Here is a 56,658-nt window from a genome sequence, read left to right on the forward strand (position 1 = left end):
ATTCCGTGAGTCCTGAAATGCCTGCACCTCCGCTCCGCCTCGGCGTCAATGTCGACCATGTCGCGACCCTGCGTAACGCGCGCAGCGGCCGCAATCCCGATCCGGTGCGCGCGGCGCTGCTAGCGATCGAGGCCGGCGCCGACGGCATCACCGCTCATTTGCGCGAGGATCGCCGGCACATCCGCGACGAGGACATGGCGCGGCTGAAAGCCGAGATCTCCAAGCCGCTTAATTTCGAGATGGCGGCGACCGAGGACATGATGCGTATTTCGCTCGCCACCAGGCCGCATGCGGTGTGCCTCGTGCCGGAGCGGCGCCAGGAGGTGACGACCGAAGGCGGGCTCGACGTCGTCGGCCAGCACAATGCGCTGGCGCCTTATATCGCGCGGCTGAACGATGCCGGCATCCGGGTGTCGCTGTTCATCGCGGCCGATCCCGCCCAGATCGAGACGGCGGCGCGGCTGCGCGCACCCGTGATCGAGATCCACACCGGCGCCTGGTGCGACGCCGTCGTCGAGGGTCACGCCGACAAGGCCGAGGCCGAATGGCGGCGGATCGTGGCAGGGGCGAAGCTGGCGAAAGAAGCAGGGCTGGAGGTTCACGCCGGACACGGGCTGGACTACGCGACAGCGGAGACGATCGCCGGCTTGCCGGACATCATGGAACTCAACATCGGCTACTACATGATCGGCGAAGCCCTGTTCGTCGGTCTCGCCGAGACGGTTCGCAGCATGCGCGCGGCGATGGACCGCGGCCGGAGCCGGGCATGATCATCGGCATCGGCTCCGATCTGATCGACATCACCCGGGTCGGCAAGGTGATCGACCGCCATGGCGAGCGCTTCCTCGACCGCATCTTCACCGCGGCCGAGCGGGCCAAGGCGGAGCGGCGCGCCAAGAACGAGAAGATGGTGGTGGCAACCTACGCCAAGCGCTTCGCCGCCAAGGAGGCCTGCTCCAAGGCACTCGGCACCGGCATCAGGCGCGGCGTGTGGTGGCGCGACATGGGGGTGGTCAACCTGCCGGGAGGGCGGCCAACCATGCAATTGACGGGCGGGGCGCTGGCCCGGCTCCAGGCCCTGACGCCCGAAGGGTTCGCGGCGCAGATCGACCTGTCGATCACCGATGACTGGCCGCTGGCACAGGCCTTCGTCATCATTTCGGCCGTGCCGCTGGCCAAACCCTGACGGTGCTCCGATAATTTTATAATTCGCATTCAAAATCAAGCGCTTATGCAGTTTTGACGCGATCCTTGATTGCGTGGCCTCCGACAACCGTCTAAAAGTCCGCGGACGCAAATCAGGCTGGGCGAATTCGGCTTTACGCCGGAATTGGCCCTCATTATCAGAATCAGGACAATCTCCTTGGGCCGCGAGCGATGGGCTGTTCGCGGGAGGAGGGCGCGCTGTGACCGCCCGCCGGAATTGAGAGAGCAATGAGCGTGACTTCAGGAACGAAAACTGAGAGCGGCATCGGCGAAACGATCCGGGTCGTGATCCACGCTCTCCTGATCGCTCTGGTGATCCGCACCTTCCTGTTTCAGCCGTTCAACATCCCATCCGGCTCGATGAAGGCGACACTGCTGGTCGGCGACTATCTGTTCGTCTCGAAATATTCCTACGGCTACAGCCATTACTCGATCCCGTTCTCGCCGCCGCTGTTCTCGGGGCGGATCTGGGGCTCGGACCCGAACCGCGGCGACATCGTCGTATTCCGCCTGCCGAAGGACGATTCCACCGACTACATCAAGCGCGTGATCGGCCTGCCCGGCGACCGCATCCAGATGCGGGACGGGCTGCTCTACATCAACGACACGCCGGTCGAGCGGCAGCGCATGAGCGAATTTGTCGGCGAGGACCCCTGCGGCGCCGAAGGCAGCGGCGTCTCCCGGGTGAAGCGCTGGAAGGAAACGCTCCCGAATGGCGTGTCCTACGAGACGCTGGACTGCGCCGACAACGGCTACGTCGACAACACCAACGTCTACACCGTGCCGACCGGCCACTTCTTCATGATGGGCGACAACCGCGACAACTCCACCGACAGTCGCTTCCTCGGCCAGGTCGGCTACGTGCCGCAGGAGAATTTGATCGGGCGCGCCCAGATGATCTTCTTCTCGATCGCCGAAGGCGAGCATGCCTGGATGTTCTGGCGCTGGCCCTGGGCGGTGCGCTGGAATCGCTTCTTCAAAATCGTCCGATGAAAGACGAAGCCAAGGACATCGCGATCCTACCGACGGAGGCGCAAGCGGGCCCCGACGGCGAAGCTGCGACCAAGACTCTTGATACCAAGACCCTTGAGGTCAAGACGCCTGAGATCAAGACGCCCGCAAAGAAGAAGCGGGTGCGGAGCAGCAAGGTCAGGGGCTCGGATGCGAATGCGGGGCTCGAGGCACGCATCGGCTACAGCTTTGCCGATCCGAACCTCTTGATGCAGGGCGTCACGCATGTCTCCGCGCTGAAGTCCGGGCGCAAGCGCGGCGACAGCTATCAGCGACTGGAATTCCTCGGCGACCATGTGCTCGGGCTCGTCGTCTCCGACATGCTCTATCACGCCTTCCCGAACGCCGACGAAGGCGAGCTGTCCAAGCGACTTGCCGAACTGGTGCGCAAGGAGAGCTGCGCCGATGTCGCCAAGTCGCTCGGTCTGCTCGACGACATCAAGCTCGGCTCGGTCGGCTCCAGCGCCGACGCGCGCCTGCGCAAGAGCGTGCTCGGCGACATCTGCGAGGCCGTGATCGGCGCCGTGTTCCTAGACGGCGGCTACGCGGCAGCGGCCGATTTCGTCAAGCGCAACTGGACCGAGCGCATGCACAAGCCGCGACGTCCCTTGCGCGATCCCAAGACCGTTCTCCAGGAATGGGCACAGGGCAAGGGATTGCCGACGCCGGTTTATCGCGAGGTCGAGCGCACCGGCCCGCATCACGATCCGCAATTCCGCGTCGCGGTCGACCTGCCGGGGCTGGCACCGGCGGAAGGCATCGGCGGCAGCAAGCGCGCGGCAGAGAAAGTGGCAGCTTCAGTGATGATCGAACGTGAAGGCGTTGGCGGCGGCAATGACGGTTGAAGCAAGCGGCGAGGCGCCCACTGCCACGCGCTGCGGCTTCGTCGCGCTGATCGGCGCGCCGAATGTCGGCAAATCCACGCTGGTCAATGCGCTGGTCGGGGCCAAGGTCACGATCGTCTCGCGTAAGGTGCAGACCACGCGCGCGCTGATCCGCGGCATCGTGATCGAGAACAACGCGCAGATCATCCTGGTCGATACGCCCGGAATCTTCCTGCCCAAGCGCCGGCTCGACCGCGCCATGGTCTCGACCGCCTGGAGCGGCGCGCATGACGCCGACCTCGTCTGCGTGCTGCTGGATGCCAAGGCCGGCATCGACGAGGAAGCGGAGGCAATCCTCACCAAGGTCGCCAGCGTCAAGCACGAGAAGATTTTGGTCATCAACAAAGTCGACCTGGTCCAGCGCGAGAAGCTGCTGGCGCTGGCGCAGGCTGCCAACGAGCGCATGGCCTTCGCAAAGACGTTCATGATCGCGGCGATCTCCGGCGACGGCGTCGATGACCTCAGGCGTACACTGTCCGAGATCGTACCGCCGGGGCCGTTCCTCTATCCCGAAGACCAGATGTCGGACGCGCCGATGCGGCAGCTCGCGGCCGAGATCACGCGCGAGAAGATCTTTCGCAAACTGCACCAGGAACTGCCCTACCAGTCCACCGTCGAGACCGACAAGTGGGAAGAACGCAAGGACAAGTCGGTGCGCATCGAGCAGACGATTTTCGTCGAGCGCGAAAGCCAGCGCAAGATCGTGCTCGGCGCCGGTGGCGCCACCATCAAGTCGATCGGCGCGGACTCGCGCAAGGAGATCGGCGAGATCCTGGGCGTGCCGGTGCACCTGTTCCTGTTCGTCAAGGTGCGCGAGAACTGGAGCGACGATCCCGATCGCTACCGCGAGATGGGCCTGGAATTTCCCAAAGAATAACCAAGAAAAGATCGGTCGACGATGAGCGTACCCAGCAACGTACGGCGCTTCGAAGCGTTGCTCTATGCATCGTTGATGCTGGATGCCTTGTCGGTGGCGGTGCAGGACCGCACGCCGACTGCCGAGATGACCGAACAGATGATCATGACGTCGTCGCTGCTCGCCGGCGGCATGATCCTGCTGCTGGTGTATTTCGTCCGGCTGGCCGCGCACGGGCGCAAGAACTGGCCGCGCTGGGTGCTGGCGGCAGCGCTCGTGCTGTCGGTGATCTCGCTCGGCCAGATCATCGGCGAGAAAGGCATGGAACTCGACAGCGCCATCGAGATCGTCTCCTGCGTGCTGACCGCGATGGGATTGTATTTCTCGTTCCGCGGCGACGCGCAGGGCTGGTTCAACGCGTGAGGCCGTGTCGGGTGGATTGGCGGCGCGCAATTCACCTTCCAGGCGTGCCCCCGCGATTGGCCGATTAGGCCTTCGGCCAATCCGCCCTACGATTGAAGACCGGAATCCGCTAGACTTCACCGATGGAATGGACCGACGAAGGCATCGTGCTGGGGGTGCGGCGGCATGGCGAGAGCAGCGCCATCGTCGAGTTGCTAACCCGTGCCCACGGCCGCCATCTCGGTCTCGTCCGCGGCGGCGCCGGCTCTCGGATGCGTCCGTTGCTGCAGCCCGGCAACAGCCTCCGCGTGGTATGGCGGGCGCGGCTCGACGAGCATCTCGGCACCTATGCCATCGAGGGCCTCAAGCTGCGGGCGGCGACGCTGCTGGGATCATCCCACGGCGTCTACGGCATCACCCATCTCGCCTCGATCGCGCGGTTGCTGCCGGAGCGCGATCCGCACGAAAACCTCCTGGCGCTGCTCGAACATTCGCTGGACGATTTCGACGACATCGGCAGCGCGGCCGTGCACGTGATCCATTTCGAACTGGCAATGCTCACCGAACTCGGCTTCGGGATGGCGCTGGAAAACTGCGCGGTGACAGGAGAGACCACCGACCTGATCTACGTCTCGCCCAAATCCGGCGGCGCGGTGTCCCGCGGGGCGGGCGAGCCGTGGCGCGACCGCCTGTTGCGGCTGCCGCCGTTCCTGCGCCAAAGCGAGGTGCAGGGCGACCTCACCGATCAGGATCTCCAGGACGGCTTTCGACTGACCGGCCTGTTCCTGCTGCGCCACGTGCTGGAACCACGCGGGCTAGGCCATTCCGATGCGCGGGCAGGCTTCATCAACGCGCTGACGCGACAGCAGGCAAAGGCCGCCATTCCCGCGCCATGAGCTTGGCGCGGCTCTGCGTTGCCTCAGTGGACCAGCCCTTGCTGGAACAAAACTCGGTTCCCCGGACTTGCCATTTTGGGTTCCAACCGGGGATAGCCTCATGCTGATCAAGGGACTTGTGATATCGGCAGCGCTGATTGCGCTGGCGCCGGACGCCCTCGCGGGTGAGCAGCCGGGCGTCTTTCGCCGTGCTTCCTGTACCGTCGTCAGATTCTATGTGGCTAAATATTCCGCTGCAGCCGCAGAGGCATGGGCACGGTCCAAAGGCGCGACGGAGGCCGAGATCGACACCGCGCGGCGGTGCCTGACCAATGCCCCGGCCACCACGCAGGCTAAAGCCGCGCCACCCACCCAGACCTTCACCGCAGGCTGGGCCGGCCAGTAGGCCGCCACAGGGAACCAATCGATCCTTGCCCGATTCGCTTCCACGGTTTAACCGGGCGGCATGGGAAAACGATTGATTCCGCCGGAGGAACCGGCCGAAATTCACGAGGTGCCGCTGCGTGAGGCGTTGGAAGAGCGCTATCTCGCCTACGCGCTCTCCACCATCATGCACCGCGCGCTGCCGGATGCGCGCGACGGCCTGAAGCCGGTACACCGGCGCATCCTGTATGGCATGCGGCTGCTCCGGCTCGACCCGGGCACGGCATTCAAGAAGTCCGCCAAAATCGTCGGCGACGTGATGGGCTCGTTCCATCCGCATGGCGACCAGGCGATCTACGACGCCATGGTGCGCCTGGCGCAGGACTTCTCCTCGCGCTACCCGCTGGTCGACGGCCAGGGCAATTTCGGCAATATCGACGGCGATAATCCCGCCGCCTATCGCTACACCGAAGCGCGCATGACCGACGTCGCGCGGCTTCTGCTCGACGGAATCGATGAGGACGGGGTCGAATTCCGCCCCAATTACGACGGCCAGTCGAAAGAGCCGATCGTGCTGCCCGGCGGCTTCCCGAATCTGCTCGCCAATGGCGCGCAAGGTATCGCAGTCGGCATGGCGACCTCGATCCCGCCGCACAACGCCGCCGAGCTCTGCGACGCCGCGCTGCATCTGATCGAGAAGCCCGACGCGAAGTCGAAGGCCTTGCTGAAATGGGTCAAGGGTCCGGACTTTCCAACCGGCGGCATCTGCGTCGATTCCAAGCAGGCGATCGCTGAAGCCTACACCACCGGTCGCGGTTCGTTTCGCGTCCGCTCCCGATGGGAGCAGGAAGAGGGCGCGCGCGGCACCTGGGTCGTCGTCGTCACCGAGATACCCTTTCTGGTGCAGAAGTCCCGGCTGATCGAGAAGATCGCCGAGCTGCTGGACCAGAAGAAGCTGCCGCTGGTCGGCGATATCAGGGACGAGTCGGCCGAAGACGTTCGCATCGTGATCGAGCCGAAATCGAAGAACGTCGATCCCGCGCTGATGATGGAATCGCTGTTCCGGCTGACCGAGCTCGAAAACAAGATTCCGCTGAACCTCAACGTGCTGATCAAGGGCCGCATTCCCAAAGTCGTGGGGCTCGCGGAGTGCTTGCGCGAATGGCTCGACCATCTGCGCGACGTGCTGATCCGTCGCACCAACCATCGCAAGGCCGAGATCGAGCGCCGGCTGGAGATCCTCGGCGGCTTGCTGATTGCCTATCTGAACATCGACGAGGTGATCAGGATCATCCGCAATGAGGACGAGCCGAAGCCGGCGCTGATCAAGGCGTTCAAGCTCACCGAGGTGCAGGCCGAAGCCATCCTCAACATGCGGCTCCGAAGCCTGCGCAAGCTCGAGGAGATGGAGATCCGTGGCGAGGACAAGGATCTTCGCAAGGAGCTGAAGGGCATCGAGGGACTGCTGGCGTCCGAACCCGAGCAGTGGAAGAAAGTCGGCGAGCAGGTCGGCAAGGTTCGCGACATGTTCGGACCGAAGACCCCGCTCGGCAAGCGCCGCACCACCTTTGCCGACGCGCCAGAGCATGATCTCGCTGCGATCGAGGAGGCACTGGTCGAGCGCGAGCCGGTGACGGTGGTGGTCTCCGACAAGGGCTGGATCCGCACTCTCAAGGGCCATGTCGAGGATCTCTCGGGGCTGGCCTTCAAGCAGGACGACAAGCTCGGATTCGCGTTCTTCGCGGAAACGACCTCGAAGCTGCTGCTGTTCGCCACCAACGGAAAATTCTACTCGCTCGATGTCGCAAAACTTCCGGGCGGCCGCGGTCATGGCGAGCCGATCCGCCAGTTCATCGATCTCGAGCCGGAGGCCGCGCCGGTCACGCTGTTCGTCAACAAGGGCGGACGCAGATTCCTGGTCGCGAGCCACGAGGGCCAAGGGTTCGTCGTCAGCGAGGACGATTGCGTCGGCACCACCAAGAAGGGCAAGCAGGTCCTCAACGTCGACATGCCGAACGAGGCGCGCACAGTCACCGAGGTGATCGGCGACACCGTCGCGGTCATCGGCGAGAACCGCAAGATGCTGGTGTTCCCGCTCGACCAGGTGCCGGAGATGGCGCGTGGCCGCGGTGTGCGTCTGCAGAAGTACAAGGACGGCGGCCTCTCCGACATTGCAGTGTTCGACGCCAAGACGGGCCTGACCTGGAAGGACTCCGCCGGCCGCGAATTCTCCGCGACCATGAAGGAGCTCGCCGAGTGGAAAGGCTCTCGCGCGGACGCCGGCCGTCTGCCGCCGAAGGGATTCCCGAAGTCGAACAAGTTCGGCAGGGGGATCGGGTAGTCGGGCGACAGTCTGGTTCCGCCGGTGCGCGCGGTCTGATACCGTCCGCCATCCCGGTGTTGTGGAACGTTGAGAAGTAGCGCGATGTACGATGTCATTGTTGTCGGCGGCGGCTCGGCCGGCGCTGCTGTTGCGGCGCGGCTCTCGGAAGATCCCGCACGGCGCGTCCTGCTGCTGGAGGCGGGTCTGGACTGGCGCGCCGACGAGGCGCCCTGGGAGGTGATGACGCCAAATCCCATCCCGATCATCCACAAGCGCGAGTACCAGGAGAAGTGGCAATGGCCGGATCTTCTGACGCGCCGTGTGGCCGGCCAGGAGCCGCGCTTCTACTGGCGCGGCAAGGGGCTCGGCGGCTCGTCGATGATGAACGGCCAGATCGCCATCCGCGGCGTCGCTGCTGCGTTCGACGAGTGGGCCGTCAATGGCTGCACCGGCTGGTCGGCCCACGACGTGATGCCGTTGTTCTCGGTGATCGAGGATGATCTGGAATTCGGCGACGCCGCCGGCCACGGCCGCGGTGGACCGCTGCCGGTCTATCGGGCGCCGCCGGAAAAATGGGGGCCGATCGACCGCGGCTTGCGCGATGCGGCGTTGGCGAGCGGCTATCCCTGGTGCGCCGACGTCAACGGCCCTGACGGCGAGGGCGTCGCCTGCTATCCCATCAACAGCCGCGACAGCCGCCGCATCACGACCAATGAGGGTTATCTGGAGCCCGCGCGGGGCCGCGCCAATCTGGAAATTCGCGGGCATGCGCTGGTCGACCGCGTGCTGATCAGCGACGGCCGGGCAACCGGCCTCCGCGTTCACATCGAGGGGCAGGGGACCAGCGAGATCAGCGCGCGCCAGATCGTGCTGTGCGCCGGCGCCATCCACAGTCCAGCGATCCTGCTGCGCTCGGGCATCGGTCCTGCGGAGGAGCTGAAGGCGATGGGGATCGCGGTCGAGCGCAACCTGCCGGTCGGCAAGCACTTCTTCGATCATCCGCTGTTCCGTGCCACGATCCAGCTCCACCAAGACCTGCGGCCGACCGATCCGGACACCCGCCACACCAATTGCTGCGTGACCTATTCGTCGGGCCTCGCCGAGGGCGGCAAGCGCGACATGATCCTGATCGCCTTCAATCACCGCGGCATCGGCGTGCCGGGCGCGATCGGCGCCGGGCTGTTCAACGCGTATTCGCGTGGAACGCTCAAGCTGGCCTCGACCGATCCCACGATTGATCCCGTCGTCGAGGAAAACATGCTGGCCGATCCCCGCGACATGCTGCGCATGAAGGATGCGGTGAAGCGGCTCGCCGTGATCACCTCCCAGCCGGCGCTATCAGGCATCGCCGACTGGATCCGGCTCGCGGACACCGATCTGACGCTGCCGCAAGCCGCGGCCTTGCCGGAGCATGAACTGGATGCGCTGCTGCGCCGTGAGACCGGCGATATCCAGCACGCCGCCGGCAGTTGTCGTATGACCGGCTTTGAGAGCGCCGACGGCGTGGTCAACCCTGACGGCACCGTGAAGGGCATCTCCGGCCTGCGCATCGCCGACGCCTCGATCATGCCATCGGATTGCCGGGCCAACACGCATTTCACGACCGTGGTGATTGGCGAGGCGATCGCGCGGATGATGATGCGTTAGGTTCAATCGTCGTCCGCCATGGCGGTCTGATGAAACCGCGCGCAGACGAAAACCTACCGCTCGACGGCCAGGCCGAACAGCGGTCGGAGATGTGTCCCCAGAATGTTGCCGACGAAAGCCGCCACCAGCCAGCACCAGCCATGCAGGCTGCCCGATGCGATCCCGCTGAAATAAGCGCCGATATTGCAGCCATAGGCGAGCCGGGCGCCATAGCCGAGAAGCAGGCCGCCGATGATGGCGGCGAGGAGCGAGGATGCGGAGATGCGCCATGTCGGATGGAATTTGCCGGCGAGGCCTGCGGCCAGCAACGCTCCCAGGATGATGCCGAAATCCATGACGGAGGTGATGTCGGCGAAGACGCTTTGGTGCAGCGAGGTCGCGCGAGCACCCTGCCAATAGGGCCATGACGCGACGTCGACGCCGAGGCTCATCAGGATCTTCGATCCCCAGAGCGCGAAAGCGGAGGTGATGCCCCAGGGACGTCCCGCAAGATACAGCGTGGCGAAATTTCCGATCGCGAGCAGGATCGCGCCCCACAGCAGCGGCCATGGCCCCTGCATGAAGCGGCGCGCGCCGCGGAGCTTCGTCCGCGCTCCCGGCTCGAGTTCGCCGTGGCGGCCGATCTCGGCCCTGAGGGTGATGAGATAAATTGCAGCCATAACAGCCCAGCAGAGCACGAGCGCCGGCAGCCATCCGAGCCGTTCGATCAACGAGACGGCGCCGATGTACGGCAGCGCGCTCCACCACGGCAGATGCAATGCACCGAGCGTCGATCCGGCGATGAAGGCCGCCAGTGTCACCAGCATGCGGGTGTTGCCGCCGCCGGCGGTATAAAGCGTTCCCGACGCGCAGCCGCCGCCAAGCTGCATTCCAAGGCCGAACAGGAATGCCCCGGTGAGCATGCCCACGCCCACCGCGCCGAGCTCGCCACGCACGGCGACGCCGAACAGCGTGCCTTGCGCCAGGGCCGGGAAGAAGAGGGCGGTTGCCAGCGCAAGCATGACCATTTGGGCGCGAAGGCCGGCGCCTCGTCGTGCGACAATGAAGACGCGCCAAGCCGAGGTGAACCCGAACAGCGCATGGTACAGCGTCAGGCCAAGTGCGCCTCCGAGAAGAAACAACAATCCCTGTTGCCACGAAATCGTGCCTGACAAGGCCGCTGCGCCCGCCAGAAGAATTGCCGCCGCGACAGCGACGACCGTGAGATTGGCGCCGTGCCGGTCATTGTCAGGGGCAAGCAGCCGCGCATCGATAGATAGATCGGTCATGGCTCATCCAAAAGCGGATTTCTTCGGCAGTGAGAGCTAACCGGGGCGAATTCTCCCCGTTCCAATCTTCCCACCTTGGAACTGATGCGATAGCGCTAGCCTGTCATGCCCAGGCTCGACCGGGGCATTCAGTACGCCGCGGCCTCTCCTCTCAAATCTCGACTGTCTTGGGCTACCGGGTCGCCCGGTCAAGCCGGGCGACGACAGCGAGAGTGGGCAAGATTAGTCGTCGCGCCGATGCACGTTTCAAACGGCGGACGAGAGTTCGCGATCTCGCGGCGCGTTCCGCCCGAGTCTTGCGTCGTCGCATCGCCCTCATTGAGACAAGGGCGCAGGGAAGGCCGGGCGCCGGCTGGCACCCGCAGGTCCGTGCGCGATAGAAATGCACACGGGGTGGACCACAGGTTCGCCGGATCGCCCGGCCTTCCCTGCACGATGGTTTTAACGTGTCCTTCGTGCTCTCCCCGGGGAGCGATGCACTATTGCCCCCGTCGCCTTGCGGATAACTGATGCACGTGCCCGGGCGGGCCGCCACATCACCGCAGGACTTGACGCACAGACCCCGGGCGTCAGGACCACACGACTTGTTCGTCCGCGCACGTCCTCGCTGGGACTTCGAGTGCTGGCGTGTGCTCACACCCGAAGCCATGCGAAGACGCTTTCGGCATCGTGTCGCAGGCACGAAGGCCATTGCTCACAGCCAAAGCCGCCCTGCAATGCCTATCGTGCCCGAAGCCGTCGCGTCCATCGCTGCCCAGCCCGCGGTTCGTGACGATCGCGATCCGCCCCTTGTCTCGGGCCAGGGTGTGCCGCTTATACGTCAAATCCGAATTTCGGTAAAGTGGAATATTTTTGCCGGGTGCACTTGACTAGCCAAGGCGGCACACTTTCTCGCAGTGTTTCGCCCTTTGGCGCACCGCGCTCCAGGGAGGCGTCTGGAGCTATCGCCAGAAGCAACATTGTTCCGAAATTGTGATGCGATGTCTTTTGGCCATGCCATTTCGTGAGTATGATGCAACTGAAGAGTCCCACACCTAGCGGGGACACGTTCAGGGAGAGTCGCCATGGCTGTAGCAGGGACAGCTCGGTGGACGTGGATTTGGCCAGGGCTCGCGTGGGGCGTCCTGTTGATCAGTTTCGTTCTCGGCAAAGGCGGGGTCATCGACGCCGCCGCCGGAGCGGCTCTGTTCGGCACGGTCTTCGCCGCCGTGTATCACGCCGAGGTGGTCGCTCACCGCGTCGGCGAGCCGTTCGGCACGCTGATCCTGGCATTGGCCGTGACGGTGATCGAGACGGCGCTCATCGTCTCGGTGATGATCGGCGCGCCTGCCGAGAAGGCCGGGCTGGCCCGCGACACGGTTTTCGCGGCAGTCATGATCGTCTGTAACGGCATCGTAGGTGCTTGTCTGCTGTGGGGCGGCGTGCGCCACCATGAACAGGGCTTCCAGGCGCAAGGCGCCAGTGCCGCTCTCGCCGTGCTGGTGGCTCTCACCAGCCTCACGATGGTGCTTCCGAACCTTGCAGCCCAAGAGCTCGGTCCGCTGTACAACACCTCGCAGCTCATCTTTGCCGCGCTTGCGTCCTTGATTCTGTACCTCGCGTTCGTCTTCGTTCAGACGGTCAGACACCGTGACTATTTCCTGGCCGCGAAAGGTGCCGCGGCCGACGAGCATTCGCCTCCTCCGGACAACGGAACGACCAGCCTGAGCGCCGCTCTCCTCGTCGTCTCCCTTGTGGCCGTCGTGGGGCTTGCGAAAGTCCTGACCCCCAGCGTGGAGCGCGCCATCGATTATCTCCAGGTCCCTAAGGCAGTCGTCGGCACGATCATCGCCGCACTCGTTCTTCTTCCGGAGGCAGTGGCGGCCATCAAGGCGGCGCAAAGCGACCGGCTTCAGACCAGTCTCAACCTCGCCCTCGGCTCGGCGCTCGCGACCATCGGCCTGACCATTCCCGCCGTCGCGGCTGTCTCGATCGTCATGGGATATCGGCTCGAACTCGGGTTGGACATAAAGGATTTGGGGCTGCTCATGCTCACGCTGCTGTTGAGTGTCATCACACTCGGCACCGGGCGGACCACGGTGCTGCAGGGCGTCGTGCATCTGGTCATCTTCGCCGCGTTTCTGTTTTTCGCGGTAGTGCCGTGAGCTCGCGGAACGACGCCGCCAGGCCGAAGGATCAAATTCGATAGGATTCGAGGAGCGCTCGATGATCCGACATCTTACGCGATTTGGCATCTTAACGCTCCTTGTCGTCGGCTTGCAGGGCTGCGGGGAAAAGAAGAAGGAGGCGAGCGAACAACCGGTCCGCGGTCTGCGCGCCTACAAGGTGGCCGCGACGGCGGAAAGCCGCGTTCGGCGCTTCCCGAGCGTTCTGCAGCCGGCCGACGTCAGCAGCCTCTCCTTCGAGATCGGGGGCCAGCTGAAGGCCGTCGTCCTCACCGTCGGCCAGAAGGTGCAACTCGGCGACGTTCTTGCCGAAATCGATCCGAGATCGCTGCAGAGCCAGGTGGACCAGGCCAGCGCGGGCGTGCAGCAGGCGCAGGCGCAGCTCGACAACGCCCAGTCCGATTTCCAGCGCAAGGAAGAACTCCTCAAGCGCGGCGTCGCGACCCAGGCGGCTTTCGAGCAGTCTAACGCCACCTTGCTCAGCTCGAGAGCCCAGTTCGACCAGGCGCGCCGCCAGCTCGAATTGGCCGATCAGAACCTTGACCGCAGCAAGCTGCTGGCTCCCTTCGCCGGGACCATCGCTCGCGTGGAGGTCAAATCCTTCGCGCAGGTCGCTGCGGGGCAGCCGGTCGCTACCCTCTACAGCGACGACAGCTTCGAAATGTCCTTTCTGGTGCCGGCCGCGACCTTCCAGAGCCTGAAGGTCGGGCAGAAGGTGGCCATCAAGGTCGCTGATAAGCCCGATCTTCCGCTCAAGGGCGAGATCAGGGAGCTCGGGTCCAAAGCCGAGCAGGTATCGGCGTTCCCGGTTGTGGTCAGGCTGGACAACAATGCCCCTGGTCTGAACGCCGGTATGTCGGTCGAGGTCGCGATCGAAGAACCGTTGGTCGTGGGCCGCAGCGGGTTTCTCGTTCCGCTCACCGTGCTGGTGCCCGAAGGCGGAAAGGTCCTGCAGAACACCGGTACGGTGTTTCGCTACGACGAGGCAAGTTCGACGGTGAAGAAGAGCACCGTCACCGTTGGCGGAATCCGGGACAATCGTCTCGTCGTGGTGGAGGGCGTCAAGCTTGGGGACGTCCTGGCCTCGGCAGGGGTGTCCTACCTCTCGGACGGACAAAAGGTGAAGCTGCTTCCGTTCGAGGAGGCGGGGCCGTGAATCTTCTCACCCGGTTCGGTCTGGCGCGGTCCCGATTCACGGTCATGGCCATGATCGGTCTGCTGATTGCCGGCATCGGGCTCTATCCGAACTTCCCTAAACGCGAAGACCCGGTCATCGTCATCCGGACAGCGGTTGTGTCGGCCCTTTTTCCGGGCATGGCGCCCGAGCGAATGGAGAATCTGGTCGCCGTTCCCGTCGAGCGAAAAGTACGCGAGCTCGCTGAGGTCAAGGACATCCGAACGCTTGCCGGCGAAGGATCCCTGACCATCTATGTCGACCTGAAGGACGAAATCGCGAACGTCAACGCCACCTGGCAGCGACTGCGCGACAAGATGGCCGACGCCAAGATCGAGCTGCCCGATGGGGTGGTCGGACCGTTCGTCAACAGCGACTTCGGCGATGTCGCAATCGCGACCATCGCCATCACAGGGGAAGGCTTTTCCCCCCGCGAACTGAAGGACGCGGCCGAGGACTTTCGGAAGAAGCTCTACCAGATCGCGGGAATCTCCAAGGTCGAGCTTCACGGCGTGCAGGACGAACGGGTTTGGCTCGAGCTCGATACCCGAAAGATGGCCGCGATCGGCGTTCAGGTCAACGCGTTGATCAAGGATCTCCAGGGACAGAATGTCGTGCTGCCGTCCGGCAACATCAACGCCGACGGCACGCGCCTTCTGCTCGAGACCTCCGGCGATTTTCCAAACGTGCGGGCGATCGAGACCATGCTCACGCGGGTCGGGACCACCGACAGCCTGGTTCGGCTTGCCGATATCGTCACGGTCCGCCGAGACTACGTCTCACCGAAGGTCAAGCCGATCTATTTCAATGGTCGTCCCGCCGTGGTCCTCAGCGTCATTATGCAGCCGGACCAGGACGTCACGCAGCTTGGAGTCAAGCTCCGTGCGGCCGCAGGCGACTATGAGGAGCGCCTTCCGATCGGCTACGCCGTCTCTTTCGCGACATACCAGGCCGATCAGGTCAGCGCCTCCGTCAATTCCGCCCTGTCGAGTGTGGCCCAGACTTTCGTCGTCGTGGCAGTGCTGGTGATCGTTTTTCTGGGCCTGCGGGCGGGCACTATCGCGGCGATGATCGTTCCCTTCGCCGTGATGTTTTCGTTGATCGGCATGCGGGCGCTGGGGATCGCGCTGGAGCAGGTCTCGATCGCGGCGATCATCATCGCGCTCGGTCTCCTGGTCGACAATGGCGTCGTCATCGTCGAGGACATCGTCAGCCGGATCGGCCGCGGAGTGCCTCCCGAGGAGGCCGGTCTTGCCTCCGGAGAGCAGTATGCGCTGCCGCTCCTGATCTCCTCGATCACCACCATCGCAGCGTTCTTGCCGCTCATGCTGCTATCGGGCGCGTCTGGCGAGTATGCGTTTTCGCTGGCGGCCGTGGTGGCGCTCACGCTCGGCGGCTCCTGGATCACGGCGATGTACATTCTTCCCGCCCTGACCGTGTGGCTGATCGGCCGGGGGGCCGGATCTGCTGAGGAGGATGCGGCGCCGTCTCGCCTGCAGCGGCTCTATGCCTCCGCGCTCGGCTCGGCCTTGCGCTTCTCTCCTATCGTCCTGGCCGGTTGCATTGCGCTCGTCGTAATTGCGCTTACTCAATTCCCGCGCATCCCGAAGGAGATGTTTCCGCTCAGCGAACGTAGCCAATTCCTGATCTACATGAATATGCCTGACGGGACCGACATCTCGCAAACGGAAGATCGCGCGCGCGAGATCGAACGGTGGCTCGGGGACAGAACGGCCAATCCGGAGATCTCCAGCGAAATCCTCTACGTGGGTGACGGCGGGCCGAGATTCTATCTCACTCTGACCCCAGTCCCGCCGGATCCGGCGTCCGCGTTCTTCCTTGTCAACACGACGGACTACCAGGCTGCGGTGCGTGCGGCCGATCGTGCCTGGAAATACCTTTATGCCAATCACCCAGAAGCAAGCTTCAAGATCAAGCGGCTGGCGATGGGAGCCGTCGAATCGGGCGTCGTGGAGCTGGAGATATCGGGCCCGGACGGTGACCGGCTGCTCGCTTTCAGCGAACGGGTTCGATCCCTGTTGCAGGCGGCGCCGAACGTCCGTGAGAACGATGACGACTGGGGCAACAAGATCGTCAAGGTGGTCGTCGAGATCGACCAGGACCGTGCGCGCCAGCTTGGAGTCACCTCTGAGGAAGTCACTCGGCTCCTGAACACGTATTTCACCGGCACCGCGGTGTCGATCTACCGGGAAGGCGATAACTCGATCCCGATCGTGCTGCGCGCCGGCGCGTACACCTCGCAGAGCCTGGAAGGCCTCACCAGCGCCACCTTCGCAAAGAGCGGCGGCCTCATCTCGCTGGCGCAGGTCGCGAGGCTGAAGCCGGGGTTCGATTTCGCGCGGATCCGCCGCAAGAACCAGGAACGAACGATCACGGTGACCGCCCGCAGCACCTCCCTGACGGCCGGGCAGCTTTTGGAAACGATTCAGCCCAGGCTCAACGAGATGGACATGACTGGGGGATATCACGTGACCGTCGGCGGCGAGATCCAGAAAAGCGCGGAGACAAACCAGAAGCTCGCCGCGGGCTTTCCGATCGCACTTGCCGTGATGGTGCTGGCGATCATCCTGCAGTTCAACTCCTTCCGGCGCACGCTTCTGACGTTCATGAGCATACCGCTCATCCTGATTGGGATTCCGTTCGGCCTGCTGGCGGCCGGACAACCGCTCTCGTTCTTCGGCACCCTCGGCATCATCAGCCTGTCGGGCATCATCATCAACAACGCCATCGTTCTGATCGATCAGATCGATATCGAGCGAGAGACGCTTCCGCTGCGGGAAGCCATCGTAGCTGCGTCGGGAAAGCGTCTTCGTCCGATCCTCCTGACGTCGGCCACTACGGTCCTTGGGCTCGCACCCATGGCCATCTCCGGCGGCGCGTTGTGGCAACCCATGGCGGTGCTCATGATGTCCGGGCTTGCTGTCGCCTCGCTCCTGACCCTGTTCTTCGTTCCGGCTGGATATTTCGTGCTTTTTGGGATTCCTTCTCCCGGAGGCAAGAAAGCCGTTTTCAAATTCAGTGCCGGTCCTAGCTCACGTTCCGGTTGACGCAGCCGAACTCGGTTTGGCCCATTTTGCGACCTCATGGAGGCAGCCTTTAAGCCGATGCTTGGAGGCTAAATCAGCCCCGCCAGCCGCAGCGCCACACCCGCAGCGCAGCTGCCGGCGAGCACCGTCAACATCCCCAGCTTGAACCGAAAGATCGCGGTTGCGGCTGCGATCGACAGCACGAGCGCGGGGAGATCGACGCTCGTCAGCACCGGCATGTCGAAGTCCAGCGGAAACGCATGCACCGGCACGGTGTCGCGGAACAGCGTGTGCAGCGCGAACCAGATCGAGAGATTGAGGATCACGCCGACGACGGCGGCGGTGATAGCGCTCAGCGCGCCCGCAAGCCCGGTGTTGCCGCGCAGCCGTTCGATGTAGGGAGCACCGACAAAGATCCAGAGGAAGCATGGCGTGAAGGTGACCCAGGTCGCGAGCAATCCGCCGAGCGTGGCCGCAAGCATCGGCGACAGGCCGCTGGCGTCGCGGTAGGCGGCCATGAAGCCCACGAACTGGAGCACCATGATCAGCGGACCCGGCGTGGTCTCGGCCATGCCGAGGCCGTCGAGCATCTCGTGCGGCTTGAGCCAGTGATAGTGCTCGACCGCCTGCTGGGCGACATAGGCCAGCACTGCGTAGGCGCCGCCGAAGGTGACCATCGCCATTTTCGAGAAGAACAGCGCGATGTGACTGAAGACATTGGCCTGCCCGAGCACAAGCACGAGCGCGATCACCGGCACCAGCCAGAGCGCAAGCCACAGCGCGCCGACGCGAATGGTGCGGGCGGTGTTGGGTCGGACATGATCGGGCACGGCGTCGCCCAGCATGCTGTCGATCAAGGCGCTGCTGCCGCCGTGACCATGACCGGCCGGCGCGAACTCCGGAAGGCCGCTTCTCGCGCCGGCATAGCCGATGATGCCTGAGGCGATGATGATGATGGGGAAGGGGACGGCAAAGAAGAAGATCGCGACGAAGGCCATCGCGGCGAGCGCGATCATGATGCGGTTCTTCAGCGCGCGCTTGCCGACGCGCACCACGGCCTCGACGACGATGGCGAGCACGGCGGCTTTCAAGCCGAAGAACAGCGCCTCGACGAAGCTGACATTGCCGTAGGCGGCGTAGACGTAGCTGAGGCCCATGATGGCGATGATGCCGGGCAGGATGAACAGTCCGCCCGCCATCAGCCCGCCGGCAGTGCGATGCATCAGCCAGCCGATATAGGTTGCGAGCTGCTGCGCCTCCGGGCCCGGCAAGAGCATGCAGTAGTTCAGCGCATGGAGGAAGCGGCCTTCCGAGATCCACTTCTTTTCCTCGACCAGGATGCGGTGCATCACCGCGATCTGGCCCGCGGGCCCGCCAAAACTCAGGCAGGCGACACGGAGCCAGACGCGAAAGGCTTCACTGAAGCTGACGCCGTGACCGGCATCAGCTCCGGTTTCGATCGTACGCGTATCCATCAAGCCTTTGCCTTGTTGGTCGGCCAGTTATGGGTCTCAGACGTCGCGTCGCGGCACCAGCGATAGAACGCGTCGTAGAGCAGCATACCGGCCTCGAGCTGTTCGAGGTCGTCATCATACATCCGCGACAGCCCGAGCGAAGCCGCGAGCAGACCGGGAGCCTCCGGCGCAAGGTCGGGCCGCCCGGTGTCGGCGCCGCGCACCAGCGTTGCGAGCCGGAGCAGCGCCGGCGCGGCAATCCCGAACTCCTCGATCATCACGTCGAAGGTGCAGAGCTCGCCACGGTGGCTCCAGAACACGTTCTCGATGTCGAACGGGGCTGCCTTGAAGCGTTCGCCGACGGCGACCACTTCGGACGGTGCCACGAACAGGAACACCGCATTGGGATCGACGAAGCGTCGGATCAGCCAGGGGCAGGCAATGCGGTCGACCTTGGGCCGCGCCCGCGTCACCCAGACGGTGCGTCCCTTGGCGTCGGGCGGCGGCAGCTTGCGGGTATCGAGCAGCGGCAGCTTTGCGTCCTTCCAGCCCTCGAATCCGCCTTCCAGCGTCTCGGCCTGGACCCCAAGCTGCCTAAGCCAGGCCGCCGTGCCCTGCGCCAGCTTTGCGCCGCGCAGGCAGGAGACGATGGCGGTGCGGCCGGCGAATTCGGCACCCCATTCCGGAACATTGTCGTGGCTGAGCTTGATCGAACCTGGGATCAACCGCCGGTCGGCGGCAAAATCCTCGTCGGTGCGCACGTCGATCAGGGCAGGGGCGTTTGCCGTGCCGATCAACCGTGCCAGCTTGTCAGATGATATCGTCGTGTAGGAAGACATGATGCGCCCTCGTGAAAAACAACGGGACGCGATACTTGGGCATGTCGCCTCGTGGGGAGATCGCTCAAATCCCCATGGCGTTCATTACACCGAAACGGCACCTACCTGTCAATCGGCTCATTCCGGCGATTTTGCCCAGAAAACTCGCAGGTCTATATAGGGGTTAACGGCCCGGGCCTTTCGGAGACTTTGCGATGCATTCCCATTCCGTCGAACAATGGACCCATGACCACGCCTTCCTGGGCGAGAAGCACGACGAGAACGAGCGACGCACCTGGCTCGTCGTCATCCTGACGCTGGTCATGATGGTCGGCGAGATCGTCGCCGGCTCGCTGTTCGGCTCGATGGCACTGCTCGCCGACGGCTGGCACATGGGCACGCATGCGGCAGCGCTAGGGATTGCCGCGTTCGCGTATCGCTTTGCACGGCGGCACCTGGGGAGCTCGCATTTCAGCTTCGGCACCGGCAAATTCGGCGATCTTGCCGCCTTCGCCAGCGCGATCATCCTCGGCCTGATCGCGGTCGAGATCGCCTATGAGAGCGTGCTGCGGCTGATCAATCCGGTGCCGATCGTCTATGGCGAGGCGATCCTGGTCGCCGCCCTCGGCCTGTGCGTCAACCTCGCCAGTGCCTGGCTGCTCCGCGACAACCATGGTCATCACCATCATGGCCATGCGCATGATGATCACGATGATCATGACCATGATCACCACCACCACGACAACAATCTCCGTGCTGCCTATGTCCACGTCATGGCGGACGCAGCGACCTCGGTGCTGGCGATCGCCGCGCTCGTCGTCGCCATGTATTCGGGATGGGCCTGGGCCGATCCGGCGGTCGGCCTGATCGGCAGCGCCGTGATCGCGAGCTGGGCGTTCGGCCTGATCAAGACATCGGGCGCGGTGCTGCTTGACGTGCGCGCCGACGAGAAGCTCGAGCGTGTGATCCGGGCGCGCATGGAGATCGGCGACGACCGCGTCACGGATTTGCATCTCTGGCAGGTCGGCCCCGGCCATTGCGCCGTGCTGGTGTCGGTGGTGTCGGACCAGCCGAAGCAGCCGGCGGTCTACAAGAAGCGGCTCGCCGGACTGAAGGGGCTCAGCCACGTCACCGTCGAGGTCGAGACCTGCCCGCACTGAAGCGGTCTGCGGGAATTCTGCGAACGGACCAGGGTTGATCCTCGGTCACAGCCGACAAGACAGCCGACCTGGCTGCAAGGGAGGAACGAATGATGCCAAAGATCAAAAAGATCAAGCTCGCCGTCGTTGTCGCTGCACTCGTTCTGTCCGGTCATGCGGTGCTCGCGCAGTCCGAAAAGACCGGTGTCGAAAAACTCTACGTGCTCAATTGCGGCGAGGGCACCGCCGGCGACATCTCGCGCTGGACGCCCGGTCTCAATGAGGGCAAGACGATGGACTTCGTCGACAGCTGCTATCTCGTGAAGCACGCCAAGGGCTGGTTCCTGTGGGATACCGGCATCGCCGACGCAGTCGCCGCGATGCCGAATGGCCTTGCGCCCGCCGATCCCAAAGCCGTGACCTGGCGCCGGCCGAAGACGCTTGCCGCGCAGCTCGAACAGCTCGGCCTCAAGCCCGGTGACGTCAAGATGATGGCCGTCTCGCACACCCATCCCGACCATACCGGCAATGTCGAGCTGTTCCCGCAGGCCATGCTCTATGTGCAGAAGGCCGAGTATGACTGGCCCGGCGCCAACAACGAGCCGCGCTTCAAGCCGTCGCATCCGGTCGAGCTGCTTGCGGGCGACAAGGACGTGTTCGGCGACGGCAGCGTGACCATCCTGTCGACGCCCGGCCATACGCCGGGACACCAATCGCTGCTGGTGAAGCTGCCGAAGACCGGCGCCGTCGTGCTGTCGGGCGATGCGGTGCACTTCAAAGACAATTGGGACAACCGCCGTGTGCCGAGCATGAACGCCAACAAGGACCAGAGCGCGGCCTCGATGCAGAAGATCGCCGACACGCTCGGCAAGGAGAAGGCGCAACTCTGGATCAACCACGACAAGATCCAGCGCGACAGCCAGAAGATGTCGCCCGAGTTTTACGACTAGCTTCCCGCGACGCCCCTGTTGCCACTACAGTGGCAGCAGGGGCGTGCTAGCGCCCTCAGCAAGCTCCGCAACGGGAGACGATTGTGGGTGAGTGGGCCGGGGTTGCGATCGCGCTGGCGTCGAGCAGCCTTGGCGGCACTGCCGCGGCGATCACCCGCTATCTGGTCGGCGGCGCCGATCCGATCCTGCTCGCGATCCTGCGCTGGGGGATCGGCTTTCTCTGCCTGCTGCCGTGCGCGCTTCTGCTCGGCGTGCGCTGGCCGCAGCGGTCCGACTGGCCGGCCGTGGCGCTGCTCGGCATCTGCTTTTTCGGCGTGTTCTTCATCCTCTACAACATCGCGGTGTCCTACACGACCGCCGCGCGCGCCAGTCTCGCGCTGGCGACGCTGCCGCTCCACACCATGGTGGTCGGCGCCATCCTCGGCGTCGAGCGGCTGACGGCGCGCAAGATCACCGGCGTCGGCATCGCGGTGCTCGGCGTGGCGGCGGCACTGGCCGCGGGCCTGGCGCAAAGCCCGCCCGAGGCCTGGCGCGGCGAGCTGATCATGACCGGTGCCGTGTTCTGCATGGCGTTCTACAACGTGCTGTCGCGCCCGCTGATGCAGCGCTCCAGCCCGCTCGGCTTTCTCACGGTCGGCATGGGAGCAGGCGCCGCCGTGCTGGTGCTTGCGGGTATCGTGAAGGGCAGCTTTGCAGCGCTGGGGCAGTTCACGACGGCGCAGTGGATTGCCGGCATCTATCTCGGCATCGGCGGCGGTGCGCTCGCCTTCATCCTCTGGGTCATGGCGCTGGCGCGCGCGACGCCGACCCGGGTCGCCAATACGATGACGGTCAATCCGATCGCCGCCACCTTGCTCGCCGCGCTGCTGATCGGCGAGCCGATCACGCCAAATCTGCTGATCGGGCTGGTCGCCGTGTTCGCCGGCATCTGGATCGCGACCGGCGAAACGAAGCCGGCCTAGGTGCGCGGTGCCGTGACCGGCGGCGGGCTCGCTTCCGGCGCCTTCTTCGGTTTCAGCGAGCCGGCGTAGAAGGAGATCAGCCAGACCAGGATGACGGCGAGGAGATAGACACCCCAGGCCTGCGGCGGCGTAGTCGCCCAGCGCAGGAGGCCTTTGAATGTGCGGGGTGGGCGCGTGTCTTCGGTCATGCTGCGCTTGTGCGCGAAAGCTCCGGCCCGGTCAATCCGGCCGCGGTTGCGCGCGGATCATGAACAGCGCGGCCAGCGCCGAGAGGCTGAGCGCGGAGGAGACGATCAGCACCTTGGCGCCCATGACGTCGATGAGCAGGCCAAAGGCCAGCGGCGCCACGGCCTGCGCCATCCGTGCCGGCGCGCCGATGATGCCGAGGCGATAGCCGAAATCCTTGGGGCCGAAGATCGACAGCGGCAGCGTGCCGCGCGCGATGGTCAGGATGCCGTTGCCGGAGCCGTGGAATAGCGCAAACGCACTGGCCGCGGCGCCGCCGAAGATCGCCACGACCACCGCGCCGATCGGGTGAGTGAGGCAGGCGAGCCGCGTCGACCACAGCGGATGAAAGCGGCTGAGGAAGCCTGCCTCCAGAACCCGTGCGGCCACTTGCGCGGGGCCGATCAGCGCACCGGCCGCGATCGCCTCGACCGGCGTCGCGCCGGTTGCCTCCAGGATGCGCGGGAAATGCGCGGCCATCGCGCCGGTGACGGTCCAGACCGCGGCAAAGATGAAGGCGAGCAGCACCATGGTGCGGTCGAGCGGCAGATGCGGCTTCGCCGCTGTCGCCGCTGCTTGCTTGGCGCCCTTGATCGTCGGCAGCAGGAAGAAATTGAGCGGCAGGCCGATCAGGATATTGGCAGCGGCCCAGGCGAAGCAGGTGTCGCGCCAGCCAAAATGCGACAGGCCCCAGGCGGTGAGCGGCCAGCCGACGGTCGATGCAAAGCCCGCCATCAGCGTGATGCCGGTGATCGGCCTGCGCGCCTCGGTGCCGTAGATGCGCCCGAGCGCGGCGAAGGCGGCGTCGTAGAGACCCATCGCCATGCCGATGCCGAGCACGAGCCAGGCCATTGCCATCACCGCCACCGATTGCGAGAGGCCGAGCAGAACGAGGCCGGCGGCGATCGTCAGGTTCGACACCGAGAGGACCTGCCGGCCGCCGACCAGATCGATCTGTCGCCCGATGCGCGGCCCGAGCAGCGCCGAAATCACCAGCGAGGCCGAGAACGCGCCAAACACCCAGTTGGAGGAGATACCGAGATCGCGCGCCATGGGATCGGCGAGCAGCGCCGGCAGATAGTAGCTCGAGGCCCAGGCCAGGGTCTGCGTGGTACCGAGCGCCAGGATGATCGGAAGCTGGCGCTGGCTCATATCCCCGTATTTCTGATCGGCGGTGTCATCATTCGCATTTGCCGCCCGAGGCGGGAGCGCGTCAACAGCGTCCGCGACATATGCGACCTGCCGCGGGCGGGAGCCTTGGCCGTGAGCGGAGCTTTGGCGACGCAAGCTCCGCGCGCCGCCTTTCGCTCGTCACGAATGCACGCCATAATGGCGCATGCAATTGACCTCTCGCCTTGCGCTGATGAACTGGTTGGCCGGCCAGGGGCTCACCGGCCTGCCCGAACCCGAACTGCTGCGCGGCTTCTGCGAGCGCTGCCGCGCCGAGGGGCTGGAACTCTCGCGTGGCCTTGTCGTCATCGATACGCTGCACCCGATCTACGAGGGTCGCGCCTTCCGCTGGAGCGATACACCGACCAACGAGAGCGACGTCGTCGAATACGGCTCGACGGCCGAGGGCGACGCGGCCAACAATTGGCGCCGGTCGGTTTTCTATCATTTGCTCGAGCACGGTCACGACGAGATGGTGATCGACCTCGCCGACGCGCCCTCGCTCGATTTTTCGCAAATCGGCGAGCTCGCCGAAACCGGTCATCGCCATTTCCTGGCCTTTGTGCACCGCTTCGGGGAGACCGGAGCGCTGGGGCAGATGGACTGCCTCTACTCCTCCTGGACAACGCGACGCGACAGCGGCTTCGCCGACGCCGAACTCGCCGCGCTGCGCGATCTCGTGCCGGTGCTGGGGCTCGCGATCAAGTCGGCGCAGCAGGTCGACATCGCGCGCACGCTCGGCCGCGTCTATCTCGGCCGCGATGCGTCAGAGCAGGTCTTGAGCGGACGTATCTCGCGCGGCGTCACCGAGCGCATCAACGCCGTGCTGTGGTATTCGGATCTGCGCGGCTCGACCGGAATCAGCGAGAGCATCGGCCCCGACGAGATCATCCCGTTCCTCAACGACTATGCGCAGGCCGTGATCGACGCGATCCACGACGCCGGCGGCGACGTGCTGAAGCTGATCGGCGACGGCGTGCTTGCGATGTTCACCGGTGAAGACATGGCGCATGCCCGGCGCGCGGCGCTGCGCGCCGAGCATCTGTTCCGCAAGAACGTCGCTGCGCTGAACCTGAGGCGGGGCGCGGAGGGCCGTCCCACCACGTCCGCCTATATCGGCCTGCATGTCGGCGAGGTCTTCTACGGCAATATTGGCAGCGAGGACCGGCTCGACTTCACCGTGGTCGGTCCGACCGTGAACGAGGTCAGCCGCATCGCCTCGATGAGCCGTTCGGTCGATCGCGAGCTGCTGGCATCGGCAGAATTCTACAAGGGCCTCGACGCCGCCGGCCGCCGCTATCTCGTCTCCACAGGCCGCTACGCGCTGCGTGGCATCGGCCGTGCGCAGGATCTCTACACGCTTGATCCGGAGGTGGACGCGAGCGAGCCGGTGACAGGCAGCTACGAGCGGTATCTGGCGAACTAGGCTGGCTGCTTCAACATACTCCGTCATTGCGAGGAGCTCTTGCGACCAAGCAATCCAGACTGTCTCCGCGGACGGATTCTGGATTGCTTCGCTTCGCTCGCAATGACGGTGCAGCTAACACCGCGCCACCGCCTCATCGCCCACCATGTCCGGCTGCCGGTCCAGCGCCACCGCGGGCGAGAGCCAAATGACCAGCGCCTGCACGCCGAACACGGCGGCGGCGAGATAGAGGCACGCTTCGGCGCTCCACAGGCCGCCGACGATCGCACCCAGCGCCGAGCCGACCGGACGGGCGCCATAGCTCATGATGTTGATGGCGGAGACGCGGCCGAGCAGGCGAGGCGGCGTCACCGACTGGCGCAGCGTCGTGGTCGAGATCACCCACAGGATCGGCCCGACGCCGAGCAGAAAGAAGCTCAAGGCCGCAAGCCAGGGCGAGGGGACCAGCACCGTCAGCGCCATCACCACCGCCGCGACGAAGCCGGTAACGGGGCCGAGGCCGACGACCGTGCCGAACGCGATGCGCTTCATCACCCGCGTCGCGAACAGCGCGCCGATCACCATGCCGACACCGTACATCGTCAGCACGGTGCCGACGCCGACCGCGTTTAGGCCGAGGTGACGTACGGCATAGGGCACGAACACCGCGATCTGCAGGAACCATCCGGTGTTGAAGATGAACTGGGTGATGAACACCGACCGCAGCAGCGGATGATGAAACACGAAGGCCGCGCCTTCGCGGATGTCCTGAAACGGATGCCGCCGTGGCGCCGGCGTGCGGGCGGGCTCGTAGATGCCGGAGAGCAGCACGACGGCGATCGCGGACAGCGCGGCCGCAAAGCCGAAGGCCGGGCTCGCGCCCCACCACCCGACCAGCGCGCCGCCGAGCGCAGGGCCGCTGGCGAAGGCGATGGTGCGTGCGAGCTCGATCCGCGCATTGGCCGCCGGTAGCAGGTCCGAACTCACCAGCGAGGGCACCAGCGCAGGCGCGGCCACGCTGTAGACGACGGTGCCGCACACGGCGGCAAAGCCGAGCAGCGCCAGCAGCGGCAGATTGAGCGCGCCGAGCGCGAGCAGCAGCACGATCGCTGCAAGGGCCGCGGCCCGCAGCGCCTCGGCGCCCGCCATCAGCGAACGGCGGGAGATGCGGTCGGCCAGCAGGCCGGCGGGGATGGCGAAGAGGACGAAGGGCAGGGTCAGCGCGGTCTGGAGCAGGCCGGTCTGGCCTTCTGCCACGCCGAGCGTCAGCACCGCGACGATGGGGGCCGCGGCCAGCGCGATCTGTTCGGCCGACTGCGCCGCCAAATTGGACCAGGCGAGGCGGTTGAATGTCTCGGGGAGGCGCGGGGGAATTGACATGGCTCGTTTCCTGCAAAGTCGGGTTGGCGCCAGTATCCGCCTCGGGAGGCTCCCAAACCCACCCGCTTCCCGACAGGGGCGACACATAGCGACCGCCGAGGGACCGACGCGGCTAGATGCAGTTGCAAATGAGTTGCAATAAGGCTCGACTTCGGTATTCTCGCCGCATGGATGCTCGCTCTCCCGATCTGACCCGAGATGCTGCCGGCTGGCGCAATGACGCGCCGATGACAAAGAGCCTGGCCGAGGTGAATGCCTCGGTCGCCCTCCCCATCGCGGGGGTGTGGTGGCGGCGCCTGCTCGCCTTCGTCGGCCCGGGCTATCTGGTCTCGGTCGGCTACATGGACCCCGGCAATTGGGCGACGGATCTCGCCGGTGGGTCCAAGTTCGGCTACACGCTGCTCTCCGTCATCCTGCTCTCGAATTTGATGGCGATCCTGCTGCAATCGCTGGCGGCACGGCTCGGCATCGTCACCGACCGCGACCTCGCGCAGGCCTGCCGCGGGACCTATTCGCCGGCCGTGAACTTTCTACTCTGGCTTGCCTGCGAGGCGGCGATCATCGCCTGCGATCTCGCCGAGGTCATCGGCACCGCGATCGCGCTCAAGCTGCTGTTCGGCATTCCCCTGATTGGCGGCGCGCTGATCGCCGCGCTGGATGCCTTTTTGCTGCTCATCCTGATGAATCGGGGCTTCCGTTTCCTCGAAGCCTTCGTCATCGCGCTGCTCGTCGTGATCGCAGTCTGCTTCACCGTCCAGCTTGCCGCGGCAGCCCCGCCGGTCGCCGAGATGCTGAGGGGATTTGTGCCGAAGACCGAGATCTTCACCAACCCCGAAATGCTCTACATCGCGATCGGCATCATCGGCGCCACCGTGATGCCGCATAATCTCTATCTGCACTCCTCGATCGTGCAGACGCGCGCCTATGAGCGCAACGACGAAGGCCGGCGCGAGGCGATCAAATGGGCGACGACGGATTCGACCATCGCCCTGATGCTGGCGCTGTTCATCAATGCCGCGATCCTCGTGGTGGCTGCTGCAACCTTCCACAAGAGCGGCCATTCCGACGTCGCCGAGATCGGCCAGGCCTTCGAGCTGCTGTCTCCGTTGCTCGGCCTCGGCATCGCCTCGACGCTGTTCGCAGTGGCGCTGCTCGCCTCGGGCCTGAATTCAACGGTGACGGCGACGCTCGCCGGCCAGATCGTGATGGAGGGCTTTCTCGACCTGCGCCTGCCGAGCTGGGCGCGGCGGTTGCTGACCCGCGGCATCGCGATCATTCCCGTGATCGTCGTCACCGCGATCTATGGCGAGCGCGGCACGGCTGATCTGCTGGTATTCAGCCAGGTCGTGTTGTCGATGCAATTGCCCTTCGCCGTCATCCCGCTGGTCCGCTTCGTCTCCGACCGCCGCAAGATGGGCAAGTTCGTCATACCGGTATGGGTCGCGGCGATCGCGTGGATCGTCGCCGGCATCATCGTGGTTTTGAACTTGAAGCTGCTCGCGGACACGCTGTTCGGGTGACCACACCACGGCTGTCGTCGTCCGGCTTGACCGGACGACCCAGTATTCCAGAGACAGTAGTGACTGAGCCGAGGCGCCGCGGCGTACTGGATGCCCCGCTTTCGCGGGGCATGACGGAGAGCTAATCCTGCGGCTCGGACGTCGCATCGCCTTGCGCGTCGATGCGCAGCCAACCTGACGGCGCGAGGCGCTGTTGCGGCAGGAAGCGGGCCTTGTAGTCCATCTTCTTGGAGCCCTCGATCCAGTAGCCGAGATAGACGTAAGGCAATCCCTGCCGCCGGGCGCGGGCAATGTGGTCGAGGATCATGAAGGTGCCCATCGAGCGGCTGACTTCGCCCGGCTCGAAGAACGAATAGACCATCGACAGGCCGTCGCTGAGCACGTCGGTCAGCGCCACCGCGATCAACTCCTCGCCGCGGCCGGTGATGCCGCTGTCGGGACCGCGCTTGCGGTACTCGATGATACGGGTCTCGACGTGGCTGTCCTCGACCATCATGGCGTAGTCGAGCACGGTCATGTCGGCCATGCCGCCATGGCGGTGACGGGAATCGAGATAGGCGCGGAACACCGAATATTGCTCGGAGGTCGGCACCGCGCTGCGCTGCTCGCCGATGATGTCGGCGTTGCGCGCGATGACTTTGCGGAAGTTGCGGGAGGGGCGGAACTCGTTGGCGATCACCCGGACCGAGACGCAGGCGCGACACTGGTCGCAGGCGGGACGGTAGGCGATCGACTGGCTGCGACGAAAGCCGCCATGGGTCAGGAGGTCGTTGAGGTCACCGGCGCGCTCACCTACGAGGTGCGTAAACACCTTGCGCTCGTGCCGGCCCGGCAGATAGGGGCAGGGGGAGGGCGCCGTGAGGTAAAATTGTGGGGTGTCGCGCGAGTGCTGGGTCAAGGGACGTCGTGGGCCTCCAAAATGTGCATCAGCATCGCGCTACGAAAGCCCCCGGTCAATCGGTCTACTCGGCAGGTCAGATCGGACAGCATAGCGGGTCCAGGTTGATAGGTTCTTGATCCAGGTTGGTTGATCAGTAGGTCCTTGATCGAAAGGTCGCTGATCAGTAGGTCCTGGCGCCCTGGGGCACCGGCGCACGAACGGAATTGTTGATCACGACCGTTCCCAACAAGAAATCCTGCAGCAAGCGCCTGCGGCCGTTGAAGAGGCCGACCAGGACGACGAAAGGCGACAGGAACGAGACGGTCACCCAGAACAGCACGGCGTGAGTGGCCCCGAGCACGAAATAGCCGGGCGCGCCGTACCAGGTGCGCAACTCAAGATCCATCACGCGCATGCCGATGGTCGCGGACGACGGACCGCCGATGCAGGCGCCGTAATAGACGATGGCCCAGATCACGGAGGCCGGCCAGGCCAGCCAGAACAGCGCCCAGCCGATGCCGAGCGTGACCACGCCGAACACCGCGATGAAGAGGTAGCCGAGGATCACCGGCACCGAGATCACAACCATGTCGATCAGGAAGGCGAAGACCCGCCGCGTCGCAACGCCGCGGAACAGTTCCGGGTGCAGATAGGGATCGTAGGCATGTGGCTGCGCCCCACCGTCATTGCGCCAGGCATTGCCCGAGTCCGAATACGACATGACCATTCTCCCGAGGGAAACTCCCGTGGCAGGACTCCCGTGGAAGGACATGGGAACAGGCCGTCCGCGTGCCAAGGGCGCCGAGATTAACAAGCCGAAATATTCCGGCGATTCGGGGGCGGCGGAGGCGGGAGGAAAGGACGCGGCGCCACACCCTCAGTGTCGTCCTGGCGAAAGCCAGGACCCATTACCCCAGGGACAAGCTTGGCGAAAACTGGAAGTTAGTACGTTCGCCGGTATCGATACCGCGTGCTCTCGCTAGATCACCCGGTATGGGTCCTGGCTTTCGCCAGGACGACGATTAGAGACAGGGGCGCTCGGCCTTCGCCGGGACGACCTTGGGGCCTACCCCTGCGTCCGCAGCTTCTCCGCCGCCTTCGGTGCGAAATAACTCAGCACACCGTCGGCGCCGGCGCGCTTGAAGGCGAGCAGGCTCTCCATCATGGCGCGGTCGCCGTCGAGCCAGCCGTTGTTGGCGGCGGCCGCGATCATCGCGTATTCGCCGGACACCTGATAGGCGAAGGTCGGCATCGCGAACGTGTCCTTCACGCGACGGACGACGTCGAGATAGGGCATGCCGGGCTTGACCATCACCATGTCGGCGCCCTCGGCGATGTCGAGCTCGACCTCGCGGAGCGCCTCGTCGGTGTTGGCGCTGTCCATCTGGTAAGTGCGCTTGTCACCGGTGAGCGTCTTGGCCGAGCCGATGGCGTCGCGGAACGGGCCGTAAAAGGCGGAGGCGTATTTTGCGGCATAGGCCATGATCTGCACGTCGAGCAGGCCGGTGCGATCCAGGCCCTCGCGGATCGCGGCAACGCGGCCGTCCATCATGTCGGAGGGCGCGATGATGTCGCAGCCGGCTTCGGCCTGCACCAAGGCCTGACGCACGAGCACAGCGACCGTCTCGTCGTTCAGGATCTTGCCGTCGGAGATCAGGCCGTCATGGCCGTGGCTGGTGAAGGGATCGAGCGCGACGTCGCAGAGAATGCCGATCTCCGGGAATTCCTTCTTGATCGCGCGCACCGCCTGGCAGACCAGATTGTTCGGGTTGGTGGCTTCCGAGCCCTCCTCGTCGCGCAGGGACGGATCGGTGTAGGGAAACAACGCGAGGCACGGGATGGTGAGCTTCATCGCCCGCTCGGCGTCGCGCACGGCCTGGTCGACACTGAGACGCTCGACACCCGGCATCGAGGCGATCTGCTCGCGCTTGTTGTTGCCGTCGATCAGAAACAGCGGCCAGATCAGATCGTCCGTCGTGAGCACGTTCTCGCGCACCATGCGCCGGGCCCATTCGGCCTTGCGGTTGCGGCGCGGGCGGACGGTCAGATCGAGGGCAGGGAAGGCCCCAGTGCCATCCCGGCGCGAGACCTCGCGCAACTCGATCGGACGTCCGTATTTGATCGCCATTACTTTTCCTCCGGCTGGAATTATTCTTATACCAGCTCGCATGGTTCCCGTCACCGCGGGTTGACCTGTCGCAAAAGATGGCAGCCGATTGATTTTGCGGGGCAAAGCAGCCAGAAGGGGGCATGTCCGAGATCTCCACCCGCGATGCGGCCCGCGACAGCACCAGGGATGCCGTCCGAGACAATGCCAGAGACAGCGCCATGTCGGTGGCGGCGATCTCGTCGGAGCGGGCTGAATCCGACGACAATGTCTGGACGCGCCGGCTCGTGCTGTTCCTGCGGGTGATGGCGCTGCTCTCGATCCTCAAGGGCCTCTATCATTGGGCGCAGGTGACGGGCTTCGTGGGCGGCGAGGACGAGGCCTTCGAGAACCAGTCGATGGCCTGGCAGGCCTCGACCATTTACTTCGCCGTGATCGAACTCGTTGCCGCGGTCGGGCTGTGGCTGGCGACGCCTTGGGGCGCCGTGGTGTGGCTGACGACCGTGGTGTCGATGGCGGTGATCGAGCTGATGTTCCCGGGCATCTACGGCGGCAGCCTGGTCGTGGTCGGCGTCGAAGCCTTCATGCTGGCGGCCTATCTCGCGCTCGCCTGGATGGCCGCACGCGAACGACCGCCATAGCAAACTCTCTTGCCCCGACTCTGCGCTCGGCTTCGCTGTGCTGGTCCGGGACACGAGATTGTCGCGCTTGGTTGACGGTTGGTTGCGTAAAATTCGACGTAAGTTTTCGCTAACCAGCGTGTTCCGCCACAGCTCTTACGCGGCCGTTTCGAAACGGGGCGGGGCTGTTCTGGAATGCGACAATCGGGGCGGACGGAGGGTGAACAGGACCTTGCGAGAGTCAACAGATTGTTGCGAAAAGTGCTTGTGGGACAGGCTTAATCCGCAATTCACTGTCTTAAATTCATGATCTCTTTATTCTCTTATTTAAGCCGATCTTCAAACGAGCCCCTTAAGTTGCACCTATCAGACGGGACACAAGTTTCGTCGAATGAGTGTCGATAAAAACGACAACAGGGGAAGTGTCATGATGAAAGCCGTCGCAACTGCGGCAGATACCGCAGAGCGCGTCTCCGGCCAGCAGGGTTCGGTGCAGACGCTCTATCTGGAAGCTTTGACTCTGGTGGAGCGGCTGCATCGCCGGCTGCTCGACGTCATCAAGGACGAGTTCGATCGCCGCGGCCGTGCGGACATCAACTCGGTGCAGGCGCTGCTGCTCTACAACATCGGCGACAAGGAGCTGACCGCGGGCGAACTGCGCACGCGCGGTTATTACCTCGGCTCCAACGTTTCCTACAATCTGAAGAAGCTCGTCGAGCTCGGCTTCCTCGACCATCAGCGCTCGCGCGTCGATCGCCGCTCGGTGCGCATCCGCCTGACGCCGCAGGGCCAGGAAATCCGCCGCATCGTCGACTCGCTCTACCAGAAGCACGTCAAGACGGTCGAACAGGTCGGCGGCATCTCGGGCGAGGAGTTCTCGACCCTGAACAAATCGCTGCACCGCCTCGAGCGGTTCTGGACCGACCAGATCCTGTATCGTCTCTGAGTTCTTTTCGACGGGACAAGGCCAAGCCGGCCCGCAACAAGACCGGCAAGCCTCCCGAACGTGCCTGAGCTTCCCCAAGCGCGCCGGCCCGGCTGTGTCCGGACCGGTGCGTTTTTCCATTTCGCGGTTGCGAAAAAAATCCCCGACACCAGGGAACGAGTTCCCGGTTCGATGCTTATCTCCTCCGGATCGGAGGCTGACGATGCTGGTCGAGCGTGGCGTGGGGGTGATGAACGTGGAACTCGTGAGCGAGGCCTACGCCATCGCCGCGAACTATCTTCGCCGCTCCGGCGCGATCCGGGACACCCTCGTCACCGACGAGCGCCTGCTCAAGATCGTCATCAAGCTGCTCCAGCACGGCGAATTCAACAAGATCAGGCTGGCCAACAAGGCCATTGTCAGGTTCGAGGCGCAGTCCGAGGCCAAAGCGGTTGCCTGATCTCAACTCCCAAACGCGGCAAGAACCAGAGGGTGCCATGGAAGCTGCCATCGACCGGATCATGCATACCTACGATTTGCTCGCCAACCGCACGTCTGCGGCGAGCGCGGAGGCGCGGGAAAAGGTCACGAACTACATCACCACCTTGATGGAAGCCGGGGAGAAGGACACCCACAGGTTGACGGTTTGCGGCCTGACCTATCTGCGGCAGCTTGACGGCAGCGTGGATCCCGTGAAGGCGGGGTATACCGGGCTGTAGAGGCCGGCCGCTCGCACCCGCGCGGCCTTTCGAGGCCAAAGCGGACCTTTACTGGACATGGACGCCGGATACCACCCCGTCGTCCAAATCCTCCGATCCCACCATATCTTGCATAAATCACAGGTCCGACCCGCAAACCCTTGGCCTGTTGCGGGCGATGTGGTAGATCGCGCTCGCCGCTTCCGATCGCCACACCAGACCCGTCCGTAGCCCGCCAAAAGGCTGCGGCGGTGGAGATATTCGCAAGATGACCTTCGCCAAAACCGCCTCCGCGCCCGATTCGTTTTTCACCGCCTCGCTCGAGCAGGCTGACCCGGAAATCGCAGCCGCCATCAAGGGCGAGCTCGGCCGCCAGCGCCACGAGGTCGAGCTAATCGCCTCCGAGAACATCGTCAGCCGTGCCGTGCTGGAAGCGCAGGGTTCGGTGATGACCAACAAATACGCGGAAGGCTATCCGGGCGCGCGCTACTACGGCGGTTGTGAGTGGGTCGACGTCGCCGAGAACCTCGCGATCGATCGTGCCAAGAAGCTGTTCGGCGCCAACTTCGCCAACGTGCAGCCGAACTCCGGCAGCCAGATGAACCAGGCGGTGTTTCTGGCGCTGCTTCAGCCCGGCGACACCTTCATGGGCCTCGATCTCGCGGCCGGCGGCCATCTCACCCACGGCTCCCCGGTCAACATGAGCGGCAAGTGGTTCAAGGCCGCGCACTACACCGTGCGCCGCGAGGACCAGATCATCGACATGGACGCGGTCGCCAAGCAGGCCGAGGAGGTCAAGCCGAAGCTGATCGTGGCCGGCGGCTCGGCTTATTCGCGCGCCTGGGACTTCAAGCGCTTCCGCGAGATCGCGGACAGCGTCGGCGCGTATCTCCTGGTCGACATGGCGCACTTCGCCGGTCTCGTCGCCGGCGGCGTGCATGCCTCGCCCGTGCCTCACGCGCACATCACCACCACCACGACCCACAAGTCGCTGCGCGGTCCGCGTGGCGGCCTGATGCTGTGGAATGATGAGGCGCTGACCAAGAAATTCAACTCGGCGATCTTCCCGGGCCTGCAGGGCGGCCCCCTGATGCATGTCATCGCGGCCAAGGCGGTCGCCTTCGCCGAGGCGCTGCGGCCGGACTTCAAGGTCTATGCCAAGAACGTCGTCGAGAACGCCAAGGCTCTGGCGGAGGCGATGAAGGGCCACGGGTTCGACATTGTCTCGGGCGGCACCGATAATCATCTGATGCTGGTTGACCTCCGGCCGAAGGGCCTGAAGGGCAACGCCTCGGAGAAGGCGCTGGTTCGCGCCGCCATCACTTGCAACAAGAACGGCATTCCGTTCGATCCCGAGTCACCGTTCGTCACCTCCGGTATTCGTCTGGGCACGCCGGCTGCGACCACGCGCGGCTTTGGTGTCGCTGAATTCCAGCAGGTCGGCGGCATGATCGCCGAAGTCCTCAACGCGATCGCGCAGTCCGACGACGGCAAGGCGCCGCTGGTGGAAGCCGCGATCAAGGAACGGGTCAAGGTGCTCACCGACCGTTTCCCGATCTATCAGTAAGGCTCAAGAAAACCGGTCAAGGTCAACGGATGCGCTGCCCGAACTGCAACAGTCTCGATACGCAGGTGAAGGACTCGCGTCCGACCGAGGACTCTTCCGTGATACGCAGGCGGCGCGTGTGCGTCGCCTGCAATTTCCGCTTCACCACCTTCGAGCGCGTGCAGCTGCGCGAGCTCACGGTGATCAAGCGCAACGGCCGCCGCGTGCCGTTCGACCGCGACAAGCTGATGCGCTCGGTGTCGATCAGCTTGCGCAAGCGGCAGGTCGAGCCGGAACGGGTGGAGAAGATGGTCTCCACCATCGTGCGCGAGCTCGAGACCGGGGGCGAGGCTGAAATCTCCTCGGAGGTGATCGGCGAGACCGTGATGGAGCATCTGCGCACGCTCGACGACGTCGCCTATGTCCGCTTCGCCTCGGTCTACCGCAATTTCCGCGAGGCCAAGGATTTCGCCGACGTGCTCGGCGAGCTCTCCGGCGAGGAGGAAGCGCGGCTCGCCGCGATCCGCAAATGATCTTCCGCATCCTGGAGGATCAATTCGCGCAGAAGGCGCGCGAGTCCAGGGATGCCGACCGGCGCTTCATGGAGCTTGCGCTGGCGCTCGGCCGGCGCGGGCAGGGAAGTACCTGGCCCAATCCCGCCGTCGGCGCCGCCATCGTCAAGGACGGCGTGATCGTCGGCCGCGGTTGGACCCAACCTGGCGGACGGCCGCATGGCGAGCCTGAAGCGCTGCGGCGCGCAGGCGAGGCCGCGCGAGGCGCCACGCTCTACGTCACGCTGGAGCCGTGCTCGCATTTCGGCAAGTCGCCACCGTGCGCGGACGCCGTGATCGCCGCCGGCATCAAACGCGTGGTGGCCGCGATCGAGGATCCCAATCCGGAAGTCGCCGGTCAGGGCCACGCACGCCTGCGCGCCGCCGGCATCATGGTGGATGTGGGTCTGTGCGCGCGCGAAGCCGCCTTCGATCACGCCGGGCATTTCCGTCGCATCAGGGATCGCCGCCCGCATGTGATCCTGAAGCTCGCGGTCTCGCCCGACGGCAAGATCGGCGCGGCCGGCGGCAAGCCGGTCGCGATCACCGGCGAGGCGGCGCGCAACCGGGTGCATCTCCTCCGCGCGCAAAGCGACGCCATCCTAGTCGGCATCGGCACCGTGCTGGCGGACGATCCGCAGCTCGACTGCCGCCTGCCGGGCATGGCGGTGCGCTCGCCGGTGCGGGTGGTGCTCGACCAGAATCTGCGTATTCCCGGCGCAAGCAGGCTCGTGGGCTCCGCGCGCGAGTTTCCGCTATGGGTGGTGGGTTCTGAACTCGCGGAGGCCGCGGCCGCCACGCGGCTCGGTGCGGCCGGTGCGCAGGTGATCCGCGTGCCGCCCGGCAATGCCTCGGGACTCGATCTTGCGGCCGTGCTGCATGCATTGGCCGGCAAGGGCATCACGCGGCTGATGGTCGAGGGCGGCAGCCGCGTCGCGGCGTCCTTCGCCGCCGCGGACCTCGTTGACGAGATCTGGCTGTTCCACGGCGCGGAAGCGGTGGGCGCCGACGGGGTGGATGCGCTCGCTGCATTGCCCCTGTCGAAAATCACGCAGTCGCAGGCCTACAAGGTTCATGCTAGCGAGACCTTCGATCAGGATACTCTCACCATCTACGAGCGCGCGTGATGTTCACCGGCATTGTCACCGATATCGGCGAGATCGTCGGCTTCACGCCGACGGCGCAGGGCCAGTTGCACCGGCTGCGCATCGCCTGCCGCTACGAGCAGACCACCATTGCGGACGGCGCCTCGATCGCCTGCAACGGCGTCTGCCTGACGGTGGTTGCTTCCGGCGTCGAAGGCGGCAAGGACTCTGCTCAAAGGACCTGGTTCGACGTCGATGCCGCGGCCGAGACGTTGGCGCTGACGACCGCAAAGCATTGGAGGGTCGGCACCAGGCTCAATCTCGAGCGTGCGCTCAAGATCGGCGACGAGCTTGGCGGGCATATCGTCGCCGGCCATGCCGATGGCATCGCGACCCTCGTCAGCCGCGAGGACCTGCCCGACATGGCGCGGTTCGAGCTCTCCACGACGCGGGAGCTGGCGCGGTTCATCGCGACCAAGGGCTCGATCACGCTCGACGGCGTCTCGCTGACGGTTAATACGGTGAAGGACGTGACCTTTTCGGTGCTGATCATCCCGCACACCCTGACGGTCACGACGATCGGCGGCTGGAAGGCGGGAGATGAGGTCAATATCGAGGTCGATCTGATGGCCCGCTACGCGGCGCGGCTGACGGAAATGAAGTGACGGCGTCTTTAAACTTGGCTTACCCGCTGGTGGCGACTACATAGCGCCAACCCCTGTGGAACGGATTTGACGATGGCAGACGCGCGGCGCGCACCCCTGAAGGACCAGACCGACGTTTCCGGCGCACGCGCGCTGATCGTCGAGGCGCGGTTCTATGACGATCTCCAGGACGCGATGCTCGAAGGCGCGGTGGCCGAGCTGAAGGCGGCCGGTCTGACCCACGACGTCATCACGGTTCCCGGTGCACTGGAGATTCCTGCGGCGATCGCCATCGCGGTTGACGCCGCGGCGACCAATGGCAAGCCCTATGATGCCGCCATCGCGCTCGGCTGCGTGATCCGTGGCGACACCATCCATTTCGAGATCGTCTCGCAGGAATCCTCGCGCGCGCTGATGGACCTGGCGGTGGCGCGAAAGCTGCCGCTCGGCAACGGCATCCTCACCGTCAACACCGAGGCGCAGGCCTGGGCGCGGGCGCGCGCCAGCGAGCTGAACAAGGGCGGCGATGCCGCGCGGGCCGCGATTGCGATGCTGCGCATAAAGCGCCGGCTGGCGCGGGCTTGATCATGGCCGATAACAACAAGAAGCCGCCGGCCGGCACGGAGAAGAAGGCGAACCGGCGCGGTGCGGCGCGGCTCGCAGCCGTGCAGGCGCTGTACCAGATGGATATCGGCGGTGCCGGCATCAACGACATTTTTGCGGAGTTCGAGAGCCACTGGCTCGGCAACGAGGTCGAGGGCGACACATATCTCCCGGCGGAAGCGGCGTTCTTCCGCGACGTCGTCTCCGGCGTCGTGCGCGACCAGAAGAAACTCGATCCGCTGATCGACGAGGCGCTGTCGAAGGGCTGGCCATTGAAGCGCATCGAAGCGATCCTGCGCGCGGTGCTGCGGGCAGGGGCCTACGAATTGGAACACCGCAAGGACGTGCCGGGCCGCGTCGTCGTGTCCGAATATGTCGACGTCGCCAATGCCTTCGTCGACCGCGAGGAGACCGGCATGGTCAACGCGGTGCTCGACCAGATCGGCCGCCAGTTTCGCGGTGACGAGTTCGGGCGGGGGTGAATTGAGGCGCAGGGCGGTGAATTGATGCAATGTGGCTGCCCCATATTCCGCCGTCATCACCCGCGAAGGCGGGTGATCCAGTACGCCGCGGCCTATCGATGTCACACGATCGTCTCTGGAATACTGGATCGCCCGGTCAAGCCCGGCGATGACAGCGAAGTGTGTGGCTGACGCTGATGACAAACCCGCACAATCCCTCCGCCGAAGACTCCCTCATCGCGCGCTATTTCAAGCCGCTGGCGACTGATCCCGGCGCCTTGGGGCTGGTGGACGATGCCGCCATCCTGCAGGCGCTCGGCAGCGACATCGTCGTCACCACCGACGCGGTGGTCGAGGGCGTGCATTATCTTGCCACCGATCCGCCCGATACCATCGCGCGCAAGGCGCTGCGGGTGAACCTGTCCGATCTCGCCGCCAAGGGGGCCGTGCCGGCCGGCTTCGTGCTGACATTGGCGCTGCGCAGCAAGGAAGACGCTTGGCTCAGGCCGTTCGCGGACGCGCTCGGCGAGGATGCGAAAACCTTCGTCTGTCCGCTGCTCGGCGGCGACACGGTGTCGACGCCGGGGCCGCAAATGATCTCGATTACCGCCTTTGGCCGCGTGCCGCAGGGGCGGATGGTCGGCCGCACCGGCGCCCAACCGGGCGACCGTATCCTGGTGACGGGGACGATCGGCGACGCCGCGCTTGGCCTTGACGTGCTCAAGGGCGGCGCGGTCGCGAATGCGCTGGCCTCCGATCCGCACGCGCGCGAGACGCTGATCTCGCGCTATCGCGTGCCGCAGCCGCGCAATGCTCTCGCGCAGTCCGTGCGTGACCATGCGACGGCTGCGATGGATGTCTCCGACGGCCTTGCTGGAGATCTGACCAAGCTCTGTGCGGCATCAGGCGTCTCGGCCACGATCGACGTGACGAGCGTGCCGCTCTCGGCCGCTGCCGCCGGCCTGATCGCAGGCAAGGTCGTTTCCGTCGAGACGCTGCTGGCCGGAGGGGACGATTACGAGGTGCTGTGCACCGCTCCGCCAGCGCAAGCCAACGCGCTGATTGCCTTGGGGCGTGCGGCAGGCCTTGCCGTCACGGCCATCGGCACGATCGTCGCGGGCCATGAGCGGCCGCGCTTCCTGGACGGGCAGGGCCAGGAGCTGGTCTTGAAGCGGCTCTCCTACAGCCACTTCTAGGAATTGCTCCAAACCGGCGTCCCGGCTGCCAAGACAGGCTAAATACCCGCCGAGATCGGCTTTTCGGCCTTATCTGGCGTTGCACCCTCAATTTGATTTTGGCAAGGTCGTGACCGACTAAGGCCGCGCCTTCGGGCAAGGAGCGGCCCTCTTCAAAATCAAGGCGCCGCACCGCACGACGGAAAACAAAAGGCGCCGGGGGTACGTTCATCAAGGATCTGAGGCAAAAAATCACATGACAGCATTATGGTTGATTGTGCTCTGCGGAGTGCTTTCCGTCGTCTACGCGATCTGGGCGACGTCTTCGGTGTTGAGCGCGGATGCGGGGTCTCCGCGCATGCAGGAAATCGCGGCAGCGGTGCGCGAAGGCGCCCAGGCCTACCTGCGGCGTCAATACACCACGATCGGGATGGTCGGCATCGTCATCTTCGTGCTGCTTGCCTATTTCCTGGGACTCTACGTCGCGATCGGTTTTGCCATCGGCGCGATCCTGTCGGGGGCGGCCGGCTTCATCGGCATGAACGTCTCGGTCCGCGCCAATGTGCGCACCGCCCAGGCGGCGACCACGTCGCTCGCGGGTGGCCTCGAGCTCGCCTTCAAGGCGGGCGCCATCACCGGCATGCTGGTGGCGGGTCTCGCGCTGCTTGGCGTGACCCTCTATTTCGGCTTCCTGGTCCATTCGCTGAAGCTTGCGCCTGACAGCCGCGTCGTCATCGACGCCATGGTGGCGCTCGGCTTCGGCGCCTCGCTGATCTCGATCTTCGCTCGTCTCGGCGGCGGCATCTTCACCAAGGGTGCGGACGTCGGCGGCGACCTCGTCGGCAAGGTCGAGGCCGGCATCCCCGAGGACGATCCGCGCAACCCGGCCACCATCGCCGACAACGTGGGCGACAATGTCGGCGACTGCGCCGGCATGGCCGCCGACCTGTTCGAAACCTATGCGGTGACCGCGGTCGCCACCATGGTCCTGGCGGCGATCTTCTTCGCCAAGACGCCGATCCTCGCCGACATGATGACGTTGCCGCTCGCCATCGGCGGCATCTGCATCATCACCTCGATCATCGGCACCTTCTTCGTGAAGCTCGGGCCGAGCCAGTCGATCATGGGCGCGCTTTACAAGGGTCTGATCGCAACCGGCGTCCTCTCGCTGGTCGGCATCGCCGGTGTGATCCATTACCTGATCGGCTTCGGCAAGCTCGCCGGCGTCGACTATACCGGCATGGCGCTGTTCGAGTGCGGCGTGGTCGGCCTTGCCGTCACCGCGCTGATCATCTGGATCACCGAATACTACACCGGCACCGACTATCGTCCGGTGAAGTCGATCGCCCAGGCCTCGGTGACCGGCCACGGCACCAACGTGATCCAGGGCCTCGCCATCTCGATGGAAGCGACCGCGCTGCCCGCGATCGTCATCATCGCCGGCATCCTGGTCACCCACAGCCTCGCCGGCCTGTTCGGCATCGCGATCGCGACCGCCACGATGCTGGCGCTCGCCGGCATGGTCGTCGCGCTCGACGCGTTCGGTCCGGTGACCGACAACGCCGGCGGTATTGCCGAGATGGCGGGCCTGCCGAAGGAGGTTCGCAAGTCGACCGACGCGCTCGATGCAGTCGGCAACACCACCAAGGCGGTGACCAAGGGCTACGCGATCGGCTCCGCCGGTCTCGGCGCCCTGGTGCTGTTCGCGGCCTACAACGAGGATCTCAAGTTCTTCATTGCGGACTCCGCGCACCACGCCTACTTCGCCGGCGTCAAACCGGACTTCTCGCTCAACAATCCCTACGTCGTGGTAGGCCTGTTGTTCGGCGGTCTCTTGCCGTATCTGTTCGGCGCGATGGGCATGACCGCCGTGGGCCGCGCGGCGAGCGCGATCGTCGAGGAGGTCCGCCGACAATTCCGCGAGAAGCCGGGCATTATGCAAGGCACCGACAAGCCGGATTACGGCAAGGCGGTCGACCTTCTGACCAAAGCGGCGATCAAGGAAATGATCATCCCCTCGCTGCTTCCGGTGCTGTCACCGATCTTCGTCTACTTCGTGATCTATGCGATCGCGGGGGGCGGGGCGGCCGGCAAGTCGGCGGCGTTCTCGGCGGTGGGCGCGATGCTGCTCGGCGTGATCGTGACGGGCCTGTTCGTCGCGATCTCGATGACCTCGGGCGGGGGCGCCTGGGACAACGCCAAGAAGTACATCGAAGACGGTCATTTCGGCGGCAAGGGCAGTGACGCCCACAAGGCGGCCGTGACCGGCGACACCGTCGGCGATCCCTACAAGGACACGGCCGGCCCGGCGGTGAACCCGATGATCAAGATCACCAACATCGTGGCGTTGCTGCTGCTGGCAGTCCTGGCGCACTGAGGTAGACGTTGCTGAACGAAGACCCCGCGGCGCAGGCCTGCGGGGTCTTTCTTTGCGTGTGTGCTGCCGGAGGCCGGCGCATCATCTGAACATGAAACCCGCCCGGCGGGACGCGGAACGCAACAATCCGGTCATCAGAGCGATCCATCGATGCCGAGGGCGTAAGCCGCCCGAAAATGTGCACCCTACGCGTGCGCACATTTAGGGTTGCTTAACCGGCCGAGTTCTAGAAATACGAGAGACTGTCAGCGGCATCTTAGGGAGCTCCGCAGCACGCGTGTGGTGCTCCGCGCGCGGCGCGCTCTCGACATGCTCAGGGGTTCGCTGCCCGCCGTCCGGGAGAGGGAGGTTCCGTTGCCTGCACGGCCTGTGAACGAGATTGAGCGGGCATTGATGGCGCATCCGGGCGTGGCGGATGCTTTCCTCAGCGCCGAGCCTGGCCACGGCGGTCAGTCCGAGGTCGCTTTCGTCGCAATTGACCCCGATCATCTGAGCGCCGGCAAGGCGAAGCATCTCCAGGCCGAGTCGGATCGCAGAGTTGCGCAATGGCGTCGCGCTTTCGATCAAGCATATCGCCATGACGCCGACGGTGTTGTGCCGTCATTCGTCGGTTGGACCAGCAACTTCACCAACAGGCCCATTCCCGAACCCGATATGGTCGATTGGCTCGATCATACGATCCTGCAAATTCGTGCTCTTGGCGCAAGGCGGGTGTTGGAGATCGGGTGCGGCGTCGGCTTGCTCGTCGAAAAGCTCGCGCCCGGCTGTGACGTATATTGCGGGACCGACCTCTCGCCGGTGGCCGTTCAGCGGCTGCGTGCGTTCGTGCAGTCGAAGCCCGAGCTTCGGCATGTCGAGTTTCTAGAGCGGGAAGCCGCCGATTTGAGCGGCTTGCCGCTGAATTCGTTCGATGCAGTGGTGCTCAATTCGGTCGTGCAATACTTTCCCGGCATCGAATACCTGCACTTAGTCTTGGAGCAAGCCGCAGGCCTGGTGGCTCCTGGGGGGCACATCTTCGTCGGCGACGTTCGTAACCTCGAGCTCCTGCCGGTCTTCCATCGCGAAGTTCAATCCGCGAAAGTTTCGGGAGCCACGGATGCCGCGCTCGCGCGAAAGATCTTCCTGTCGATCGCCCAGGAGCGCGAGTTGGTGATCGACCCCCGCTACTTTCAGGGTATTTTCGGATCCATCCCGCGGATATCGGGTGCGGAAATCCTGCTCAAGCGCGGATCAAGCTACGAACTGACCCGCTATCGCTACGACGTGGTGCTGCGTGTCGATCGCGAAGCTGCTTCAGCTGACAGCGAGAACAGCAGCCTCGTGCCGGACATGAAGCAAGGGGAAAGTGAGGGCAGGCCGCTGGCGACCGATCCGATGGCCGCCGCGTTCCTTCAGCATCTCGGCATGGAGCTCGGGGACGTGTTGCAGGCCCAGTTTCCGGAGGCGAAATTGCCGGCGGCCGTGATCGCGCTCAACCAGCGAGATTTTGCCGAGATCGTACAGGCCTCGTCGAACGCGCCGGGCGATCGCGGCGACAATGAATTGGTCGAGGCGTCGGTATGACCGCCCATAATCTGGCGCTGCATTTCGAAGAGACCGTTGCGTCCTCGCCGGACGCCGTCGCCCTGTTGTGCGAAGGCGACAGCTTTGCCTTTTCGGAGCTCAACCGGTTGGCAAACCGGTTGGCGCGTTGGTTGACATCGCGGGGCGTCAACAAGGGCGCCGTGGTGTGCCTTGAATTGCCGAAAATCGCCGAGGCCTATGCGCTCGCGATCGCCTGCATCAAGATCGGAGCACCCTATGCCTTCCTCGATCCTGCGGCCCCCGAGGAACGTGCCCGGCTGATGCTGGAGCGATGCCGGCCCGCGCTGATCGTCAGCGTGCGCGAGGGAGCTGGGCCGCGGACATTGATCGGCGATGCAATTGCCCGGGCTGCCTTGCATCATGCCCTGTCGCAGCTTGAAGACGACAATCTGCCGCTGACTTCCCTGATCACCGGGGCCGATCCGGCCTATGTCATGTTCACCTCGGGATCGACGGGCGAACCGAAGGGCGTGGTCATCCCCCATCAAGGGGTGCTTCACCTGATCGCCTGGGCGAAGAGCGATCTTGGAATTGGACCCGGTGACCGGCTGACGAATGTCAACCCGATCTATTTCGACAATTCGGTCTTCGACATCTATGCCGGCTTCCTGAACGGAGCGGCGGTCGTCGCGCTGGACGCGCAGAAGGGGCGGCCCCCCGCAGAGCTGGTGTCGGAGATCACCAAGCATCAGTGCACGTTCTTCTTCGCCGTGCCGACCCTCTTCATGTTCCTGGACTCCATGCACCTTCTGAGCCCGGATTGGCTGCCGAGCGTCAGCCGATTCATGTTCGGCGGTGAGGGGTTTCCGCTGGCCCGGCTTCGTCGGTTCCACGACGCGTTTGCCGGCAAGGCGAAGCTGATCAATTGCTACGGCCCGACCGAGACGAGCTGCATTTGCAGCGGTTTCGAGATCGTCGAATCCGTTTTTGAGACCAAGGACGGGTTGGCGCCACTGGGGCGGCTCAATCCCAATTTCAGCTACCGGATCCTGGACGAAGAGATGAAGCCGGCGCTTGCGGGCACTGCCGGCGAGTTGTGGCTGGGAGGCCCTGGGGTAGGGCTCGGCTACATCAACAACCCGCAAGAGACCGCCCGCCGTTTCTGTCAGGACCCTCTGATCGACGGCTATCGGTCGATCCTCTATCGGAGCGGCGACCTCGTGGAGGCCGACCTTGAAACCGGCATCCTGCGTTTCCGCGGTCGCGCGGATAATCAGGTCAAGCTTCGGGGGTATCGGGTCGAGCTGGAGGAGATCGACCACGCGCTGATGGCGTGCAGGGGAATAACCCGTGCGCTCGCCGTGGTGCAGCACGACGCCAGTGGCGCCAGTCGGCTGCTGGCCGCGTATTCGGGTGCAAGAATGGCGGAAAGCGATCTGCGCCAGCACTGCACTGCGCACCTTCCCGCCTACATGGTGCCGGGCCGGTTCATCTGGATGGAAGACATTCCCGTCAATGCCAATGGCAAGGCAGACCGGCGCTCGGTAGCGTCACTGCTCGGCGAAGCTGTTACAAGGGCCTCGTAGATGCAACAGCTCGTAGTGATCGCGCGCGTTGTCCGATGAGTGTTGAAAGCCAGCCCTACGGCTACGCGCCATCGGGTCTTCCTGCGAAGCCGTCGTGGCGGTTGATCCCCAAGATCGATCGGGACCCGAGGCTCGTGGCGGGGGTCCAGGACATCGGTGGCCGCGTGCTGCTCTGCTGCGCGGTCGGACTGCTCGCGGTTTTGTTTCGGCAGATAGGTATCGATTTTTCAGCGGCGGGACTCGCGCTGGTGTGCGCCTATGCCGGCCGGTACCGGCGCGTCCTGATCCTGCTCGCAACCTTGTTGCTGCTCTATCGCAGCGGCTTCCTGATCGACCGCGGTTTTCTCGAACGGCTGACGATCGACGAAGGCGTCGGCGACCGGATCCATCAGCCGCTGCTGGAAGCGGTCATGCTGGTCGTCGTGTTTGCGCTGTTCGCGGGCCTGCTGATCATGCAGGGGCCAGGGACGGTGGTCTTCCGCCGCCCGACGCTCAGCCTGTTGCTGGCGTTCCTGGCACTCGTCGCGCTGACGCAGGCCACGATGATGGCCGGCCTGCCGCGTGTTCTGCTGTGGTCGTTTCTGATGACGTTCCAGCCCTATTTGTGGTTTCTTGCCTATGGTTTGGCCGATGCGGGCAGGAAGCGATCTCCGGTGTGGCGGCACCTGAGCGTTTTCCACCCCTTCTGGGGATCGTCGCTGACGCCGTTCGGGAAGGGGCTGTCTTATCTCGACCGCTTCGAGGCCAAGACACCCGAGGAGCTTGCAGTGACGCAGCTCAAGGGCGTCAAGCTTGCGGTCTGGATCCTTGTGCTCGCCATCGTCAGAGTCTGTCTCGTCGAGATCGTCCACGGACGTTTGCAGCTTCCAATGTTCGACGACAACCTGCTGCAATATCTCGCGCGCCATCCCTGGCCGCGTTTCGTCGGATGGGCGAGCCTCGTCAGCTTCTTCGTCGAGGACTTGCTGAGCATGACCGTGTTCGGCGGCGTCATCATCGCCACGGCGCGACTTGCCGGCTTTCGCCTGCTGCGCAACACCTACCGGCCTCTGGAGTCAACGACGCTCGCGGAATTCTGGAATCGCTACTATTTCTATTACAAAGAACTGCTCGTCGACCATTTCTTCTACCCCACCTTTGTTCGCTGCCTCCGCGGCCATCGCCGGCTTCGCATGTTCTTCGCCACCTTTGCCGCGGCCTGTGTCGGCAACCTGCTGTTTCACTTCATCCGCGATATTCATTTCGTCGGCGAAATGGGCCTTTGGCGTGCCGTGGTCGGTCAGCAATCGCACGCGTTCTACACGTTTGTCCTGGCCATCAGCGTCGGGCTCTCGCAGATGCGCCGCGCCCCACAACTGGCGCCGCGAGGATGGCTGCGTGGCCGCTTGCTGCCTTGCCTGTGGGTGTCGAGCTTCTTTTGTCTCATTCACGTCTTCGATGCGCCGCTCGACCGCGAGCATTCGCTCGGGCAACGCGCCGAATTCCTGTTCTATCTCCTGGGAGTCTCGACATGACCACGAATGAAGTCAGATCGCAGATGCGACGCTACATCGTGCAGCGGCTGCTGATGAAGGGCGACAGCGCGCCGCTTGGTGACGATGATCTGCTGTTCACCAGCGGCCGCCTCGATTCGCTCGACGCGGTCGAGCTGATCATGAGCATTGAGACCGACCACGGGATCAACTTCTCCGACATCGGCTTCGATTTGACGCGCCTGGACTCGATTTCGGCGATTGCCGCTTTGGTGGGACAGCCGTCGGCCGAGCTTGCGTAGCAACCGATGTGTCGCCACGCGCTCACCGCGAAAGCGCGGCCCGGCGCTGCATGTTGGGCCGCGTCCGCGGATGCGAAAGCTACTGCACGTCCATCTGCAGCCCTTCCTTCTGGATGATGCCGGCGAACTTCTTCGTCTCGGCGTCCACGAAGGCGGCAAACTGGTCGGGCGTGCCGTAGTCGGCGCGGGCCCCCATGGCCAGGATGTTCTTCTTGATGTCGTCGCGCTCGAGCATCGCCTTCACTTGAAGGTTGAGCGCTTCGAGAACGGCGGGCTGCACACCCTTCGGCAGGAACACGGAGAACCACGACGAGACGTCGAAAGCCGCAAGCTCCGGCGCGCTCTCGCGCATGGTCGGCAGGTTCGGCGCGAGGTCGCTGCGCTCCGTCGTGGTGACGCAGACGCCGGTGAGGGTGCCGTTCTGTACCTGCGGCAGGCTCGGATAGAGGTTGTCGAACAGGATCTGGATGTCGCCGGCGAGCGCCGCCTGGAGCGCGGGACCGGCGCCGCGGAACGGGATGTGTGTCATCTTCAGCCCGGTGAGCTGCAGGAACCAGGCGCCGGTGAGGTGAGGGCTCTGGCCGACGCCGGAGGAGGCGTAGCTGAGCTTGTCCGGATTGGCCTTGAGATAGGCGACCAGCTCGGCGATCGACTTGATGCCGGTCTTGGGATGCGCCGAGACGATGTTCGGGATCCGGATCATGTTGGAGACCGGCTGGAGCTGGTCCGGCTTGTAGGTGAGGTTCTTGAAAATGCTGTAGGCGATCGCGTTCGGGCCGGGATTGCCGATCAGGATGGTGTGGCCGTCCGGCTTGGCGCGGACCACCTCGGCCGTGCCGATCGTACCGCCGCCGCCGGACCGGTTTTCCACCACGGCCGATTGGCCCCAGGCGGCCTGCAGATGCGCCGCCAGAAGCCGACCCATCACGTCGGTCGAACCGCCGGCGGCAGCCGGCACGACGAGGCGGACGTTTTCGGTCGGCTTCCAGTCCGCCAAGCTCGATCGCGGCAGGATCGCTGCGGCCGAGATAGCGGCAGCGCCAGTGAGCACGCGACGGCGGGACAGCAATTGATTGGGCACGAATCCACTCCCTGCATCTTATTTTGCAGGAGCGTATGGAAGCGTATGCGCAACGGCAAGCCGCACGAAGCCGCAGGCTGAAGGCTCAGTTAAAGCTGAGCAGCTTGAAGATCGGCGTGAGGTAGCTCATCTCCTGGCCCGAGGTCGGCGTCGTCCGGCTGATGAAATCGAAGATCTTGCCGTCCTGGAGACCGTAATTCGCAAGCCGGCGCACACGCCGGTTCTTGTCGAAATAGACCGCGATGACGCGCTGATCGACCACCCTCTGGTTCATGAAGGCGACAATGCGCTCGGAGCGCTGGGAGATGTAATAGAACACCTCGCCGTCGAGGGTTGCGACGGTGGAGGGGGTGCCCATCACGATCAGCACCTGGTCCTGGCTCGCACCGATCGGGATCTGCTCCAGTGCGCCGGGCGGCAGGATGTAACCCTTCTGGAACTGCTCGCCGGTGCAGCCCGCAAGCGCGGCGCCAACCAGGGCCGCGGCCGCGAACAGGCGCAAGCCGCGCCAACGTGCATGAAGGCCGCGCGGCTTGTCTGCACGCAGGCTGGTCTGGTTCGTTATCGTCATAGCGGAACTGATTCCGTCCCCTTGCGTCGCGCGAGGCGCTGAAGTACCGGGCGGAGGCTCTGAATGCAACACGCGCGCGCCCGCTTGCGGAAACCACAATGCTTTGGCCGTTCAATCACTTCAGGAAACCCCGCCTAGCCTCGCCGGGCACCATTGAAGCCATCTATGGCATGATCGTGACGCAGGCGCGAGAACCCATGTTTTACCGCGACTTGGGCGTGCCGGATACCGTTAACGGGCGTTTCGATCTGTTGCTGCTGCACCTCTGGCTGCTGCTGCGCCGCCTGCGCACGGTCCAGAGCGCCACCGAGCTGTCGCAGGCGCTGTTCGACCGTTTCTGCGAGGACATGGACGACAATCTGCGCGAGATGGGGATAGGCGACCAGACCGTGCCGAAGCGGATGCGGGCCTTCGGCGAGGCGTTTTACGGCCGGGTCCAGGCCTACGATCAGGCCATGGAAGGCGGCGGCGAGGCGCTGGCATCCGCGATCTGCAAGAATATCTTGAATGGGGCCGGCATGGACCAGGCGCAGCAGCTCGCAGCCTATGCCAGGGCGGCCGAGGCCAACCTCGCCCAGACCGGCGAGGCCGCACTGCTGGGTGCGTCCTTCAAGTTTCCTCCAGCGCTTCCTGAGGATGTGACGCCATGACCCGACCGATACCAGCATCCGGGCCCGATCCCTGGCGGGTGCCCGTCATCGTTGCACAGATCCCGGATACCGGCCTGCATCGCAAGCTCGAGGCCTCGGCCGCCGAGCGGCAGGCCATGGCTGAGACGGCAGGCTTGCGCGAGGTTATCTCGGTCCAGGCCGATTTCGATGTCGTGCCGAAAAGCGGCAACCGGATCCAGGTCACGGGGCACGTTCGCGCCCGGATCGGCCAGACCTGTGTGGTCACGCTTGACCCGATGGAGAGCGACATCGACGAGGAGGTGGACCTGATATTCGCCCCCGAGGCCGAGGTCCGCCGCCTGGCCGACCTGATGGAGGAGGGGCACGACGATCAGGAGCAGGTCGCCGACCCGCCGGAGGCGATCGTCAATGGCATCATCGACCTTGGGAGGCTTGCCACCGATGCCCTGTTCCTGGCGGTCGATCCCTATCCGCGCAAGCCGGGGGTCGTGTTTGAGCCCGAGGTTATCGCCCCCGATCCGGAGGACCACCCCTTTGCGGTCCTGAAGGCACTTCAGGACGGGAAGAAAGACAAATAGGTGCCACCTTCTCCAGAGGACCGCTTCGGGACGGGGCGAGATGTTTGCGGCGGTGGTTTGAAAAGCTCGATTATCCGTTTGATTTTGATGTACTTCTTGTGAATTAGTCCGTCCGCAGCCCGATGCTCCCGAATGCAAAAGGCTGGGGGCAAGAGGTTGTTTCGGGATAACAAAACGCTATTGTCGCGCCCCGGTCCGGGTGCGGCGTGGCGCTTGACCGACCGCCATGTTCGTGGCGAACCCATTTGCGGCCCCGCTCGTTCAAGACCGCACCAGACCCAGGTTTCCAGGACTTTTATGCCAAGCAAGGTTCGCATCGCGCTTGACGCCATGGGGGGCGACGCCGGCGCCGCGGTGGTCATCCCAGGCGCCGCCATCTCGCTCCAAAGGCATCGCGAGATCGAATTCCTGCTGATCGGGGACCGCGCCAAGATCGAACCCGAGCTCGACCGCCACCCCGCGCTGAAGGCGGCCTCGAAGATCATCCACACCGATGTCGCGGTCAGCGGCGAGGAAAAGCCGAGCCAGGCGCTGCGGCGCGGCCGCAGGACCTCGTCCATGTGGCTTGCCATCGATGCGGTGAAAAAGGGCGAGGCGGATGTTGCGGTCTCCGCCGGGAATACCGGGGCGCTGATGGCGATGTCGCGCTTCCACCTGCGCACGCTGCCGGGCATCGACCGTCCGGCCATTGCCGGCATGTGGCCGACCAGGCGCGGCGATTCCGTCGTCCTCGACCTCGGCGCCAGCATCGGCGGCGATACGCATCATCTGGTGTCGCTCGCCATCATGGGCGCGGCGATGGCCAGCGTGTTGTTCAACAAAAAGCGTCCCACGGTCGGCCTGCTCAATATCGGGGTCGAGGAGATCAAGGGGCATGAGGAGATTCGCGAGGCCGGCGAAATCCTGCGCGCCAGGAACCTGCCCGAGCTCGACTATCTCGGGTTCGTGGAGGGCGACGGCATCGGCAAGGGGGTGGCGGATGTCATCGTCACCGAGGGCTACAGCGGCAACATCGCGCTGAAGGCCGCGGAGGGAACCGCGCGGCAGATGGCGGAATTGCTCCGGGACGAGATGAAGCGGGGCTGGCTGTCAAAGCTCGGCTATCTCTTTGCGCGCAACGCCTTCCAGGCCCTGCGCAACAAGATGGATCCGAACAAATCCAACGGCGGCGTGTTGCTGGGGTTGAACGGGATCGTGGTCAAGAGCCATGGCGGAATCGCTGCCGAAGGCTTTGCCTATGCGATCGATGTTGGCTATGAGATGGTCAAATTCGATCTCCTCAACAAGATCAATCAGATGCTCAATCGCGAAGGTGGTGCACTCAGTTCCGTGCAGGCCGCGCAGGAGGCTGTTTCGTGACTCAAATTCGTTCGGTCGTGCTGGGCTGCGGCTCTTATTTGCCGGAGCAGGTGGTGACCAACGCGCAATTGGCGGCGCGCATTGACACGTCCGACGAGTGGATCGTGCAACGCACCGGCATTCGCGAGCGGCATATCGCGGCCGAGGGCGAGTTCACCTCGCATCTGGCGCTGAAGGCGGCGCAGGCTGCGCTCGCGGACGCTGGCGTGGACGCGCAGTCGATCGACCTGATCGTGCTCGCGACCTCGACGCCTGACAACACCTTCCCCGCAAGCGCGGTCGCCGTGCAGCACGGGCTCGGCATCAACCATGGCGCGGCCTTCGACCTTCAGGCGGTGTGCTCGGGCTTCGTGTTCGGGCTCGCCACCGCCGATAATTTCCTGCGCACCGGCGCCTTCAAGCGCGCGCTGGTGATCGGCGCGGAAACCTTCTCGCGCATCCTCGACTGGACCGATCGCGGCACCTGCGTGCTGTTCGGCGACGGTGCCGGCGCGGTGGTGCTGGAGGCGCAGGAGCAGCCGGGCAATGCCGCGACCGACCGCGGGATCGTGACCACGCATCTGCGCTCCGACGGCCGTCACAAGGCGAAGCTGTTCGTCGACGGCGGCCCGTCCTCGACCCAGACTGTCGGCCATCTGCGCATGGAGGGCCGCGAGGTCTTCAAGCACGCGGTCGGCATGATCACCGACGTGATCGTCGACGCCTTCAAGGCGACCGGGCTCAATGCCGACAGCATCGACTGGTTCGTGCCGCACCAGGCCAACAAGCGAATCATCGATGCGTCCGCGCACAAGCTCCATATCGCGCCGGAGAAGGTGGTGCTGACGGTGGACCTTCACGGCAACACCTCGGCGGCCTCGATCCCGCTGGCGCTGTCGGTGGCGCGCAAGGACGGCCGCATCAAGCGCGGCGACCTGGTTCTGCTCGAAGCCATGGGCGGCGGCTTCACCTGGGGCTCCGCGCTGGTGCGCTGGTAAGCCACACTCGGTAAAATTTTGCCCGAATCAGCGCGGATTATCGATGCGCCTGCATTGATGAGCGCTGTTGACCGCTGTATCGTAAGCTCATAATTTCAGACAACAATTGTTCGCCGTGATGTGGGGCAGGGCGATGACCGATCAAAGTAAAACCGTAACGCGTGTCGATCTGTGCGAAGCCGTCTACCAGAAGGTGGGGCTGTCGCGCACGGAATCGTCTGCCTTCGTGGAACTCGTGCTGAAGGAGATCACCGATTGCCTTGAGAAGGGCGAGACGGTGAAGCTGTCCTCGTTCGGCTCCTTCATGGTCCGCAAGAAGGGTCAGCGCATCGGTCGCAACCCGAAGACCGGCACCGAGGTGCCGATCTCGCCGCGCCGGGTCATGGTGTTCAAGCCGTCGGCGATCCTGAAGCAGCGGATCAACGCCCAGCACCGCACCAATGGCGACGCCAGCAAGGCGCAACCCGAGGCGTAATCCGCCCTCTGGATAAGGATTTGGCATTTGGACAAGGCGCCGGATGCGTTCCGAACCATCAGCGAAGTAGCGCAGGAACTCGACATTCCGCAGCACGTGCTGCGGTTCTGGGAGACCCGATTCTCCCAGATCAAGCCGATGAAGCGCAGCGGCGGCCGCCGCTATTACCGCCCCGACGACGTCGACCTGCTCAAGGGCATCCGCCGTCTGCTCTACGGGGAGGGCTACACCATCCGCGGGGTGCAGCGGATCCTGAAAGAGCACGGCGTCAAATCGGTGCAGGGCCTCGCCGACAGCGCGGCCGCGGTCTCGTTCGGCGCCATCGAGGACGCCGTCGGCGCCAGCCTGATGGAGCCCGAGGAGGAGACCGGCGTCCGCGGCGCCCGCGACAGCGACGATGACGACTACCAGGGCGAGGAGGAGGGCATCGACTTCCGCTTCTCCGAGACCGATGACGAGGAAATCCTCACCACCTTCCGCAAGGGCGGCACCCCCGCCGCGCCCGCAGGCCCCAGCGCCATCGACCGGGAGCGCCTCGGACGGGTGCTCGCCGAGCTCATCGCCTGCCGCGAAATGCTGGATCAGGCATTGAAGGACGCCTGACGCCGGACTCCGTCGGCTTTGGGCCAGTTCCGAGGCCTTTCGGCGGAGACAGCAAAATGGTGTCACCTCGCCTTGCGCAAAGCGGCGATCCTAGCTAATGGAACGACGTTCGGAGCGTGGCGCAGCCCGGTTAGCGCACTAGTCTGGGAGACTAGGGGTCGGAGGTTCAAATCCTCTCGCTCCGACCAAAACTTAGCCGGATTTCAGGGCGTCCGGATTTTCTCAAGGGTAACGGATAGGGTAACGGGCTTATGTCGCCGGGATGTGAATAGCCCGGATAACCAACGACAGCTTGCCCGCGTGTACGTGGGGCGTACCACCATCGCGCGTTGATTCGCCCGGAGCCAGGCACATGGGCACCTCGGATCGTAGATCGCTGACCTTTGAACAAGCCGAGGGTTTGGCACCTCTCCCGGCGCAGCTCGACCGCAAGGAACTTAGTCGAGAACTTCGGGCGAAGCTTTGGGCCTGCATTCATGCAAGGCTTGATCGAGCCTACACCGACATTCTCCATTATCGTGGAAACTGGTCCAGAATTCTGAAGGATCTGCATGTCGACCACCACCACGTTCGCATCGACAAATTCAATCCGAACGGGATCGTCACCAAGATCGGTGACTTGTTCGAAAAAGCCGAATGCCACAAGGTGTACGGTTGGCTTTAGGCTGTTCTTCGGCACCCAAATTGTCCGCCTGATCTCGGTCCAGCAGTTCAGTTGGTATTAGAGAACTGCCGCGCGGCTTACCGCATTGAAGACGGTGTGTTCTGGCCGACTGCCTCAACAGAGGAAGCCGACGCGCTTATCCAGGCGAACGCAGCATTATCTGCTTCGCAATTCGGTGGCGCAAAAACTCACTTAAAAAATGCTGCTTCGAAACTCACCGAAGGAGATTACCCAGCAAGCGTTCGTGAAAGTATCAGCGCAGCGGAGTCAGTTGCGCGGTACGCATACGACGAAGGCCGCCTGATTGACACATGCGCGCGAGCGCGGCGAGTTCTACGATGGCGTTGCGTGAAGGTCAGGCGGCTTGCTGATCGGCGGACTTGCCGGCTTGGTGCAGGAGCTTCCATTCCCAGGGCAGCAGTTCGCGCAGCCGCGACGCGGGAAGATCGGCGATCCGGGCGAGGACGTCGGCGAGCCAGGCCTTTGGATCGACGTCGTTGAGGCGGCAGGTCGTGATCATCGTCAGCATGATCGCGGCACGGTCGGCGCCACGTTGGCTACCAGCGAAGGTCCAGTTGCGCCTTCCCAAGGCAATGCCTCTCAATGCACGCTCAGCGCAATTGTTGGTCAAGCAGATCCGGCCATCGTCGAGGAAGCGGACGAAGTCGTCCCAGCGCTTGAGCATGTAGTTCATGGGCTTCAGGACCTCGGCGGAGCGCGAGAGGCTTTCTCGCTCGCGGAGCAGCCAGTCATGCATGTCGTCGAGCAGCGGCTTGCTCCGCTCCTGGCGCACGGCACGCCGCTCGTCGGCACTACGGCCGTTGATGGCGCGCTCGATCTCGAACAACGCATCCAGACGCCTGACCGCCTCCAGCGCGATCGGGGAGACCGGTTTGCCCTTGCGGCCTTCCCGGGCGGCTTTCTCGATGTCAGCCAGTTCGAAGAATCCCCGCCGCGCATGGGCCAGGCAAAACGCCGGCGTGATCGGCATTGTTTTCCTTTTTGGGTCGAACAACGGCTCGAAGCCGCCATAGCAATCCGCCTGCAGAATGCCGGCGAAGGCGGCCAGATGCTTCTGAGGATGTTCGCCCCGTCGGTTGCCCGAGGCATAATAGACCGCCGCCGGCGGCGCAGGCCCGGCGAACGGCCGGTCATCCCGCACATAGGTCCAGATCCGGCCGGTCGTGCACTTGCCCTTCGCCAGGATGCGGATAGTGGTGTCGTCGCCATGAAGGCGCTCGGCCGCGAGCACATGACGCTCGATCAGCTGGAACAGCGGCATGACGGCGAAGGTTCCGTGGCCGACCTGGTCGGCCAGCGTCGACAGCGGCAGGTCGATCCGCTCAGCCTTGAAGCGCACGCTCTGGCGATTGAGCGGGATATGCATGCCGAACTTGTCGAACAGCATTGTCGCCAGCAATTGCGGACCGATGAAGCCGCGCGGCGTGGCATGGAACGGTGCCGGCGGCTGGCTGATCTTCTCGCAATCGCGGCAGGTGAACTTCTCGCGTATCGTCTCGATCACCTTGAAGCGACGCGGGATCTCCTCCAGCGTCTTGGTCACATCCTCTCCGACCTTCGCCAGCCGAGATCCACCGCAGCAGGCGCAGCTCGTTGGAGCCTCAATGACGACGCGCTCGTGTTCGATGTCGTCCGGCCATGGCTGGCGAACCGGCCGCTTGCGCATGAAGGGGCGAACGTTCTGCGTCTTCGCTGCTGCGGCCTGCGCGGCAAGCTCATTCTCGGTCGCCGTGGTGGCGAGTTCTTCGAGCTCCAATTCCAACTGCTCGAGTAAACGCGCCGTGCGCTCGGAGCGCTGCCCGTGCAGTTCGCGTTTGAGCTTCTCGATCCGTAGCTCAAGATGAGCGATCAGCACCTCGCTGTCCGATAGCTCCGCCCGCGCGTTGGCGGCATCCGCGACTGCCACATCGCGTTCAGCCTGCAACGCCTCGCGCTCGGCCAGCAGAGCAAGGTAGGCTCTCGTGAGATCCGAAGGAAGGTCGTCCGGCTTCGATGTCATGACGCCATTGAATCAGATCGAGCATCAGATTCAAACCCAAAACGATTATCCGACCCGCGTCGGCCGCTGGGTTTCTTGCGGATTGCGCCAATCGATCCCGGACAGCAGATAGCTCAACTGCGCCAGCGAGATCGTTACCGCTTCACCGGCAACCGATGGCCAGATAAACTTTCCTCTCTCGAGTTTTTTTGTGAACAAGCAGGCTCCCTGACCATCGTGCCAGATCACCTTCACAAGATCGCTGCGGCGACCGCGGAAGACAAACAAATGACCGCTGAGCGGTTCTTTGTGCAGCACCTCCTGCACTTGGAGGGCCAGCGACGGAAAGCCTCTGCGCATATCCGTGTAGCCTGTCGCCAGCCACACTCGCACATTCCCTGGTACAGCAATCATCGGCGTCCAAGCACATCGAGGACCCGCGCCAGCGCCTCCGGATCGACGTGCGCATCCACCCGGATGCACCGTCGGTTGCCGAGATCGATCTCTATCAATCCAGTACGTGCGGCTGCCGCCGAGCGAACTCGGCCATCAACCGTAGGCAAAAGCTTCGCAGTTTCTTCAGTCGAAGCCGCTACGGCGGCGATCTGCACCGGCGTAAAAGATGGTGCAACTTGTTCCGATGTCCGTGCTTGTCGACGCCAGGTAAACACCAGGCTGGCCGCTACTCCGTTGCGCCGCGCAACCTCAGTTACCTTCGCGCCCGGTGCCAACGTCTCCTCGACAATCCGTGCCTTGTCGTCCTGCGACCAACGCCGCCGCCGCTCCAGCCCGCCTAAAACCTCGACCCGCATCGCCTGATGACCTTAAAGCTAGACTTAAGGTCACACGCTTCGCGAATTACCAACCCTCACGCAAGACGGCCCCCATCGGAGGCGTA

55 protein-coding genes and 1 tRNA gene are annotated in these 56,658 nt (G+C 64.4%); 42 read left to right on the forward strand and 14 right to left on the reverse strand.

The window, feature by feature from the left end:
* Window positions 1–17 precede the first annotated feature (17 nt).
* The 10 genes from RX329_RS20360 (at window position 18) to RX329_RS20405 (ending at window position 9,588) form a co-directional block, all read left to right on the forward strand.
* Window positions 18–770: a pyridoxine 5'-phosphate synthase gene (locus RX329_RS20360; RefSeq protein WP_026233571.1), complete on the forward strand. Its 753-nt coding sequence runs from the start codon at window positions 18–20 to the stop codon at window positions 768–770.
* A complete protein-coding gene (acpS, locus tag RX329_RS20365; protein ID WP_007611179.1) occupies window positions 767–1,186 on the forward strand; it encodes a holo-ACP synthase in 420 nt (139 codons plus the stop codon). Before RX329_RS20360 ends, acpS begins: the two co-directional genes overlap by 4 nt.
* Window positions 1,187–1,434: 248 nt before the next feature.
* Window positions 1,435–2,199, forward strand: coding sequence for a signal peptidase I (gene lepB, locus RX329_RS20370; RefSeq protein WP_018458408.1), 765 nt, complete (start codon window positions 1,435–1,437; stop codon window positions 2,197–2,199).
* On the forward strand, window positions 2,196–3,062 hold the full coding sequence (gene rnc / locus RX329_RS20375; protein ID WP_085353426.1) for a ribonuclease III: 867 nt from the start codon (window positions 2,196–2,198) through the stop codon (window positions 3,060–3,062). Before lepB ends, rnc begins: the two co-directional genes overlap by 4 nt.
* Entirely contained in the window at window positions 3,052–3,978 is a 927-nt protein-coding gene (gene era, locus RX329_RS20380; protein ID WP_018458406.1) for a GTPase Era, read from the forward strand. The genes rnc and era overlap by 11 nt, the downstream gene beginning before the upstream one ends.
* A gap of 21 nt (window positions 3,979–3,999) precedes the next feature.
* Window positions 4,000–4,380, forward strand: coding sequence for a hypothetical protein (locus tag RX329_RS20385; protein ID WP_018458405.1), 381 nt, complete (start codon window positions 4,000–4,002; stop codon window positions 4,378–4,380).
* Window positions 4,381–4,502: 122 nt separating this feature from the next.
* Window positions 4,503–5,255 carry a DNA repair protein RecO gene (recO, locus tag RX329_RS20390; protein ID WP_317246348.1) on the forward strand — a complete coding sequence of 251 codons (753 nt, stop codon included), beginning with the start codon at window positions 4,503–4,505 and terminating at the stop codon, window positions 5,253–5,255.
* A gap of 100 nt (window positions 5,256–5,355) precedes the next feature.
* Window positions 5,356–5,640 (forward strand): hypothetical protein, encoded by a 285-nt coding sequence (locus tag RX329_RS20395; protein ID WP_018458403.1) that lies wholly within the window; start codon window positions 5,356–5,358, stop codon window positions 5,638–5,640.
* A gap of 60 nt (window positions 5,641–5,700) precedes the next feature.
* Entirely contained in the window at window positions 5,701–7,959 is a 2,259-nt protein-coding gene (gene parC, locus RX329_RS20400; RefSeq protein ID WP_018458402.1) for a DNA topoisomerase IV subunit A, read from the forward strand.
* A gap of 84 nt (window positions 7,960–8,043) precedes the next feature.
* A complete protein-coding gene (locus RX329_RS20405) occupies window positions 8,044–9,588 on the forward strand; it encodes a GMC family oxidoreductase (RefSeq protein ID WP_317246349.1) in 1,545 nt (514 codons plus the stop codon).
* Window positions 9,589–9,641: 53 nt separating this feature from the next.
* Here RX329_RS20405 and RX329_RS20410 read toward each other — a convergent pair whose 3' ends face one another.
* Window positions 9,642–10,856 (reverse strand): YeeE/YedE family protein, encoded by a 1,215-nt coding sequence (locus RX329_RS20410; protein ID WP_085394302.1) that lies wholly within the window; start codon window positions 10,854–10,856, stop codon window positions 9,642–9,644.
* 1,064 nt (window positions 10,857–11,920) lie between these two features.
* Between RX329_RS20410 and RX329_RS20415 the strand changes: the two genes are divergently transcribed.
* The 3 genes from RX329_RS20415 (at window position 11,921) to RX329_RS20425 (ending at window position 17,263) form a co-directional block, all read left to right on the forward strand.
* Window positions 11,921–13,000, forward strand: a complete 1,080-nt coding sequence (locus tag RX329_RS20415) for a calcium:proton antiporter (RefSeq protein ID WP_085353422.1) — start codon at window positions 11,921–11,923, stop codon at window positions 12,998–13,000.
* Between the two features lie 61 nt (window positions 13,001–13,061).
* Window positions 13,062–14,177 (forward strand): efflux RND transporter periplasmic adaptor subunit, encoded by a 1,116-nt coding sequence (locus tag RX329_RS20420; RefSeq protein ID WP_085353421.1) that lies wholly within the window; start codon window positions 13,062–13,064, stop codon window positions 14,175–14,177.
* A complete protein-coding gene (locus RX329_RS20425) occupies window positions 14,174–17,263 on the forward strand; it encodes an efflux RND transporter permease subunit (protein ID WP_094183263.1) in 3,090 nt (1,029 codons plus the stop codon). The genes RX329_RS20420 and RX329_RS20425 overlap by 4 nt, the downstream gene beginning before the upstream one ends.
* Before the next feature lie 68 nt (window positions 17,264–17,331).
* Here the strand turns inward: RX329_RS20425 and chrA are convergent, their stop codons facing one another.
* Both chrA and RX329_RS20435 read right to left on the reverse strand, forming a co-directional pair.
* Window positions 17,332–18,717 carry a chromate efflux transporter gene (chrA, locus tag RX329_RS20430; RefSeq protein ID WP_085353420.1) on the reverse strand — a complete coding sequence of 462 codons (1,386 nt, stop codon included), beginning with the start codon at window positions 18,715–18,717 and terminating at the stop codon, window positions 17,332–17,334.
* Window positions 18,717–19,535 (reverse strand): chromate resistance protein ChrB domain-containing protein, encoded by an 819-nt coding sequence (locus RX329_RS20435; protein ID WP_085353419.1) that lies wholly within the window; start codon window positions 19,533–19,535, stop codon window positions 18,717–18,719. The genes chrA and RX329_RS20435 overlap by 1 nt, the downstream gene beginning before the upstream one ends.
* Window positions 19,536–19,729: 194 nt before the next feature.
* On the opposite strand from RX329_RS20435, the gene dmeF reads away from it, so the two are divergent.
* The 3 genes from dmeF to RX329_RS20450 all read left to right on the forward strand — a co-directional run bounded on the left by dmeF (window position 19,730) and on the right by RX329_RS20450 (window position 22,565).
* Window positions 19,730–20,674, forward strand: coding sequence for a CDF family Co(II)/Ni(II) efflux transporter DmeF (dmeF, locus tag RX329_RS20440; RefSeq protein ID WP_085353417.1), 945 nt, complete (start codon window positions 19,730–19,732; stop codon window positions 20,672–20,674).
* A gap of 89 nt (window positions 20,675–20,763) precedes the next feature.
* Window positions 20,764–21,603: an N-acyl homoserine lactonase family protein gene (locus RX329_RS20445; protein ID WP_085353415.1), complete on the forward strand. Its 840-nt coding sequence runs from the start codon at window positions 20,764–20,766 to the stop codon at window positions 21,601–21,603.
* An 83-nt stretch (window positions 21,604–21,686) separates the two neighbouring features.
* Window positions 21,687–22,565 (forward strand): DMT family transporter, encoded by an 879-nt coding sequence (locus RX329_RS20450; RefSeq protein ID WP_085353414.1) that lies wholly within the window; start codon window positions 21,687–21,689, stop codon window positions 22,563–22,565.
* Here RX329_RS20450 and RX329_RS20455 read toward each other — a convergent pair.
* Both RX329_RS20455 and RX329_RS20460 read right to left on the reverse strand, forming a co-directional pair.
* Window positions 22,562–22,753: a hypothetical protein gene (locus RX329_RS20455; RefSeq protein WP_085353412.1), complete on the reverse strand. Its 192-nt coding sequence runs from the start codon at window positions 22,751–22,753 to the stop codon at window positions 22,562–22,564. The genes RX329_RS20450 and RX329_RS20455 overlap by 4 nt on opposite strands.
* A gap of 31 nt (window positions 22,754–22,784) precedes the next feature.
* On the reverse strand, window positions 22,785–23,942 hold the full coding sequence (locus RX329_RS20460) for an MFS transporter (RefSeq protein WP_018458391.1): 1,158 nt from the start codon (window positions 23,940–23,942) through the stop codon (window positions 22,785–22,787).
* A gap of 184 nt (window positions 23,943–24,126) precedes the next feature.
* Here RX329_RS20460 and RX329_RS20465 point away from each other — a divergent pair, with 184 nt between their 5' ends.
* A complete protein-coding gene (locus RX329_RS20465) occupies window positions 24,127–25,386 on the forward strand; it encodes an adenylate/guanylate cyclase domain-containing protein (RefSeq protein WP_026233569.1) in 1,260 nt (419 codons plus the stop codon).
* Window positions 25,387–25,500: 114 nt separating this feature from the next.
* On the opposite strand, the gene RX329_RS20470 is transcribed toward RX329_RS20465, so the two are convergent.
* A complete protein-coding gene (locus RX329_RS20470; protein ID WP_085394299.1) occupies window positions 25,501–26,745 on the reverse strand; it encodes an MFS transporter in 1,245 nt (414 codons plus the stop codon).
* Between the two features lie 167 nt (window positions 26,746–26,912).
* On the opposite strand from RX329_RS20470, the gene RX329_RS20475 reads away from it, so the two are divergent.
* Complete coding sequence (locus RX329_RS20475; protein ID WP_018458388.1) at window positions 26,913–28,265, forward strand: Nramp family divalent metal transporter; 1,353 nt, start codon at window positions 26,913–26,915, stop codon at window positions 28,263–28,265.
* 121 nt (window positions 28,266–28,386) lie between these two features.
* Here the strand turns inward: RX329_RS20475 and RX329_RS20480 are convergent, their stop codons facing one another.
* From RX329_RS20480 to hemB, 3 genes are all read right to left on the reverse strand, one after another.
* Window positions 28,387–29,163 (reverse strand): arginyltransferase, encoded by a 777-nt coding sequence (locus RX329_RS20480; RefSeq protein WP_018458387.1) that lies wholly within the window; start codon window positions 29,161–29,163, stop codon window positions 28,387–28,389.
* A gap of 163 nt (window positions 29,164–29,326) precedes the next feature.
* Window positions 29,327–29,866 carry an RDD family protein gene (locus RX329_RS20485; RefSeq protein ID WP_039800407.1) on the reverse strand — a complete coding sequence of 180 codons (540 nt, stop codon included), beginning with the start codon at window positions 29,864–29,866 and terminating at the stop codon, window positions 29,327–29,329.
* 345 nt (window positions 29,867–30,211) lie between these two features.
* Entirely contained in the window at window positions 30,212–31,273 is a 1,062-nt protein-coding gene (hemB, locus tag RX329_RS20490) for a porphobilinogen synthase (protein ID WP_204511377.1), read from the reverse strand.
* A 122-nt stretch (window positions 31,274–31,395) separates the two neighbouring features.
* Between hemB and RX329_RS20495 the strand changes: the two genes are divergently transcribed.
* The 16 genes from RX329_RS20495 (at window position 31,396) to RX329_RS20570 (ending at window position 46,821) form a co-directional block, all read left to right on the forward strand.
* A complete protein-coding gene (locus RX329_RS20495) occupies window positions 31,396–31,893 on the forward strand; it encodes a DUF6163 family protein (RefSeq protein WP_007611119.1) in 498 nt (165 codons plus the stop codon).
* A gap of 406 nt (window positions 31,894–32,299) precedes the next feature.
* Window positions 32,300–32,818: a transcriptional regulator LdtR gene (gene ldtR, locus RX329_RS20500; protein WP_018456861.1), complete on the forward strand. Its 519-nt coding sequence runs from the start codon at window positions 32,300–32,302 to the stop codon at window positions 32,816–32,818.
* Between the two features lie 202 nt (window positions 32,819–33,020).
* Window positions 33,021–33,257 (forward strand): hypothetical protein, encoded by a 237-nt coding sequence (locus RX329_RS20505; protein ID WP_317246350.1) that lies wholly within the window; start codon window positions 33,021–33,023, stop codon window positions 33,255–33,257.
* A gap of 37 nt (window positions 33,258–33,294) precedes the next feature.
* Window positions 33,295–33,516, forward strand: a complete 222-nt coding sequence (locus RX329_RS20510) for a hypothetical protein (RefSeq protein ID WP_018456859.1) — start codon at window positions 33,295–33,297, stop codon at window positions 33,514–33,516.
* Window positions 33,517–33,763: 247 nt separating this feature from the next.
* Complete coding sequence (gene glyA / locus RX329_RS20515; protein ID WP_018456858.1) at window positions 33,764–35,062, forward strand: serine hydroxymethyltransferase; 1,299 nt, start codon at window positions 33,764–33,766, stop codon at window positions 35,060–35,062.
* Window positions 35,063–35,091: 29 nt separating this feature from the next.
* On the forward strand, window positions 35,092–35,574 hold the full coding sequence (gene nrdR / locus RX329_RS20520) for a transcriptional regulator NrdR (RefSeq protein ID WP_007603426.1): 483 nt from the start codon (window positions 35,092–35,094) through the stop codon (window positions 35,572–35,574).
* Window positions 35,571–36,719 (forward strand): bifunctional diaminohydroxyphosphoribosylaminopyrimidine deaminase/5-amino-6-(5-phosphoribosylamino)uracil reductase RibD, encoded by a 1,149-nt coding sequence (ribD, locus tag RX329_RS20525; RefSeq protein ID WP_317246351.1) that lies wholly within the window; start codon window positions 35,571–35,573, stop codon window positions 36,717–36,719. Before nrdR ends, ribD begins: the two co-directional genes overlap by 4 nt.
* Window positions 36,719–37,342, forward strand: coding sequence for a riboflavin synthase (locus RX329_RS20530; protein ID WP_018456855.1), 624 nt, complete (start codon window positions 36,719–36,721; stop codon window positions 37,340–37,342). Before ribD ends, RX329_RS20530 begins: the two co-directional genes overlap by 1 nt.
* A 72-nt stretch (window positions 37,343–37,414) precedes the next feature.
* Window positions 37,415–37,906, forward strand: coding sequence for a 6,7-dimethyl-8-ribityllumazine synthase (ribH, locus tag RX329_RS20535; protein ID WP_018456854.1), 492 nt, complete (start codon window positions 37,415–37,417; stop codon window positions 37,904–37,906).
* A 2-nt stretch (window positions 37,907–37,908) separates the two neighbouring features.
* Entirely contained in the window at window positions 37,909–38,406 is a 498-nt protein-coding gene (nusB, locus tag RX329_RS20540) for a transcription antitermination factor NusB (protein WP_007611091.1), read from the forward strand.
* Window positions 38,407–38,582: 176 nt separating this feature from the next.
* Window positions 38,583–39,581 carry a thiamine-phosphate kinase gene (thiL, locus tag RX329_RS20545; protein WP_026233255.1) on the forward strand — a complete coding sequence of 333 codons (999 nt, stop codon included), beginning with the start codon at window positions 38,583–38,585 and terminating at the stop codon, window positions 39,579–39,581.
* A 235-nt stretch (window positions 39,582–39,816) separates the two neighbouring features.
* Window positions 39,817–41,937, forward strand: a complete 2,121-nt coding sequence (locus tag RX329_RS20550) for a sodium-translocating pyrophosphatase (protein ID WP_026233254.1) — start codon at window positions 39,817–39,819, stop codon at window positions 41,935–41,937.
* Between the two features lie 354 nt (window positions 41,938–42,291).
* Window positions 42,292–43,500, forward strand: coding sequence for a class I SAM-dependent methyltransferase (locus RX329_RS20555; protein ID WP_317246352.1), 1,209 nt, complete (start codon window positions 42,292–42,294; stop codon window positions 43,498–43,500).
* The gene (locus tag RX329_RS20560) at window positions 43,497–45,047 is read left to right on the forward strand and encodes an amino acid adenylation domain-containing protein (protein ID WP_085353411.1); all 1,551 of its coding nucleotides are present in this window, start codon (window positions 43,497–43,499) and stop codon (window positions 45,045–45,047) included. Before RX329_RS20555 ends, RX329_RS20560 begins: the two co-directional genes overlap by 4 nt.
* 35 nt (window positions 45,048–45,082) lie before the next feature.
* Complete coding sequence (locus RX329_RS20565) at window positions 45,083–46,561, forward strand: hypothetical protein (protein ID WP_085353409.1); 1,479 nt, start codon at window positions 45,083–45,085, stop codon at window positions 46,559–46,561.
* Entirely contained in the window at window positions 46,558–46,821 is a 264-nt protein-coding gene (locus RX329_RS20570) for an acyl carrier protein (RefSeq protein ID WP_085353407.1), read from the forward strand. Before RX329_RS20565 ends, RX329_RS20570 begins: the two co-directional genes overlap by 4 nt.
* 79 nt (window positions 46,822–46,900) lie before the next feature.
* Here RX329_RS20570 and RX329_RS20575 read toward each other — a convergent pair whose 3' ends face one another.
* Together RX329_RS20575 and RX329_RS20580 are read right to left on the reverse strand one after the other, a co-directional pair.
* Window positions 46,901–47,902 carry a tripartite tricarboxylate transporter substrate binding protein gene (locus tag RX329_RS20575; RefSeq protein ID WP_317246353.1) on the reverse strand — a complete coding sequence of 334 codons (1,002 nt, stop codon included), beginning with the start codon at window positions 47,900–47,902 and terminating at the stop codon, window positions 46,901–46,903.
* Between the two features lie 85 nt (window positions 47,903–47,987).
* Window positions 47,988–48,473, reverse strand: coding sequence for an outer membrane protein assembly factor BamE (locus RX329_RS20580; RefSeq protein WP_018456846.1), 486 nt, complete (start codon window positions 48,471–48,473; stop codon window positions 47,988–47,990).
* A gap of 98 nt (window positions 48,474–48,571) precedes the next feature.
* On the opposite strand from RX329_RS20580, the gene RX329_RS20585 reads away from it, so the two are divergent.
* From RX329_RS20585 to RX329_RS20620, 8 genes are all read left to right on the forward strand, one after another.
* Window positions 48,572–49,123 carry a ubiquinol-cytochrome C chaperone family protein gene (locus RX329_RS20585; protein ID WP_026233251.1) on the forward strand — a complete coding sequence of 184 codons (552 nt, stop codon included), beginning with the start codon at window positions 48,572–48,574 and terminating at the stop codon, window positions 49,121–49,123.
* A complete protein-coding gene (locus tag RX329_RS20590) occupies window positions 49,120–49,683 on the forward strand; it encodes a YceD family protein (protein ID WP_085353405.1) in 564 nt (187 codons plus the stop codon). The genes RX329_RS20585 and RX329_RS20590 overlap by 4 nt, the downstream gene beginning before the upstream one ends.
* Window positions 49,684–49,980: 297 nt before the next feature.
* Entirely contained in the window at window positions 49,981–51,042 is a 1,062-nt protein-coding gene (gene plsX / locus RX329_RS20595; RefSeq protein ID WP_018456843.1) for a phosphate acyltransferase PlsX, read from the forward strand.
* The gene (locus tag RX329_RS20600) at window positions 51,039–52,019 is read left to right on the forward strand and encodes a beta-ketoacyl-ACP synthase III (protein ID WP_026233249.1); all 981 of its coding nucleotides are present in this window, start codon (window positions 51,039–51,041) and stop codon (window positions 52,017–52,019) included. Before plsX ends, RX329_RS20600 begins: the two co-directional genes overlap by 4 nt.
* A 133-nt stretch (window positions 52,020–52,152) precedes the next feature.
* On the forward strand, window positions 52,153–52,494 hold the full coding sequence (locus tag RX329_RS20605; protein ID WP_018456841.1) for an integration host factor subunit alpha: 342 nt from the start codon (window positions 52,153–52,155) through the stop codon (window positions 52,492–52,494).
* A gap of 27 nt (window positions 52,495–52,521) precedes the next feature.
* Window positions 52,522–53,097: a MerR family transcriptional regulator gene (locus RX329_RS20610; RefSeq protein ID WP_085394859.1), complete on the forward strand. Its 576-nt coding sequence runs from the start codon at window positions 52,522–52,524 to the stop codon at window positions 53,095–53,097.
* A 110-nt stretch (window positions 53,098–53,207) separates the two neighbouring features.
* Window positions 53,208–53,285, forward strand: a tRNA-Pro gene (locus tag RX329_RS20615).
* A 164-nt stretch (window positions 53,286–53,449) separates the two neighbouring features.
* A complete protein-coding gene (locus tag RX329_RS20620; protein ID WP_085353403.1) occupies window positions 53,450–53,761 on the forward strand; it encodes a hypothetical protein in 312 nt (103 codons plus the stop codon).
* A gap of 355 nt (window positions 53,762–54,116) precedes the next feature.
* Here RX329_RS20620 and tnpC read toward each other — a convergent pair whose 3' ends face one another.
* The 3 genes from tnpC to tnpA are packed head-to-tail and all read right to left on the reverse strand — an operon-like array spanning window position 54,117 to window position 56,572.
* Entirely contained in the window at window positions 54,117–55,781 is a 1,665-nt protein-coding gene (tnpC, locus tag RX329_RS20625) for an IS66 family transposase (protein ID WP_317246355.1), read from the reverse strand.
* Window positions 55,782–55,826: 45 nt separating this feature from the next.
* Window positions 55,827–56,174 (reverse strand): IS66 family insertion sequence element accessory protein TnpB, encoded by a 348-nt coding sequence (tnpB, locus tag RX329_RS20630; protein ID WP_085357271.1) that lies wholly within the window; start codon window positions 56,172–56,174, stop codon window positions 55,827–55,829.
* Entirely contained in the window at window positions 56,171–56,572 is a 402-nt protein-coding gene (tnpA, locus tag RX329_RS20635) for an IS66-like element accessory protein TnpA (RefSeq protein ID WP_085357272.1), read from the reverse strand. Before tnpA ends, tnpB begins: the two co-directional genes overlap by 4 nt.
* Between the last annotated feature and the right edge of the window lie 86 nt (window positions 56,573–56,658).

It is taken from the genome of Bradyrhizobium sp. BWC-3-1, assembly GCF_032917965.1.
Taxonomy (GTDB): Bacteria; Pseudomonadota; Alphaproteobacteria; order Rhizobiales; family Xanthobacteraceae; genus Bradyrhizobium; species Bradyrhizobium canariense_D.

Bases quoted from the DNA above. Each gene is read 5' to 3' on its own strand.
- RX329_RS20495 (WP_007611119.1), top strand. From the start codon at position 31,396: ATGTCCGAGATCTCCACCCGCGATGCGGCCCGCGACAGCACCAGGGAT.
- thiL (WP_026233255.1), top strand. From the start codon at position 38,583: ATGACAAACCCGCACAATCCCTCCGCCGAAGACTCCCTCATCGCGCGC.
- parC (WP_018458402.1), top strand. From the start codon at position 5,701: ATGGGAAAACGATTGATTCCGCCGGAGGAACCGGCCGAAATTCACGAG.
- RX329_RS20395 (WP_018458403.1), top strand. From the start codon at position 5,356: ATGCTGATCAAGGGACTTGTGATATCGGCAGCGCTGATTGCGCTGGCG.
- RX329_RS20360 (WP_026233571.1), top strand. From the start codon at position 18: ATGCCTGCACCTCCGCTCCGCCTCGGCGTCAATGTCGACCATGTCGCG.
- RX329_RS20590 (WP_085353405.1), top strand. From the start codon at position 49,120: ATGACCCGACCGATACCAGCATCCGGGCCCGATCCCTGGCGGGTGCCC.
- RX329_RS20410 (WP_085394302.1), bottom strand. From the start codon at position 10,856: ATGACCGATCTATCTATCGATGCGCGGCTGCTTGCCCCTGACAATGAC.
- tnpC (WP_317246355.1), bottom strand. From the start codon at position 55,781: ATGACATCGAAGCCGGACGACCTTCCTTCGGATCTCACGAGAGCCTAC.
- plsX (WP_018456843.1), top strand. From the start codon at position 49,981: ATGCCAAGCAAGGTTCGCATCGCGCTTGACGCCATGGGGGGCGACGCC.
- RX329_RS20565 (WP_085353409.1), top strand. From the start codon at position 45,083: ATGAGTGTTGAAAGCCAGCCCTACGGCTACGCGCCATCGGGTCTTCCT.
- RX329_RS20585 (WP_026233251.1), top strand. From the start codon at position 48,572: ATGCTTTGGCCGTTCAATCACTTCAGGAAACCCCGCCTAGCCTCGCCG.
- RX329_RS20470 (WP_085394299.1), bottom strand. From the start codon at position 26,745: ATGTCAATTCCCCCGCGCCTCCCCGAGACATTCAACCGCCTCGCCTGG.
- RX329_RS20485 (WP_039800407.1), bottom strand. From the start codon at position 29,866: ATGTCGTATTCGGACTCGGGCAATGCCTGGCGCAATGACGGTGGGGCG.
- RX329_RS20405 (WP_317246349.1), top strand. From the start codon at position 8,044: ATGTACGATGTCATTGTTGTCGGCGGCGGCTCGGCCGGCGCTGCTGTT.
- acpS (WP_007611179.1), top strand. From the start codon at position 767: ATGATCATCGGCATCGGCTCCGATCTGATCGACATCACCCGGGTCGGC.
- nusB (WP_007611091.1), top strand. From the start codon at position 37,909: ATGGCCGATAACAACAAGAAGCCGCCGGCCGGCACGGAGAAGAAGGCG.
- RX329_RS20510 (WP_018456859.1), top strand. From the start codon at position 33,295: ATGGAAGCTGCCATCGACCGGATCATGCATACCTACGATTTGCTCGCC.
- RX329_RS20605 (WP_018456841.1), top strand. From the start codon at position 52,153: ATGACCGATCAAAGTAAAACCGTAACGCGTGTCGATCTGTGCGAAGCC.
- ribD (WP_317246351.1), top strand. From the start codon at position 35,571: ATGATCTTCCGCATCCTGGAGGATCAATTCGCGCAGAAGGCGCGCGAG.
- RX329_RS20475 (WP_018458388.1), top strand. From the start codon at position 26,913: ATGGATGCTCGCTCTCCCGATCTGACCCGAGATGCTGCCGGCTGGCGC.
- RX329_RS20385 (WP_018458405.1), top strand. From the start codon at position 4,000: ATGAGCGTACCCAGCAACGTACGGCGCTTCGAAGCGTTGCTCTATGCA.
- RX329_RS20455 (WP_085353412.1), bottom strand. From the start codon at position 22,753: ATGACCGAAGACACGCGCCCACCCCGCACATTCAAAGGCCTCCTGCGC.
- ldtR (WP_018456861.1), top strand. From the start codon at position 32,300: ATGATGAAAGCCGTCGCAACTGCGGCAGATACCGCAGAGCGCGTCTCC.
- RX329_RS20570 (WP_085353407.1), top strand. From the start codon at position 46,558: ATGACCACGAATGAAGTCAGATCGCAGATGCGACGCTACATCGTGCAG.
- RX329_RS20560 (WP_085353411.1), top strand. From the start codon at position 43,497: ATGACCGCCCATAATCTGGCGCTGCATTTCGAAGAGACCGTTGCGTCC.
- RX329_RS20465 (WP_026233569.1), top strand. From the start codon at position 24,127: ATGCAATTGACCTCTCGCCTTGCGCTGATGAACTGGTTGGCCGGCCAG.
- ribH (WP_018456854.1), top strand. From the start codon at position 37,415: ATGGCAGACGCGCGGCGCGCACCCCTGAAGGACCAGACCGACGTTTCC.
- dmeF (WP_085353417.1), top strand. From the start codon at position 19,730: ATGCATTCCCATTCCGTCGAACAATGGACCCATGACCACGCCTTCCTG.
- era (WP_018458406.1), top strand. From the start codon at position 3,052: ATGACGGTTGAAGCAAGCGGCGAGGCGCCCACTGCCACGCGCTGCGGC.
- RX329_RS20415 (WP_085353422.1), top strand. From the start codon at position 11,921: ATGGCTGTAGCAGGGACAGCTCGGTGGACGTGGATTTGGCCAGGGCTC.
- lepB (WP_018458408.1), top strand. From the start codon at position 1,435: ATGAGCGTGACTTCAGGAACGAAAACTGAGAGCGGCATCGGCGAAACG.
- tnpB (WP_085357271.1), bottom strand. From the start codon at position 56,174: ATGATTGCTGTACCAGGGAATGTGCGAGTGTGGCTGGCGACAGGCTAC.
- RX329_RS20435 (WP_085353419.1), bottom strand. From the start codon at position 19,535: ATGTCTTCCTACACGACGATATCATCTGACAAGCTGGCACGGTTGATC.
- RX329_RS20620 (WP_085353403.1), top strand. From the start codon at position 53,450: ATGGGCACCTCGGATCGTAGATCGCTGACCTTTGAACAAGCCGAGGGT.
- rnc (WP_085353426.1), top strand. From the start codon at position 2,196: ATGAAAGACGAAGCCAAGGACATCGCGATCCTACCGACGGAGGCGCAA.
- RX329_RS20580 (WP_018456846.1), bottom strand. From the start codon at position 48,473: ATGACGATAACGAACCAGACCAGCCTGCGTGCAGACAAGCCGCGCGGC.
- hemB (WP_204511377.1), bottom strand. From the start codon at position 31,273: ATGGCGATCAAATACGGACGTCCGATCGAGTTGCGCGAGGTCTCGCGC.
- recO (WP_317246348.1), top strand. From the start codon at position 4,503: ATGGAATGGACCGACGAAGGCATCGTGCTGGGGGTGCGGCGGCATGGC.
- RX329_RS20550 (WP_026233254.1), top strand. From the start codon at position 39,817: ATGACAGCATTATGGTTGATTGTGCTCTGCGGAGTGCTTTCCGTCGTC.
- RX329_RS20420 (WP_085353421.1), top strand. From the start codon at position 13,062: ATGATCCGACATCTTACGCGATTTGGCATCTTAACGCTCCTTGTCGTC.
- RX329_RS20530 (WP_018456855.1), top strand. From the start codon at position 36,719: ATGTTCACCGGCATTGTCACCGATATCGGCGAGATCGTCGGCTTCACG.
- RX329_RS20460 (WP_018458391.1), bottom strand. From the start codon at position 23,942: ATGAGCCAGCGCCAGCTTCCGATCATCCTGGCGCTCGGTACCACGCAG.
- RX329_RS20445 (WP_085353415.1), top strand. From the start codon at position 20,764: ATGATGCCAAAGATCAAAAAGATCAAGCTCGCCGTCGTTGTCGCTGCA.
- RX329_RS20505 (WP_317246350.1), top strand. From the start codon at position 33,021: ATGCTGGTCGAGCGTGGCGTGGGGGTGATGAACGTGGAACTCGTGAGC.
- nrdR (WP_007603426.1), top strand. From the start codon at position 35,092: ATGCGCTGCCCGAACTGCAACAGTCTCGATACGCAGGTGAAGGACTCG.
- glyA (WP_018456858.1), top strand. From the start codon at position 33,764: ATGACCTTCGCCAAAACCGCCTCCGCGCCCGATTCGTTTTTCACCGCC.
- tnpA (WP_085357272.1), bottom strand. From the start codon at position 56,572: ATGCGGGTCGAGGTTTTAGGCGGGCTGGAGCGGCGGCGGCGTTGGTCG.
- chrA (WP_085353420.1), bottom strand. From the start codon at position 18,717: ATGGATACGCGTACGATCGAAACCGGAGCTGATGCCGGTCACGGCGTC.